The 46,417-nt window shown below is 52.2% G+C and carries 51 protein-coding genes and 2 pseudogenes; 30 read left to right on the forward strand and 23 right to left on the reverse strand.

The genetic code is table 11. The annotated features are described in order from the left end of the window. The coding region (locus IEV46_RS14860) for a S1C family serine protease (RefSeq protein WP_188433335.1) at positions 1–512 on the reverse strand (512 nt) is incomplete at its 3' end. Positions 513–673: 161 nt separating this feature from the next. Between IEV46_RS14860 and speE the strand changes: the two genes are divergently transcribed. Further along, complete coding sequence (gene speE, locus IEV46_RS14865; RefSeq protein WP_188433336.1) at positions 674–1,561, forward strand: polyamine aminopropyltransferase; 888 nt, start codon at positions 674–676, stop codon at positions 1,559–1,561. Between the two features lie 84 nt (positions 1,562–1,645). Continuing rightward, positions 1,646–2,227: a biotin transporter BioY gene (locus IEV46_RS14870; protein ID WP_188433337.1), complete on the forward strand. Its 582-nt coding sequence runs from the start codon at positions 1,646–1,648 to the stop codon at positions 2,225–2,227. Between the two features lie 13 nt (positions 2,228–2,240). Here IEV46_RS14870 and IEV46_RS14875 read toward each other — a convergent pair whose 3' ends face one another. After that, positions 2,241–2,633, reverse strand: a complete 393-nt coding sequence (locus IEV46_RS14875; RefSeq protein WP_188433338.1) for a hypothetical protein — start codon at positions 2,631–2,633, stop codon at positions 2,241–2,243. Between the two features lie 108 nt (positions 2,634–2,741). Here IEV46_RS14875 and IEV46_RS14880 point away from each other — a divergent pair, with 108 nt between their 5' ends. Next, the gene (locus IEV46_RS14880) at positions 2,742–2,951 is read left to right on the forward strand and encodes a YqgQ family protein (RefSeq protein ID WP_188433339.1); all 210 of its coding nucleotides are present in this window, start codon (positions 2,742–2,744) and stop codon (positions 2,949–2,951) included. 63 nt (positions 2,952–3,014) lie between these two features. Here IEV46_RS14880 and IEV46_RS14885 read toward each other — a convergent pair whose 3' ends face one another. The 9 genes from IEV46_RS14885 to IEV46_RS14925 form a co-directional block, all read right to left on the reverse strand. After that, complete coding sequence (locus IEV46_RS14885; RefSeq protein ID WP_188433340.1) at positions 3,015–4,382, reverse strand: alpha/beta hydrolase family protein; 1,368 nt, start codon at positions 4,380–4,382, stop codon at positions 3,015–3,017. A 22-nt stretch (positions 4,383–4,404) separates the two neighbouring features. Continuing rightward, positions 4,405–5,397 (reverse strand): extracellular catalytic domain type 1 short-chain-length polyhydroxyalkanoate depolymerase, encoded by a 993-nt coding sequence (locus IEV46_RS14890; RefSeq protein WP_229736155.1) that lies wholly within the window; start codon positions 5,395–5,397, stop codon positions 4,405–4,407. A 260-nt stretch (positions 5,398–5,657) separates the two neighbouring features. Next, positions 5,658–6,512 carry a dimethylarginine dimethylaminohydrolase family protein gene (locus IEV46_RS14895; RefSeq protein ID WP_188433342.1) on the reverse strand — a complete coding sequence of 285 codons (855 nt, stop codon included), beginning with the start codon at positions 6,510–6,512 and terminating at the stop codon, positions 5,658–5,660. A 109-nt stretch (positions 6,513–6,621) separates the two neighbouring features. Next, positions 6,622–7,242: a 3-isopropylmalate dehydratase small subunit gene (gene leuD / locus IEV46_RS14900; RefSeq protein ID WP_188433343.1), complete on the reverse strand. Its 621-nt coding sequence runs from the start codon at positions 7,240–7,242 to the stop codon at positions 6,622–6,624. A gap of 12 nt (positions 7,243–7,254) precedes the next feature. Further along, entirely contained in the window at positions 7,255–8,667 is a 1,413-nt protein-coding gene (leuC, locus tag IEV46_RS14905; protein WP_188433344.1) for a 3-isopropylmalate dehydratase large subunit, read from the reverse strand. A gap of 407 nt (positions 8,668–9,074) precedes the next feature. Further along, a complete protein-coding gene (locus IEV46_RS14910; RefSeq protein ID WP_188433345.1) occupies positions 9,075–9,590 on the reverse strand; it encodes a YfiT family bacillithiol transferase in 516 nt (171 codons plus the stop codon). Between the two features lie 68 nt (positions 9,591–9,658). Next, positions 9,659–10,381 carry an amino acid ABC transporter ATP-binding protein gene (locus IEV46_RS14915; RefSeq protein ID WP_188433346.1) on the reverse strand — a complete coding sequence of 241 codons (723 nt, stop codon included), beginning with the start codon at positions 10,379–10,381 and terminating at the stop codon, positions 9,659–9,661. Beyond that, positions 10,378–11,046, reverse strand: a complete 669-nt coding sequence (locus IEV46_RS14920; RefSeq protein WP_229736156.1) for an amino acid ABC transporter permease — start codon at positions 11,044–11,046, stop codon at positions 10,378–10,380. The genes IEV46_RS14915 and IEV46_RS14920 overlap by 4 nt, the downstream gene beginning before the upstream one ends. A gap of 72 nt (positions 11,047–11,118) precedes the next feature. Beyond that, a complete protein-coding gene (locus IEV46_RS14925) occupies positions 11,119–11,883 on the reverse strand; it encodes an ABC transporter substrate-binding protein (protein ID WP_188433348.1) in 765 nt (254 codons plus the stop codon). Between the two features lie 198 nt (positions 11,884–12,081). On the opposite strand from IEV46_RS14925, the gene IEV46_RS14930 reads away from it, so the two are divergent. Beyond that, positions 12,082–12,366, forward strand: coding sequence for a DUF2935 domain-containing protein (locus IEV46_RS14930; RefSeq protein WP_229736157.1), 285 nt, complete (start codon positions 12,082–12,084; stop codon positions 12,364–12,366). A 93-nt stretch (positions 12,367–12,459) separates the two neighbouring features. On the opposite strand, the gene IEV46_RS14935 is transcribed toward IEV46_RS14930, so the two are convergent. Next, a complete protein-coding gene (locus IEV46_RS14935) occupies positions 12,460–12,825 on the reverse strand; it encodes a hypothetical protein (RefSeq protein WP_188433349.1) in 366 nt (121 codons plus the stop codon). 339 nt (positions 12,826–13,164) lie between these two features. Here IEV46_RS14935 and IEV46_RS14940 point away from each other — a divergent pair, with 339 nt between their 5' ends. Then, positions 13,165–14,481 (forward strand): esterase/lipase family protein, encoded by a 1,317-nt coding sequence (locus IEV46_RS14940; RefSeq protein ID WP_229736158.1) that lies wholly within the window; start codon positions 13,165–13,167, stop codon positions 14,479–14,481. A 41-nt stretch (positions 14,482–14,522) separates the two neighbouring features. On the opposite strand, the gene IEV46_RS14945 is transcribed toward IEV46_RS14940, so the two are convergent. The 3 genes from IEV46_RS14945 to IEV46_RS14955 all read right to left on the reverse strand — a co-directional run bounded on the left by IEV46_RS14945 (position 14,523) and on the right by IEV46_RS14955 (position 16,709). Next, positions 14,523–15,578 carry an LCP family protein gene (locus tag IEV46_RS14945; protein ID WP_188433351.1) on the reverse strand — a complete coding sequence of 352 codons (1,056 nt, stop codon included), beginning with the start codon at positions 15,576–15,578 and terminating at the stop codon, positions 14,523–14,525. 195 nt (positions 15,579–15,773) lie between these two features. Continuing rightward, on the reverse strand, positions 15,774–16,481 hold the full coding sequence (locus IEV46_RS14950) for a DUF3153 domain-containing protein (RefSeq protein WP_188433352.1): 708 nt from the start codon (positions 16,479–16,481) through the stop codon (positions 15,774–15,776). A 33-nt stretch (positions 16,482–16,514) separates the two neighbouring features. Beyond that, on the reverse strand, positions 16,515–16,709 hold the full coding sequence (locus IEV46_RS14955) for a hypothetical protein (protein ID WP_188433353.1): 195 nt from the start codon (positions 16,707–16,709) through the stop codon (positions 16,515–16,517). A 386-nt stretch (positions 16,710–17,095) separates the two neighbouring features. Between IEV46_RS14955 and mraY the strand changes: the two genes are divergently transcribed. The 3 genes from mraY to IEV46_RS14970 all read left to right on the forward strand — a co-directional run bounded on the left by mraY (position 17,096) and on the right by IEV46_RS14970 (position 19,754). Continuing rightward, on the forward strand, positions 17,096–18,079 hold the full coding sequence (gene mraY / locus IEV46_RS14960; protein ID WP_188433384.1) for a phospho-N-acetylmuramoyl-pentapeptide-transferase: 984 nt from the start codon (positions 17,096–17,098) through the stop codon (positions 18,077–18,079). Between the two features lie 333 nt (positions 18,080–18,412). Further along, positions 18,413–18,778 (forward strand): class I SAM-dependent methyltransferase, encoded by a 366-nt coding sequence (locus IEV46_RS18190; RefSeq protein WP_229736159.1) that lies wholly within the window; start codon positions 18,413–18,415, stop codon positions 18,776–18,778. A gap of 220 nt (positions 18,779–18,998) precedes the next feature. Continuing rightward, entirely contained in the window at positions 18,999–19,754 is a 756-nt protein-coding gene (locus IEV46_RS14970; protein WP_373284630.1) for an ABC transporter permease, read from the forward strand. Between the two features lie 74 nt (positions 19,755–19,828). Here the strand turns inward: IEV46_RS14970 and IEV46_RS14975 are convergent, their stop codons facing one another. Both IEV46_RS14975 and IEV46_RS14980 read right to left on the reverse strand, forming a co-directional pair. After that, positions 19,829–21,505 (reverse strand): ABC1 kinase family protein, encoded by a 1,677-nt coding sequence (locus tag IEV46_RS14975; RefSeq protein WP_188433355.1) that lies wholly within the window; start codon positions 21,503–21,505, stop codon positions 19,829–19,831. A 36-nt stretch (positions 21,506–21,541) separates the two neighbouring features. Next, positions 21,542–21,889: a phasin family protein gene (locus tag IEV46_RS14980; RefSeq protein ID WP_188433356.1), complete on the reverse strand. Its 348-nt coding sequence runs from the start codon at positions 21,887–21,889 to the stop codon at positions 21,542–21,544. A gap of 255 nt (positions 21,890–22,144) precedes the next feature. On the opposite strand from IEV46_RS14980, the gene IEV46_RS14985 reads away from it, so the two are divergent. The 12 genes and pseudogenes from IEV46_RS14985 to IEV46_RS15035 all read left to right on the forward strand — a co-directional run bounded on the left by IEV46_RS14985 (position 22,145) and on the right by IEV46_RS15035 (position 33,174). Continuing rightward, the gene (locus IEV46_RS14985) at positions 22,145–23,950 is read left to right on the forward strand and encodes a S9 family peptidase (protein WP_188433357.1); all 1,806 of its coding nucleotides are present in this window, start codon (positions 22,145–22,147) and stop codon (positions 23,948–23,950) included. Positions 23,951–24,107: 157 nt separating this feature from the next. Beyond that, positions 24,108–24,794, forward strand: a complete 687-nt coding sequence (locus tag IEV46_RS14990; protein ID WP_188433358.1) for a serine/threonine-protein kinase — start codon at positions 24,108–24,110, stop codon at positions 24,792–24,794. Between the two features lie 74 nt (positions 24,795–24,868). Next, positions 24,869–25,891 (forward strand): NADH:flavin oxidoreductase/NADH oxidase, encoded by a 1,023-nt coding sequence (locus IEV46_RS14995; RefSeq protein WP_188433359.1) that lies wholly within the window; start codon positions 24,869–24,871, stop codon positions 25,889–25,891. Positions 25,892–26,109: 218 nt separating this feature from the next. Further along, positions 26,110–27,696, forward strand: coding sequence for an FMN-binding glutamate synthase family protein (locus IEV46_RS15000; RefSeq protein WP_188433385.1), 1,587 nt, complete (start codon positions 26,110–26,112; stop codon positions 27,694–27,696). Between the two features lie 144 nt (positions 27,697–27,840). Continuing rightward, positions 27,841–27,940, forward strand: a pseudogene (locus IEV46_RS18710) (cation diffusion facilitator family transporter). Positions 27,941–28,082: 142 nt separating this feature from the next. Next, positions 28,083–28,304 (forward strand): DUF2508 family protein, encoded by a 222-nt coding sequence (locus tag IEV46_RS15005; protein WP_188433360.1) that lies wholly within the window; start codon positions 28,083–28,085, stop codon positions 28,302–28,304. 152 nt (positions 28,305–28,456) lie between these two features. Beyond that, positions 28,457–28,621, forward strand: a complete 165-nt coding sequence (locus tag IEV46_RS15010; protein ID WP_188433361.1) for a hypothetical protein — start codon at positions 28,457–28,459, stop codon at positions 28,619–28,621. A 121-nt stretch (positions 28,622–28,742) separates the two neighbouring features. Then, complete coding sequence (locus IEV46_RS15015; protein WP_188433362.1) at positions 28,743–29,165, forward strand: CoA-binding protein; 423 nt, start codon at positions 28,743–28,745, stop codon at positions 29,163–29,165. A 149-nt stretch (positions 29,166–29,314) separates the two neighbouring features. Beyond that, positions 29,315–29,497: a hypothetical protein gene (locus IEV46_RS15020; RefSeq protein ID WP_188433363.1), complete on the forward strand. Its 183-nt coding sequence runs from the start codon at positions 29,315–29,317 to the stop codon at positions 29,495–29,497. Between the two features lie 399 nt (positions 29,498–29,896). Further along, entirely contained in the window at positions 29,897–30,496 is a 600-nt protein-coding gene (locus tag IEV46_RS15025) for a hypothetical protein (RefSeq protein ID WP_188433364.1), read from the forward strand. Between the two features lie 485 nt (positions 30,497–30,981). Next, positions 30,982–32,187 carry a Tm-1-like ATP-binding domain-containing protein gene (locus IEV46_RS15030; protein ID WP_188433365.1) on the forward strand — a complete coding sequence of 402 codons (1,206 nt, stop codon included), beginning with the start codon at positions 30,982–30,984 and terminating at the stop codon, positions 32,185–32,187. 291 nt (positions 32,188–32,478) lie between these two features. Further along, positions 32,479–33,174 carry a tetratricopeptide repeat protein gene (locus IEV46_RS15035; RefSeq protein WP_188433366.1) on the forward strand — a complete coding sequence of 232 codons (696 nt, stop codon included), beginning with the start codon at positions 32,479–32,481 and terminating at the stop codon, positions 33,172–33,174. Positions 33,175–33,504: 330 nt separating this feature from the next. Here IEV46_RS15035 and IEV46_RS15040 read toward each other — a convergent pair whose 3' ends face one another. Continuing rightward, positions 33,505–34,740, reverse strand: a complete 1,236-nt coding sequence (locus IEV46_RS15040; RefSeq protein ID WP_188433367.1) for an aminopeptidase — start codon at positions 34,738–34,740, stop codon at positions 33,505–33,507. Positions 34,741–35,095: 355 nt separating this feature from the next. Between IEV46_RS15040 and nagA the strand changes: the two genes are divergently transcribed. The 6 genes from nagA (at position 35,096) to IEV46_RS15070 (ending at position 39,345) form a co-directional block, all read left to right on the forward strand. Further along, the gene (gene nagA, locus IEV46_RS15045; protein ID WP_188433368.1) at positions 35,096–36,259 is read left to right on the forward strand and encodes an N-acetylglucosamine-6-phosphate deacetylase; all 1,164 of its coding nucleotides are present in this window, start codon (positions 35,096–35,098) and stop codon (positions 36,257–36,259) included. A gap of 76 nt (positions 36,260–36,335) precedes the next feature. Next, positions 36,336–36,635: a DUF309 domain-containing protein gene (locus IEV46_RS15050; protein WP_268235921.1), complete on the forward strand. Its 300-nt coding sequence runs from the start codon at positions 36,336–36,338 to the stop codon at positions 36,633–36,635. Between the two features lie 193 nt (positions 36,636–36,828). Continuing rightward, a complete protein-coding gene (locus IEV46_RS18510) occupies positions 36,829–37,401 on the forward strand; it encodes a Myb-like DNA-binding domain-containing protein (protein WP_188433370.1) in 573 nt (190 codons plus the stop codon). A gap of 44 nt (positions 37,402–37,445) precedes the next feature. Next, on the forward strand, positions 37,446–37,850 hold the full coding sequence (locus IEV46_RS15060; RefSeq protein WP_188433371.1) for a hypothetical protein: 405 nt from the start codon (positions 37,446–37,448) through the stop codon (positions 37,848–37,850). Between the two features lie 63 nt (positions 37,851–37,913). Further along, a complete protein-coding gene (ytxJ, locus tag IEV46_RS15065; protein WP_188433372.1) occupies positions 37,914–38,261 on the forward strand; it encodes a bacillithiol system redox-active protein YtxJ in 348 nt (115 codons plus the stop codon). A gap of 280 nt (positions 38,262–38,541) precedes the next feature. Further along, positions 38,542–39,345: a YheC/YheD family protein gene (locus IEV46_RS15070; protein ID WP_188433373.1), complete on the forward strand. Its 804-nt coding sequence runs from the start codon at positions 38,542–38,544 to the stop codon at positions 39,343–39,345. A gap of 622 nt (positions 39,346–39,967) precedes the next feature. Here the strand turns inward: IEV46_RS15070 and IEV46_RS15080 are convergent. Beyond that, entirely contained in the window at positions 39,968–40,114 is a 147-nt protein-coding gene (locus IEV46_RS15080; protein ID WP_188433375.1) for a hypothetical protein, read from the reverse strand. 200 nt (positions 40,115–40,314) lie between these two features. On the opposite strand from IEV46_RS15080, the gene IEV46_RS15085 reads away from it, so the two are divergent. The 4 genes from IEV46_RS15085 (at position 40,315) to IEV46_RS15100 (ending at position 42,902) form a co-directional block, all read left to right on the forward strand. After that, a complete protein-coding gene (locus IEV46_RS15085; RefSeq protein ID WP_188433376.1) occupies positions 40,315–40,599 on the forward strand; it encodes a hypothetical protein in 285 nt (94 codons plus the stop codon). Between the two features lie 109 nt (positions 40,600–40,708). Further along, complete coding sequence (locus tag IEV46_RS15090; protein WP_188433377.1) at positions 40,709–40,936, forward strand: ferritin family protein; 228 nt, start codon at positions 40,709–40,711, stop codon at positions 40,934–40,936. Positions 40,937–41,135: 199 nt separating this feature from the next. Beyond that, entirely contained in the window at positions 41,136–41,435 is a 300-nt protein-coding gene (locus IEV46_RS15095) for a spore coat protein (protein ID WP_188433378.1), read from the forward strand. A 33-nt stretch (positions 41,436–41,468) separates the two neighbouring features. After that, complete coding sequence (locus tag IEV46_RS15100) at positions 41,469–42,902, forward strand: FMN-binding glutamate synthase family protein (RefSeq protein WP_188433379.1); 1,434 nt, start codon at positions 41,469–41,471, stop codon at positions 42,900–42,902. 38 nt (positions 42,903–42,940) lie between these two features. Here the strand turns inward: IEV46_RS15100 and IEV46_RS18200 are convergent. From IEV46_RS18200 to IEV46_RS15115, 4 genes and pseudogenes are all read right to left on the reverse strand, one after another. Continuing rightward, positions 42,941–43,042, reverse strand: a pseudogene (locus IEV46_RS18200) (cation diffusion facilitator family transporter). Positions 43,043–43,101: 59 nt separating this feature from the next. Then, the gene (locus tag IEV46_RS15105) at positions 43,102–44,175 is read right to left on the reverse strand and encodes an aminoglycoside phosphotransferase family protein (protein ID WP_188433380.1); all 1,074 of its coding nucleotides are present in this window, start codon (positions 44,173–44,175) and stop codon (positions 43,102–43,104) included. A 5-nt stretch (positions 44,176–44,180) separates the two neighbouring features. Then, entirely contained in the window at positions 44,181–45,344 is a 1,164-nt protein-coding gene (locus IEV46_RS15110; protein WP_188433381.1) for an iron-containing alcohol dehydrogenase, read from the reverse strand. A gap of 98 nt (positions 45,345–45,442) precedes the next feature. Then, positions 45,443–45,973 (reverse strand): HXXEE domain-containing protein, encoded by a 531-nt coding sequence (locus IEV46_RS15115; RefSeq protein WP_188433382.1) that lies wholly within the window; start codon positions 45,971–45,973, stop codon positions 45,443–45,445. Positions 45,974–46,417: the final 444 nt, after the last annotated feature.

Here is a 46,417-nt window from a genome sequence, read left to right on the forward strand (position 1 = left end):
GGATTGCCGATGGCGATCGCCCACTCCCCCACTTCTGTATGACGGGAGGAACCCATAGCCAAAGGTTTGAGCGGGGTGGAGGAGCGGACTTGGATCACCGCGAGGTCGTGATGGAAGTCCCTCCAAACCACTCTGGCCGGCAGGGGCCCTTTTCTGCCAAAGAAATGGACCAGAAGCCGTTTGGCCCTTCGAACGACGTGTTCGTTGGTCAAAATGTAGCCTTTGGGGGAGATCACGAAACCGGAACCGTACTGTCGCCGGGTATCCTGTTCTTCCTGGTCGGGAGGGGTAAAATCGTTGAATAAGCGATTGAATAAGGATCGGGAGGCGGGGGGGTTGTCTTCTTCGGCAGAGATGGCAACCACGCTGTTCCGCACCCTCCGGATGACAGGGACAAAGGAGTTGGCCGGATGATTGGCAGAGAGGGAATAAAGTTCCCCCTTGCGCCGATTGGAGGCTTTCATGGGAGCTGATGATGCTGGAATGCCCCGGTTGTCATACGATCCATGCACCTCTTACCTCCTCTCGTGGGCCCCGGGGGGGCCGATTGGATGGTGATCAGTAGTTCCTTTTCCTTCATCTTATTGGGAAAAACGCCCCGGAGTTCGGGCGGGGACTCCTTTTCCTTCACCCGGACGTCTGATAAAATAGGGGGAAAAAACAGGGGGACGTTATGGACAACAAAAAAATGACCGGATCGGGCTTTTTCACAGCGGAGGATGGCACCCAATGGTTGTCCGACCCTGAAGAGCGCTTCGGTTTCCGGGCCAGCTGGAAGATCAATCGGTTTCTCCATCGGGAACAGTCAGAGTTTCAGGACGTGGCGGTAGTGGAAACAGAAGGGTTTGGAAAAACATTGGTCCTGGATGAAATTGTACAGACGACAGAGGCGGACGGTTTTATATATAACGAGATGATCACCCATATTCCTCTGGCGACCCACCCTTCCCCCCGCGAAGTCTGCATCATCGGGGGAGGGGACTGCGGAGCCGCCGGGGAAGCGGTCAAATATCCTTCCGTGCAACGGGTGGATCTGGTGGAGATCGATCGGAAAGTGGTGGAAGTGAGCCGGAAATACCTGCCGGAAGTGGCAGGGGTGGGGGCTCTCGATCCACGGATTCATCTTCACTATGAGGACGGAACCTCTTTTATTCGGGAAAAGGAATCTGTTTATGATGTTGTGGTGGTGGATTCTTCGGATCCGGTGGGGCCGGCGGCGGTCCTGTTTGAACTCCCCTTTTACCGGGATGTACACCGGGCATTGAAGGCCGACGGCCTCATGGTTTGCCAGAGTGAATCGCCGGTTTTCCATCCCGGGGTTTTGTCCCGGGTGCATCAGACGCTCCGGCAACTGTTTCCGGTGGTTCGCACCTATCTGGCAACAGTGCCCACCTATCCGGGAGGAGTCTGGAGTTTCACCCTGGCATCCAAGACATATGATCCCCTTCGCGAAGGGAGCGGCCGGTTGCAGACAAGGGGGAATCGCTATGTTGACGGGAATGTCCTGGAGGGCAGTTTCCGGCTCCCGGTCTACGTCAAAGAGTTGCTCGGTAAATGTTAACCAAATTTTTATGGAGGTTGACAATAGTCGGCCTCTTTTTTTATTCTTGGAGAAGAGAACTGATGGATTGGGGAGTGGTCATTGATGACAAAGAGTACAACCCGGATCCGCAATATGGTCTTGGCTGCCATGTTTGCGGCGTTGTTGGCTGTATCGGGACAGATCGCCATCCCGGTGCCGCCGGTTCCGGTGACGCTGCAAACCTTGGTTGTGATGTTGGCAGGTTCGGTTCTGGGAGCCCGATGGGGGGGCGTCAGTGTTGGAATCTTCATTCTGCTGGGTGCCTTCGGAGTCCCGGTATTTTCCGGGGGACAGGGAGGGATGGCGGTTTTGGTCGGGCCGACTGCCGGTTATATCTGGAGTTGGCCGGTGGCGGCGTTCCTGATCGGCTGGATGACGGAAGAATCCGCCCACCGGCTCCGCTTTTGGAAACTGATGGTTCACCACGTGGTTTGGGGAGTGTTCTTTGTCTATCTCTGCGGTGTCCTGTGGATGATGCTCAGCCTGGGGTTGGATATGAGAGCCGCGTTGGCGGGGGGGGTACTTCCCTTTATTCCGGGCGATATGGTGAAAGCTGTTGTCGCTTCCACGGCAGCCCTCAGCTTGAACCGGGCCTGGCCGATCATCCGGTCCCGCCGGGAGACGGTTGAGGAAGGACCCGCCTGATGGCGGGTTCTTGTTATGAAACGGGAATCGAGATCAGATCCGTGTGTTGTTGGATATGACGGATAAAGCGATCCGACAGGGGAATCAACAGATCGGTCGCTCCCCGTTCAAACCGGCCGTTGCGGTTGATGATAAACATCCGGCTGACAGAGATCCGGTAGTGACGGTGATTGAACAGGGAAGTCATCTGAATATCATCGCCCAATACTTGCATCGTCGCTCCGGGACGGTTCAGTTGGAAAGGTATGATTCCCAACGTATCAGATAGCATGACCTGATAAGATGTGTGGGGCTTTTGGAAAATCAGTTCCCTGGTGGTCAGGGTGCATCCCAGCCGCTGACGCTTCTGGGACAGCAGGAGCTCACCTTCCATCTTGTTGACTTGGATAAAATCAGAGTAGGGCATGCAGGATTCACACCTTTTTTCATGTATTGACCGTATTCTATCATGAATGAGAGGTGGAATTGCGGCCGGGTTTGTGACAAAGTTTACGAAAAAAGGGAGCTGAAGGATATGAGGGGACCCCTGCGGAATATGGTCGATCTTCGGAATCTGCTACGCCAATATGGCCTGATGGTGTATACCGGCGACCGGATGGGAGATCTCGATCTGATGGAAAGTGAACTGGATGACCTGCACCGTGCCGGTTTGCTGGAGAGGGAAATCTTCTTACAGGCGAAGATGCTGATTCACAGTGAAAAAAGAAGAATGGGTAACAATTGATTTTATCCTGCTGAATAGAAAAAACTGTCGGCAGGACGCCGACAGCCATTGTGAATCATGGGCTCACAAACAATCGGTGGCGGGCTGTTCTTTTTTCATCGAAATGTGCCGGTTTTGGGGTGGTTTCTTTCCTTTTTCCACCCAACTCTCCAGCAGGTCGAGGGATTTTCGGTAACAGGGCAGAATGGGGCGCAATTTGTCGGGATGATCATCGTACAGGGAATCGGTATGGGTACCACCTTCCACCACGTAGTACCGGTGTTTTTTTCCATGTCCGGCCTGCCGGATCATCCGGCTGTAGATATCCGAATCGGTTCGGATGGGCAGGAGGGTGTCCATGGTCCCGTGAAGGGTGATCATCGGTTTTTTGATTTTACCGTTCAGGGAAACTTTGTGAATGGCTTCCTTCACTTCCGGAGGGCGACTATGATAATCATAATCAGCATCACACCCGGGTGTTCCCGATGAACAGAAGGGAATCCCGGCTTCCAGACTTCCATCATAGTCCGGGTCAAACTCTTCCCGGTAAATCCTTTGGGTCAGATCCCAGTATACATTGTAATGAACCTCCCAAAGGAATTGGGATCCCGGTTGGAAGCCGGCCCGGATCATGGCTCCGGCGGCACGGGGATCTCCCTGTTTGTATGCAGGATAGTATTTCAAAGCGGTGGGCAAAACGGTTAGCAAGTTGTGATCCGGGGTGAACAGAGTTCCTTCCCAGTCAACTCCGCCGTCATAAAGTTCGGGATGATTTTCCAGGGCATACCGTGTCAGATATCCTCCATTGGAGATCCCTGTGATATAGGTGTATTTCACCTGCCTACCATAGTGCTTGCCGACGGCTTTTTGGGCCGCTTTTGTCAGTTCGGTGATACGATGATGCCATTCTTTCACCGCATCACCCGGCTTATCACCATCTTGATAAAAAGTGGTGCCGGAGTTCCCTTTGTCTGTGGAAGCAAAGGCGTAACCGCGGGAGACAGCCCAATCGCTGATGATGAAGTCCAGGGCGTATTGCCGGCGGTTCCCCGGGGCACCGGTGATGATCAACTTGCCGTTCCATCGTTCCGGCAATCGGATCACAAACTGGGCGTCATGGTTCCAGCCGTGATGGGTGTTGAAGCGGGATGTGTCCGGAAAATATCCATCGATCTGGATTCCGGGAACGGGCTGGGTCGGCGGGGGAGTCTGCAAGGAGTGGAGTCCGGCCCAATCCGCCTGCACCGTGTGACCACTTCGGAGCAGGCCCGGGGTGGTCAGATCGTCCAGGCAGGCGTGAGTCTGATGCTCTGCCCCGGGAATCCAAGGAGCGGCCTTCGGGCAGGGACGCTCCCCGGCGGAAACGGGTGGGATCGGACTGAAGGACAAAAGAGCCAGGCTCAGGATGATCAGACAGATGATAAGGGGATTGCCCCGGAGTTGGGAAAGCATGTGAAAACACTCCTTTATCTCTTTACTTTGGATGGGCGGCGAAAAACTTCCACAGGATCCGGCTCGCATTGGGCCCCTTGGGATCGGTGTAAGAGCCGGCGCTGTTTCCACCGGACCAGGCATGCCCCATTCCTTTAATCATGTATTTCTCCATCAGAATATTCCCGCTTCCATCCTTGTAAAAGAAACGGGTATAGTCACGGCCGCCGGGCACTTTCCCCTGCTCGGAACCCTCAGGAATGTCATCGATGGTTCCTCCGCCTGATGCCAGATCGTTGGTCTTTGCCCATTGGGTGATCACCTGATCGGCGTTGACCGGATGGACCGTGGAGTCCGCTGTACCATGGAACACGATCGTCGGTACGGGTCGGGCCGCTGTGCCCATGGCTCGGTAGGCCAGTTCCCCTTGTTGTTCAGGATTTGGTCCGCCGGAGTACATGGCGGCGTAAGCTCCGGCAACTGTGACGGCGGCCTTGTATTCCAGTCCCGCCCCGACACCGACGGCGGCAAACAGATCCGGGTAAGTGGCTCCCATGATGACACTCATGGCGCCCCCGGCGGACAGTCCGGAGATATAGACCCGATTATGATCCACTGAATATTCTTTTTTAATTTGGTTGACGACTTGAGCGATCGAGGCCGGTTCTCCCATGCCTCGGGATTGGTTGATGGGAAAAAACCAATTCCAGCACTTATTCATGTTGGCGAATATGGGTTGTTCCGGATAGGCGACAAGAAACCCCTGTTGTTCCGCCAGGATGTTCATTCCTGTACCTGCGGCAAAATCATCAGGATTTTGGGTGCAACCGTGGAGCATGACAACCAAGGGGAGAGGTGTTTGCCCGTCGTGACGAGAGGGGATGTACAGTTTATAGGCCCGACCGTCTGTGGAGACTTTGTTTACAAACTGGCCCGCTGCATGAACCTGCGAAGGGTTGACTATTCCCCAAAAGATGTTCAACAACATCAGAACCGTAACAGTCAAAACACCCAAAATGCGACGGCTCGTCTTCAAAACTGCCTCACCTTCCATTTCTGCGGAGTATAGAAGATTCGGTATATTTTTTATGCAAGATCGGTTCCACTCCGGGAACCGCATCCTGTCAGCGGGTAGAGTCCAGCAAAATAGACGGAATGGAGGCGAGGATCTGAATATATAGGGGAAGATCAAAGGAGAGGAGTCTCAAATAATGGACTCAATCCAAATATTTGCACAATCCAACCCGTCAGGAAATCAATTTTCCTGACGGGTTTCCGGAAGATCCGTCCCGAGTGCTACCCCCGGCGAAGGGGCAGGGTGCAACAGCGAAAGGCGCCACCGGATTTCGTGATTTCCGACAGGTCCACTTCGATCACGGTGAATCCGCGCCGCCGCAGTTCTTCATTGACTCTGGGATTGACAGGTTGACTGATGATGGTCCGGTTACCGACAGAAAGAACGTTGGTTCCCAGACGGAATTGTTCTTCTTCGCTGACCTCGATCAAACTGTAGCGGGAGGCCAGTCGATGCAGATCGCTGTCCGTAAAGGCGTGTGTATAGATCAAGGCTTCCCGGGAAGAGAGGGGGTTGAACAGGCAATCCAAGTGCAGATACTTTTCCGGAAACCCGAGGCTGATCACGTTCAGATGGGGAAGGTCTCGCCGGAGAGCGGCGATCGCCTTCTGTGAGGTACGGCCGCTGTCCCCGATATAGAGGGTGTCTCCATCTATCAGTACGTCTCCGCCTTCGATGCTTCCTTCGGTGATTTGGGAGAAGGGGATATTTTCTTTCTGCAGCCACCCGGTCAGCCGCTTCTCTTCTCCTTGGCGAATCGGTTTTTCCATCCGGGAGATATACAGGCGGGGTCCCACGGTAAAGCCGATGTCCCGAGTGAAGACCTGTTCGGAAAAACGGGGATCCGGATCCAGCAGGATCACCTTTACCCCCAGCTTTCCCAGGATGTCGACCAGGTGTTGATGTTGCTGTTGCGCTTTCTCCCGATCGATGTTTTCATCGGCGAAATGACGTTGGGTGCGGTTTATTACTTCCCGGATCTCCAAGAAACGGGGCGGACAAAGGATCACCTGTTTCAAGGGAGCATATTCGCTGCGGCAGTCCGGCCGGAAAGTTTGTACGATGGTTTGGTTCATGAGCGGACGTCCTTTCAGAATGGTCTGTTCAGATGTTAAGCTTTCCTTTCACGGCCAATCCATGTACCGAGAACAGGTAGACCACCCTGACGGGTGGTCCAGTTCCAATTCATATGGTTTGATTTGCTTCGGTTCGATAATAACCGGGAAGATTCTTTTCATAAGCGCGGATTTTCTCTTCCTTCAGCAGGGTGATGGCGATCTCGTCCAAACCCTTCAACAGGCACTGACGTCGATAGGGTTCCACTTCAAAGGTGCTGATGAATCCGTTTCCGTCATCCATCCGCTCAGCTTCCAGATCGACGGTAAGGGTGCGGGTGGTTCCCTCCGCCACCCGTCGAAAAAGGACGTCGACGGTTTCTTCGGAGAGACGGATGGGCAAAATACCGTTTTTGAAACAATTGTTATAAAAAATATCAGCGAAGGAAGGGGCGATGATGGTTCGAAAACCGTAGTCATGAAGTGCCCATGGGGCGTGTTCCCGGGAAGAACCACATCCAAAATTGGAACGGGCAAGCAGAATGCTTCCTGTTTTGTATTCCTTCCGGTTCAGCACAAAATCGGGAATGGGATTGCCTTGGTCGTCAAAACGCCAATTATAAAAGAGATATTGGCCAAACCCGGTCCGTTCCACCCGTTTCAGAAACTGTTTGGGGATGATTTGATCCGTGTCCACATTGGCCCGGTCCAAGGGGACGACCCTTCCGGTGTGTTTCCTGAAAGCTTGCATGCCGATCCCTCCTCAGTCTGCCAATTTCCAATTCCGAACATCGACAAAATGACCTTTAATGGCCGCAGCTGCCGCCATCATCGGACTGACCAGATGGGTTCGTCCCCCGCGCCCCTGGCGCCCCTCAAAGTTGCGGTTGGAGGTGGAGGCACAACGTTCTCCGGCCTGCAGGAGATCATCATTCATCCCCAGACACATGCTGCAGCCTGATTCCCTCCATTCAAATCCGGCATCCAGGAAGATGCGGTCCAAGCCCTCAGCTTCCGCCTGCATTTTCACCTGTTGTGAGCCGGGGACAACCATGGCCCGCACACCGGGTGCCACCTTGCGGTTTTTCACTACACGGGCGGCGATGCGCAGATCCTCAATCCGGGCGTTGGTGCAGGATCCGATAAACACCCGGTCCAACCGGATGTCGGTGATGGGCATTCCGGGAGTGAGATCCATATATTCCAGGGCGTTTTGCACGGATTTTCTCTCTGTTTCCGTGGGGAATGAAGTGGGATCCGGCACCCTTCCGGTAACTCCGGTTCCCATCCCCGGGCTGGTGCCCCAGGTCACCTGGGGTTCGATCTCAGTGGCGTTGAACTCCACCCGTTTGTCATAGACAGCCCCTTCATCCGTACAAAGTTGACGCCACTCTTCCATGGCCTGTTCAAAGGCCTCCCCCTCGGGTGCGAAGGGTCTTCCCTCCAGATAGCGGAAAGTGGTCTCATCGGGAGCCACCATTCCGGCCCGGGCCCCGGCTTCGATGGACATATTGCAGACGGTCATCCGTTCCTCCATGGACATACGGCGAATGGCTTCCCCCGTATACTCGATCACGGTGCCGGTCGCTCCATCGGTTCCGATTTTTGCGATGACGGAGAGGATGACGTCCTTGGCGGTGACACCGGGGGCCAGGCGCCCCTTCACATGGATCTCCATCGTCTTCGGTTTCAGCTGTTGCAGACACTGGGTGGCCAATACATGTTCCACTTCACTGGTCCCGATTCCAAAGGCCAAAGCGCCGAAAGCTCCATGGGTGGAAGTGTGACTGTCCCCGCAGACGATGGTTTTTCCCGGAAGGGTAAGTCCCAATTCCGGTCCGATCACGTGAACGATCCCCTGTCCGGAACTGTGAAGATCATACAGTTGAATTCCAAACTCCTTACAATTTTTTGCGAGGGTGTCCATCTGTTTGGCAGAGATTTTGTCCTTGACTGGCAGGTGTCGGTGGATCGTGGGGACATTGTGGTCCATCGTGGCCAAGGTCAAATCCGGCCGTCGCACCTTGCGGCCGTTGAGCCGCAGGCCCTCAAATGCTTGAGGTGAGGTCACTTCGTGGACAAGGTGGAGGTCGATGTACAGGATTGCCGGCTTTCCTCTTTCCTGATCGACCACGTGACGTTCCCACACTTTTTCGAACAATGTGCGTGGTTTCACTGAACTCACCTCATCTGTCTTTATTTTTGAAAGAGACGGGGTTGAAAAATATATTGTTGCTATTGTAGCAAACTTTATGATTGGTGCAATACCCTTTTTGGTTTTATTTATTTAAAGTGTTGATACTGAGAGGAGATAAAGATTGAAAATAAAAAAATCCGCCATGGAGGCGGATCAAAGAGGTGTCAATATGTCCAGGGTACCTGAGGTCCTGACTTCTTCTCCAGTTTACCGTTTTTTGAACAGAGTGGCAAGTCCTTTTTCGTGATTATTTTTAACTTATTATAAATGTTTTCTCGTCGAACTGATTCGTTTCCCTTATTATCACCACTTTCCTTCCAATTATGAAAAAATGATTTTGGATAGGTGGAAAAGTTCCCGAGTTTGTTCCGGGTGGTTCTCTGTCTTCACCAATTCATTCGTTCCCGCAGAGAAGAGATGTGGGCGAGATGGTGCCGACAGTGCCAGGAATAAAGGCGGAGGGAGGTCTCCAGGGTCAGAAATCCCCATTCAGGATGCCGGTACCCTTTCTGAAACTGTTCTGACCGCATGGAATGGAGCAACCCCACCCACCGCTGATGGAGAGCATCCAGGAAATCGATCGAGACATCGATATTCAACTTGGAATCGGGAAGGTGGCTCCATCTGTCCTGGTCAAAGGGAGAGACCGTGGGCCGCTCTTCTGTGAGGGCCCGTTTGAACCGAAGGTATCCGTAAAGGTGACTGTCGGGCAGATGGTGGACCACTTGCCGAAGAGTCCATCCCCCGGGACGGTAAGGTGTATCCAGTTGTTCCCGATCCAAATCGGAGACAGCGTCCTTCAATCGTTGGGGGGTTTCGGCCAACATCCAGATATGCCAATCATGGGACTCTTTTTCCCGGTCGGGATTGAAACGGCCGATGGGATATCTGAGGTGTTCCACAGAGGATCCTCCTTTTGTATATTCATTTTTTATCGGGGTTGCCCTGTCCTCATCATCGAATCAAATCTTCAAAGCACCCGATTTAAGAACTCCCTCGTCCGTGCCTGTGAAGGATCGTCAAAGATTTGTTCCGGTCTCCCCTCTTCCACCAATCTTCCTTCGTCCAGGTAGATGACCCAGTCGGCCACTTCCCGGGCAAATCCCATTTCATGGGTGACAATCACCATGGTCATGCCTTCTTTGGCGAGGGATTTCATCACTTGGAGCACTTCTCCCACCAATTCGGGATCCAAGGCGGAAGTCGGCTCATCAAACAACATCACTCGGGGATTCATGGCCAACGCCCGGGCAATGGCTACGCGCTGCTGCTGTCCACCGGAGAGTTGGGAGGGATAAGCTTGGGCTTTGTCGGAGAGTCCCACTTTGTCCAGAAGGTCTTCGGCCTGTGTTTTTGCTTTTTTCCGGTCCGTCTTTTTGACCTGGACAGGTGCTTCCATCACATTTTCCAGGGCATTCATGTGGGGAAACAGATTGAAGTTCTGAAAAACCATTCCCACCTCTTGCCTGATCCGGTTTAAGTCATTCCGTCGAGGGTCCACTGTGTTCCCGTCGATCCGGATTTCCCCGCTGTCCGCCGCTTCGAGGAAATTTAGACAGCGAAGGAGGGTGCTTTTTCCGGAGCCGCTGGCTCCGATCAGAACGACCACATCACTCTCCCCGACGTTTAAGTCGATCCCCTTCAATACATGATTCTTTCCAAAACTTTTGTTTAATCCTCTCACCTGAATCATCCTGTCCCCCCCTTGTCTCCATGAAGGTGTCCTTCCATCCGGTTGAGCAGGAAGGTAAAGATCAGAACCAACGCCAGGTAGTAGAGTCCGTTCACCGCATAGGTGAGAAAGGGTTGGTAATTGGCTGAGGCCTCGGATAATGCCGCTCCGAACAGCTCATTCACACCGATATAAGCCACCAGGGATGAATCTTTCAGTCCGATGATAAACTGGTTTCCCAGAGGGGGCAATGACCGTCGGAAGGCCTGGGGCATGATGATTCTGCGCATGGCCTGGGTATAAGACATGCCCAGGGAACGGGCTGCCTCCATTTGGCCCCGATCAATCGACTGGATCGCTCCCCGGAATATCTCTGCAATATAAGCGGAGGCGTGAATGCCCAAAGCCAAAATTCCCGCGGGAAATTCGTTGATATTCCATCCCAGTCCCTGGGCCAAACCAAAATAAAAAAACATGATCTGCACAATCAAAGGGGTGCCCCGGATCAAGGCGATATACAGGTTGGCGCCCCATTGCAACACCCGGATGGAGGAGATTTTCAGAAAAGCGAGGATCAGCCCCAACACACTCCCCAGAAGCAGGGACAAGAAGGTGAGCTGAACCGTGATCCAAGCGGCCTGACCAAATCCAGCTGCCGTGGTGACCAATATTTCCCGGAAATCCATCAATTTTTCTCTCCTTTTCGAGCCTTCTCTCCGTAAAAAGGGATGCGCCAGGCGCATCCACTGCATCCGGGGTTACGGTTGGTTGGAGAGAATATTTCGGTTGAACCACTTTCGGCTGATTTTTTCATAGGTTCCGTTTTCGATGATGTTGTTCAGCGCCTGGTTGATCTCCTTTTCCAATCCAGGATTGTTCTTGTGGATGGCAATCCCCATCTCATCCATGGTGAGGGGCTTTCCCACTTTCCGGATTTTTAGACCGTCATATTTGATCGCGTGATCACCGACGCCTTCATCAGTGATCACTGCATCGATCCGTCCGGTGGGCAGATCCTGAAGTGCCACCACATCACTGGTGTACTCCTTGATATCCTTTGAATACTTCAGCGCCTCGTCTTTGTAAGTGCTCGCCTTGACCACCCCGATTCTCTTTTCTTTCATGTCTTCCGGTGTCCGAATCTCTTTGTTTCCTTTCCTGATGAATATTTGAGCTCCTGAACGATAATAGGGGTCGGTGAAGAGCACCGCCTGTTTTCGTTTCTCCGTGATCCCCATGCTGCCGATGACCGCATCGTATTTACCCGCTTGCAGACCGGCCACGATGGTTTCCCAGGGGGTGGTTACGGGGTTGGCCTTCAGCCCCATTTCCTTCGCGATCGCTTTCCCGATCTCCACATCAAATCCGGTTAATTGACCGCTCTGCTTAAAGTTATAGGGCTTGTACAGTCCGCTCATGGCAAAGGTGAGCTTTCCTTCTTCTTTCAGTTTCATCCCTTTGTCACTGTCGGCTACCCCTCCGCAAGCTGCCAGGATTCCGGTCAGCGTGAGCATGACAACCATGGATACCAGGAACCTCTTTTTGAAAAAAATGAATCATCCCTCCCCTTATTCGCTTATATTATAAAATATTCGATCAAATAGACAAAAATTCCTTTCACTCATCCGATAAAGGGATCACCCCCCCTCCCCGGATTGAATGAGAAACTTATCATCCACATACTGTTGTGGTGAAGATGAATCAACGGGGGAGTGGTTGGGGTGGAGTATGAAAAATCTTCTCGGTTTAAACACCGGTTCTGGTTGCAGGTATTGGGGGATCTTGCCCGTTTTATCCGGGATGCCCTCGTACCGGAGGAGAAAGAAGAGATCCGACGTGCCGGGGAATATGTGCAGATGTTTGACAGGTTGCTGGAACAAGCCCGATCCAAGGTGGACGGGATCTCATGGCAGGCACTGGCGGGGAAGGCAGACCGGTGGGCGCGGGAAATCAGGAAATTTAATCACTTGATTACCTCATCAAATAGGCCGAAGTTTCCAAGGTGAAAGTGCCGAATTGCGATCCGGGACGGCCCCGATTGGAAAATTAAAAGCAAAGCGCCGCTTTCCGGAGGAGCAGGAGAGCGGCTGCTATGTTGGTTACAGACGGCCGCCCATCTGTTCCAAAATCTTTTCCGCTTCTTCAAAGTGTTCCTCGTCGGTGACCACAGTGACCGAAAGGTCCTCGGCACCAAATTCGTCACTGCCGTCAGCCATGCCGCTGGAATGAATGTCCGCGGCTTTCAGGATTCCCGCGTCCCGTCCCGTCACCGGGGCGCCGGTGATGGTGGCCAGGGAGGAGATGGGTTCGGCGATGGGATTGTCCAGATCGCTTCCATCTTCTTTGGGGCTCAGAGAAAAGCGGGAAAGATCCACTGTCTCAAATCCTTCAGCCTTCAGTTGCTGCACTGCCTCTCGGGCCTGTCCTTCCGTCCGGAAAAAAGCGATGACACTCCGTTCTCCCATGGGAGAAGCCTCCTTATTCAGGGATTCTTTATCTAATGTGGACAGAAAGTGTTGATTTTATTTCAGAGTGTGAGATTCATTTTTGCTTATTCACAGAGTATTTGTCATAATCGTTATATTGGGAAAGGGATGAAGAAAAAAGACAGTGTGGGGTATTTTGAGTCAGAATGAAGTGTCAAGGTGTGGAACTGATGAAGATTGGAAATTCAATGGGATGATCTGTGCAATGGCTCGCATCAATTTTTACCCTTTGACATCGCTATATGGATAAAAGAATCGTCGCCAGAGCCGGAAGAGAGCAGCAGGGTTAAGATTTAGGAATTGGGAGGAGGAAAAAACTTGAAACAGTGGTTATTTCACGGTGTGTTGTATGTGGTGGTTTTTTGTCTTTCCATCCTCAGTTTGGGACCCATGGTGTGGGCGGAGGAATCAAGTGAGGCCCCATACAACGAAACCAAAGAACTGGCGGACCAGGAGCGGCAAATCAAGTCGACTCTGAAGGTGAAGCCGGCTGATTCCGAACGAAACAATCAGGATCCGATCATCCTGGTGCACGGGTTGGGGGGATTTGACACGCTTTACACTCTCAATTATTGGGGAGGGATCCACAACGTCGTCAACGATTTGGGGAAAAGAGGTTATGAGGCATATGCCACGGACATCGGTACTTTTTCAAGCAACTGGGACCGGGCTTGTGAGCTGTACACCCAGATCAAAGGAGGACGCGTGGATTACGGAAAAGCTCATGCCGAGGAGCATGGTCATTCCCGGTATGGCCGCACATATCCGGGATTTGTACCGGATTGGGGAAAGGATAAAAAAGTTCATCTGATCTCTCACAGTATGGGTGGACAGACGGTTCGGATGTTGATTCAGTTGCTGGAGCACGGAGATGAGCAAGAGCGGGCCAACACTCCCAAGGAGGAGCTTTCCCCTCTCTTCGATCATCAACGAAAGTCCTGGGTCAAGAGCGCAGTCACCATCTCGACTCCCCACGACGGTTCTCCCTTTGTTTATGAAGTGAGCGGAAAAGCTCCCTACATCCAACAGATGGTTGGAGCTTTTGCAGCAGCTTTGGGAAATCGTCCCCTCGTCGATTATGATTTTAAACTGGATCAGTGGGGATTGAAGCGGGAGCCGGGGGAATCGTTTTCCGATTATATGAAGCGGGTCAGGAACAGTGGGATTTGGGAAAAGTCGAAGGATACTGCTGAATGGGATTTGCGCCCCGAGGGGGCACTGGAGTTGAATCGATGGGTGAAGGCACAGCCGGATGTGTACTACTTTTCTGTCGGTTCGGAACAGACTTATCCCTCTCCGCTTACAGGTCATGAGCGTCCGGAGCCTTTTATGAACCCGGCGATGTATTATTCATCCATCTATATCGGTAAATATACCCGACACACCGATGAAGTGGTGATTGACCGGAAATGGTGGAAGAATGACGGGCTCGTCAGTACCTACACCATGGATGGGCCGAAACTGGGCTCCACCGATGAGATTATACCCTACGACGGCAATCCCCAGATCGGTAAATGGAATTATCTCGGGACGATGAAGTCCCACGATCACCTGGATATCATCGGACTCGGGGTTCGGGATATGCGGGGGTTGTATCGGGATCTGGCCACTCTCCTCGGATCCTTGCCTGAATGATAAAAAGGACTCCGAAGAGTCCTTTTTATCATGGTGTTTATTCAGTTGATCCCGGATGTACCGGTGGTTTCCTCAGTCCCCTCGTCAATTTCTTCGGGTTCTTGGGACTGTGGGGGAGTGTATGGTTGGCCGTCCAGGGTTTCTAACGGCAATTGTAACTGCTTTCGCAGGATGGTGCTGATCCGAAGGCGTTCCTGATCACTGACCAGGAAGTACCAGACTCCTTGGGGATTATTTTTACTGTTTTCACCGTTGATTTCCAAGGTTTCCATCCGATCCTTGGGGATCTTTCGGTAGGTATCCTGAAGTGCGATCATCTGATTCATCTCCAGGTTATGACTGATGTTGTTACCCACGGCCTTCAACAGATCATCCACTTTTGTCACGGTCTTGACGCTGGTCATCTGATTCATCAGCGCTTGGATCACTTCTTTTTGCCGCTTGTTTCGTCCCAAATCTCCTTCGGGATCGGATTTGCGCATGCGGACGTAGGCAAGGGCTTCATGGCCGTTCAAATGAGCGGGCCCCTTTTTGAAGGAGTACCACTTGTAGAACAGGCGCATGTTGAAATCAAAAGGGACATTCACATCCACCCCACCCACGGCATCCACTGCTTCGATAAACCCGTTGAAGTTGATCCTCACATAATAATCGATGGGAATATTGAGGAAGTTTTCAACGGTTTGCACCGTGTTGGTCATCGGTCCCACCTGGGAGCGGGTTCCATAATAAGGTGCAGAGTTAATCTTGGTTTTCACCCCGTTGGAATTGGAGATTGCAGCATATGTGTCCCTGGGGATGCTCAGCATCTTAATTGAATTTTTTTTGGGATTGACAGCGGCAACCATGAGTACATCGGATCGCCAATCCTTGGCATCGGCAGTGCGGACGTCGGTTCCCACCAACAGGACAGTAAAGGGATCCTCCATGGTGATTTCTTTATCCCGTTTATCGGATTTATCCCTGTTCAGGGGGTCAAAAGATTGCTCCGCGGCTGCCCAAACCTGATAGATAAAGTAGCTGGACACACCGATGATTCCCACCATAAAAACTGTCAATATGCGAAGCCACAATTTACGTCGCTTCTTTTTTCGCACTCGATCAATTCTTGAATGTTTGATAGGTCAACCCCCGCTTTTACGTCCGGATCCGAAGATCTGTCTTTTATTCATGCAAGGCCGGGAGGGGATGGTCCCGGTCTTTTGACGTTTATCGTTGCCTTTAAGAATGAACGATGAATCAGCGACAGCTGTTTCGTCAGCCGGACTGACTGATATTGGAGAAATGACTTTTCACCTGCGACGGAGCAATCGGGACCTGAACAGATAAAGGAATAAGAAAACCAGAATGAATACGATGGCCAAACTGAGGACCCATCCCACGGGGTTGGGGAATTTCACGAGAACACGAACTGGATTTTTCTCACCCGGATCCAGTTTCCATGTCAGGGTTTTTCCATCCTCGGAAACTTGATCTGCATTGTGTTCCTCAGGTTTCAGGGGAAGGGTTAGGCGGAAGTGGAGGTTAGTTTCTTTCCATAAAAACCGCTTCATCGGATTGTCAGCCCTAAGGTGGGTCAGGTCTGCTTCCGTCTGCAGAAAGATCCGGTACTGAAACCAGCTTTTCTCGATGCGGACGGGACCTTTGGACCCCTCTCGGGGAAATGGGATCAAACCGGCCGTTTTTCCGGAGGGACCGAGGATCTCTTTCAATTCTTCTCCGGGTGGATCTTCCACCACACTTTTTACGTCTTTTTCCGCCAACCATCCGGCATGGTTATTCTTGCGGATTTCCCGTACCCGATAACCGCTGTTTTTCATCTTCTCCTGAAAGGGATCCAGTTGATCGGCGATTACAGATGGGGTCATCACCTTCACTCGGTAGGTACCCGACCCGTCTTGATGAATGATGACGTGGTAGTCGGCATTGACACATCCTGTTGACAATAAAATGATGGTCAATGTGATGATCAGGGGGACTCCTTTTCTGTACAGATTCACCGTCATCCCTCTCTTCCGCCGGTGCAATCCCCGTCAATAAAGTTCCACAAGCGTGAGCAGGGCGGTCACATTTTGATCCACCGATTCGGGTACGATGTTCCCCTTTTTGTCAAAACGGATCTTTTGAACGGACTCCTGAATCGGATTGGGACGTTCAAAGCGGACGTATCCCTTTTCCATCAACATTTGCAGTTCAGTCACACGTTTGTGAAGTTGTTTCCGGTTCATTCCACCGGCCTCCTTCCTGCAAATTTCGTGATTCGCTCAATACACCCGGAGGAAACGGGGATATATGTACTATCAAGATTACATCATGAGACGATGGAAAGGAAAGAAAAAAATACAGATCGCGGACAAAACAATATAAATGTAAGTATTCCATAAAACCAATCGACTACTTCCTTGGTTCGGTTGTCAATTTCAGTGAGGCGGTTTAACATAGATTTTCGCGAGAAGTTCTTTTCAGGAGAAGTACAGACAGATGATTTCCGGGTGCTGTAACCGATGTTCGGACTGCGAAACTGTTTTCTCCGGTCTGTTCCACCCCTGCTGATGGGTGGGCCTTGCGAAGGGTAGCGGAACGGGGACAAAGGGGTGATTCTGTGCTCAATCATATGTTTTGGATATCCATGGCTGTCACTTTCGGGTTGGGTGTACTGCTTGCACCATTGATCATTCCTCTGCTCAGAAGGTTGAAATTTGGTCAGTCCATTCGGGAAGAGGGGCCGAAAGCCCATCAGAAGAAAGCCGGTACGCCAACGATGGGGGGTGTGATTTTTCTCAGCGCGGTGGTGTTGGCCTCAGTCCCTCTCGCTAGCAGGGTGGATACAGGAAATCCGGATCTCTTCTTTCTCTTGTTTGCCACGTTGAGTTATGGAATTGTGGGGTTTATGGATGATTATATAAAAGTGGTGATGCGACGCAATCTGGGGCTGACCGCCAGGCAGAAGCTGCTGGGACAAGTCTTTATCGGGATGGTGTTGTTCTGGGTGCTGTGGCAAGTCCGGGTGGTGCGTGGAACCTATGAGGCAATTTCCACGATCGGAATTCCTGGGACAGATCTGTATGTCTCTTTGAACTGGCTTTATTTTCCTCTTTTGGTACTGATGATGATTGCAACTTCCAATGCTGTCAATTTGACGGATGGACTGGATGGGCTGGTGGCAGGAACCGCAGCCATCGCATACGGTGCGTACACAGTGATCGGGATCATGCAGGAAAACACCAGTGTCGTCATCTTTTCGGCCTCTGTCACCGGCGCGTTGCTGGCTTTTCTTCTCTTCAATGCCAATCCGGCCAAAGTGTTCATGGGGGACACCGGGTCACTGGCTTTGGGTGGGGGATTGGCAGCGCTGGCGGTGATCACCAAAACGGAACTGTTGTTGCTGATCATCGGCGGAGTGTTTGCATTGGAAACCCTGTCGGTGATGATCCAGGTCACCTCCTTTAAATTGCGGGGAAAAAGGGTGTTCTTAATGAGCCCGGTCCATCATCACTTTGAGCTGAAAGGCTGGTCTGAATGGCGGGTGGTGACCACCTTCTGGGGGATGGGATTCTTATTTGCAGTATTGGGGATCTATTTGGAAATATTCATCTGAGACCGGTTTGTCCGGTCTTTTTTTAATTACTGCATGTGGATTGGAGTTTCTATCCGTCCCGGGGCGGATGGAAAACCCTGCGGATGTCCGATTTGGATTCTTCACAGACACGGTAACCTGAGGATACTGAGATGGAAAATACCATTCAGAGGGATCGAAATATCGCGAGGGGGGAGATCAAGTGCCTGAAAAAGCTTCCAAGGGTTACAAAGGGTTGGGGATGAACGGTGTGATAGCCACCTGGTATGCAAAAAACACCCGAAAAAATATGAAAGAATACAGAAAGGTTGCAAAGAAGGTGGCAAAGTCTCTCTCTTTGCAGGGGCTTCCGTCTTGGAGGTTGCTCCGGGGCCGGGATATCTCTCCCTGGAGTTGGCGAAGCTTGGCAACTACACGTTGGCAGGATTGGATATCAGTAAAACCTTTGTGGAGATCGCACGGAAGAACGCCGAGGAAGCTGGCGTGGAGATTGATTTTCGTCTGGGGGATGCCGCAGCGATGCCTTTTCCCGATGAAACTTTCGATTTGATCATCTGTCGGCTCTCCTTTAAAAATTTTTCCCAACCGATTGCGGCTCTGAATGAGATGAACCGGGTGTTGAAACCCGGTGGAGAAGCGGTGATCTTTGATCTGCGGGGGGATGTTACCACAGAGGCGATGAACAGACATGTGGAAGAAGAGTTGGCATATACGCCTTAACGCCCTTCTGACCAAATGGGTGATGAAGTCGATGGTTATTAAACAAGCTTATACCAAACAAGCCTTTGAGGAGATGGTCTCCAAAAGCAAATTCGGGTCTTGTGAGATTTGGGAGGATCATATTGAATTGGAGATCCGACGGAGAGATCCTCGAAAGTGTTAATCAGACGAGCTGGGCTCGTCCAAAAAGATGAGATCCGGATCATGAATTGCGGCCAAAATCAAGGTCACCCGAGCTTTATTTCGGTTGACTTTCATGGAAATTCGATTGTTTCTCAGAGAGAAAGAGACGGTGTTCTGGACATTTTTGTTCCCGGTTCTAATCATTTGGCTGTTTGGATCGATGTTTGGTGATCAAACAATCGACGGTCAAAATTTTGGTGAGACGTACATTCCTGCCTGGATAGGTGTCAACTTGTTGACCACGGCCCTGTTCGGTGTGGGAACGATCTTGACCCAGTATCGGAAGCAGGGAGTGTTGCGTCGGTTGCGGGCCACTCCAATCCGGCCGGTCACGGTGTTGACTGCTCACTTGCTTCAAGGAGCCCTCACTTTTTTGATCGGCGCGTTGATCTTGGTCGGGTTTGGGATGGCTGTTTACAACCTTCGACTGCCGCAGTATCCGGGAAGTTTCATGATTGCAGTCGGTTTGGCAGTGTTTGCCCTCTATCCCTTTGCCATATTTGCCACCTCCTTTGCCAAAGACAACCGTACGTCGGCGGCGATCAGCTCTGTGTTACTGAATGTGATGCTGTTTCTCTCCGGTGCCACCTTTCCGTTGGAGATGATGCCGGAGTTCATACGCCAAGTGTCTAAAATTCTTCCTTTATACTATGTCGTCGATCTGTTTCAGGAGACTTGGAACAGATCTCCCCTGTGGGAGAACACCGGGAGTGCGGGGGTATTGGTGGGGATCGCAGTGGTGTTCACTTGTCTGGCTTCCCACTTCTTCCGTTGGACTTCCCGGGAACCATAAAAAGTAGAGAAGGCCCGGTTTGCTTCTCTTTCCTGAGCAGTTTCGGGCCTTTTTGTTTTCAAAAGTCCCATCCATCACAATCGTCCCGACTTGATAATGGAGTAAATCAGCCACATCAGCATGAATAATGCAACCACAAAGCCGATTTCGATGGCGGGTACTTTCCAGAGGAGGGTTTGTTGGCGAGTGAGAGAAGATCCGATGATCAATCCGCACATAATGATGCTGAAAGAGAGCAGGACGATGCTGTAGGAGAGACGGTTGACGATCTGATCCATTTTTCGTAAAAAAAGGTCGAGACGGGGGACGCCCACGTCCACCTGGAACCGGCCCTTTTTCAGATTTTCAGTCAGTTGGCGCAGATTCTTTGGCATCTCCAGCAAGGTTTCTCCCAGGTCGTATGCGTATCTCCAAGTCTCCCGCATGATCCGTCTCGGGTTGAATCGCTCCCGTACCAGTTGTTCACCAAAAGGCTTCGTGATTTGAGTAATGTTGATCTCGGGGTCCAGCTTTTTAACGATACTTTCCAACGAAAGGATGGTTTTTCCCAGGAGAGTGAGGTCAGGGGGGATCTGGATCCGGTGTTTAAAGGCCAGTTCGAACAGATCATGGACGGTGTCCCCGAGACTGATTTCGGAAAGAGTGATGTCGTAATATTTGTCGTTCAGCTCATCCACATCCAGCCAAAATGCTTCCGTATCCACATCTTCGGGGACCATTCCCATGCGGAGCATGGCCCGGACGGCGCCATCCGTGTCCCGTTGCATCATGGCAATCACCATCGAGGAAAAATGGCGTTGCATCTCGGGAGTGAGCCTCCCCACCATCCCGAAGTCGATCAGAGCAATCCGGTTTCCGGGAAGGGCGAACAAATTTCCTGGATGGGGATCCCCATGGAAAATCCCGGCGATCAGGATTTGGCGAAAAAGGATCAGCACCAGTCGTTCTGCCAACAGTTTTCGGTCAAAGCCCAGCTTCTCCAGTTCTTTCATCCGGCTCAGTTTTACACCGCTGATATATTCCATGGTTAAAATACGGTGGGTGGTCAGATCCCAATCCACCTGAGGGATGTAAACAGGGTCCTCTTCGGTGTACAGGCTTCGGATCTTGTCCATGTGACGGGCTTCGGCGGTGTAATCCAATTCCTGACGGACTGCACGGGCCAATTCGTCCACCACTTTGCCGATCTGGTACTGCTCGCCCCACTCCAGCCGTTGCTCCGCCACTTGAGCCCACTCCCGCAGGATTTGCAGATCGCGTTGAACAATGCCGGAAATTCCCGGACGTTGAATTTTGACCGCCACGGTTTTTCCGCTGTGTAAAACGGCCCGATGTACCTGACCGATAGAGGCGGCAGCGGTGGCATGCTCGTCGAATTCTGAAAAGTATTGGGAGTAATCCCCCAACTCCTGTTCCAGGACTTGCTTGATCTCCCTGAAGGGGAGGGGGCGCACTTTATCCTGGAGTTTTTCAAGTTCCCGGATCATGGTCTCGGGCAAAAGGTCGGAGCGGGTGCTGGCCACCTGGCCCAGTTTCACAAATGCCGGGCCCAATTCCTCCAGTGCCTCCCGGATATGTTTGCCCATGGAAGCCGGGTCTTTTTTGATCGGTGCCGACTCCTTTGCTTTTTTTGGAAGGGAGAGTATGGAGAAAATCCCGGTCTCCTCCAGGAGATATCCGAAACCGTGCCGGGCAAAGGTGGAAGCAATTTCCCAGTATCGGTTGAGGTTTCTTATTTTTTTTCCGAACATGACATGCCCCCCTTGATAGCTTGCTCCAAAAGCGAGTCAGGATCCCTGGTCGGGATCTTCCTGAGGAGGCGTGCCGTATTTGGTTTCCAGACGGGTCAGTCGCTCTTCCAGGAGATGGATCTGTTGTTTTAGGTCTTGGATGTCTTCATGGGTGGAGATGTTCATCTCCTTCAGCAGTTTGTTCATCCGTCCGCGGAGATATTGATCCAGTTGTTCCTGTTCCTGTTCTCCCCGGACAATCAGTTTTTCCAGGAGTTCTTTGGAAGCGGAGGGGGTCATTTCTCCTCGTTTCACCATGTCCCGCAGAATTTTTTCCATCCGTTCCTTGCTGATCACGGCCAACCCCATACTTGCAGCCAATCCTTTTTTCATCCAATCTCTCATCAGGGCTTCCTCCTTTATCTAATACGATTCGTCTTTCCATTCCTTATCCCTCTTTTCCCCCGATGAGGGCTGGATAATCCAATCGGATCTCAAGGGTGTGATCGGGGTTGGAGGTACCCATGACTGAGGGGGTTGGGAGGGGGGCTCATCTATTGCGAAATTTGAACAGAGAGGAAATGGGGACTGGTGATCGAATGGTGTTAAAAGGGTTTTATCCTTTTTCTCAGTAGAATACTAAAACAGGGAGAGATGATCGTGATTCGTTTTCCTCAACCGGATGTGGAGCAGTTTTTTCGCACGATGGATATTCAAACTTTTGCCGTCCGTCCGGACGAAAGACAGATTGTTTTCAGCACCAATCTGGGAGGTTCCTTCGATCTTTGGCAGATGGATCCGGAACATCCTTTTCCCAGTCAGATGACTTTTATCGGTCAAAGTTGCCAGGCACTCCATTTTGAGAAGAGGGGGCGCTTTTTGATGGCGGGCTTTGACCAGGACGGGGACGAGAACACCCAACTGTACGCTCTTCCCCCGGAGGGCGGGGAGCTGCTCCCGATCCGGAGGGCGGAGGGAAAGCGCCATTTCTTCGCCTCCCTCTCCGATGACGGAAAACGGCTCTACTACACCACCAACAGAGAAAACGAAACCCATCTGGACACTTTTTGCTACGATCTGGAAACAGAAGGAGAGAAGAAGATCCTCGCGGGATCAGAGGCTGCCACCTTTCTGGTGGATGTCAGTCCGGAGGAGAAAACCTTTGCCTATCTGAAACATTTTTCCAACACCCATGCCTTGCTCTTTGTTCAGCAGGCGGGGGAGGCGATCTGCCTCACGGCGGATTCCGGTCCCCAACACGTAGTCTACGATGCGGTCTACACTGACGAGAACACTCTCTATTTCCTTACGGATTATCAGGAGGACCGGGCTTACCTGGCCCAGTATGACCTGCAGCGGCGGGAGTTTCAAAAAGTGTTGGAACCGGCGGGGGGTGAGTTCACTTCCCTCTCTTTCGACCGGAAGGGGAAGGTGCTGTATCTGGTGGAAGGATATGGGGTGGAGGATCGGTTGATCCGCTTTTCTCTGGATTCCTCCTCTGCTGAGGAAGTGACTGTACCGGTGGAGATCCTGACTCAACTGGTGATTGCAAAGTCGGGGACCCTGTATCTGCTGGGGCGGTCAGCGGTCCGTCCTCACAATCTCTATCGGCTCCGGCCGGGGGAGAGTAAGTGGTCGGAACTGACCCGCTACCGAGTTCCTGGTGTCGCGGAAGAGACACTGGTTCAGCCGGAGGTGATGCGATACCCCTCCTATGACGGACTGGAGATTGAAGCCCTTTGGTTCCGGGCACGGGAAGAGGTTTCCAACGGCTACCTGATCCTGTGGCCACATGGAGGTCCTCAGGCTGCGGAACGAAAATCGTTCAGGGCGTTGTTTCAGTTTTTGCTCCACCGGGGGTACAGCGTCTTTGCTCCCAATTTCCGGGGCTCCACCGGTTATGGACTCTCCTTTGCCAAGAGAGTGGAAGGGGATTGGGGGGGCGGACCCCGCCTGGATTTGATTCATGGGTTGGAGTGGATGATTGAACAGGGTTATGCTGACCGAAGCCGGATTCTGTTGATGGGTGGGAGTTACGGCGGCTATATGTCCCTGTTGCTGACCGGTCGGCACGGGTCGTATTTCCGGGCTGTTGTGGACATCTTCGGACCCAGCGATCTGTTCACTTTTATTGAGTCGGTTCCGGAACATTGGCAACCGGTGATGGAACAGTGGGTGGGGGATCCAGTCAAAGACCGGGACAAACTGAAGGAGGATTCTCCGATCACTTATCTGGAGCAGATGGAGTTGCCGATGTTGGTAGTACAGGGGGCCAAGGACCCTCGTGTGGTCAAGGGGGAATCCGACCGGATCGTGGATGCACTTCGGAAGAAAGGGGTCGATGTGGAATATCTGGTCTTGGAGGATGAAGGACACGGGTTTTCCAAGAAGAAAAATGAAATGGAAGTTTACCGCCGGGTGCTGCGTTTCCTGGACCGGCAGATCTCTACCCCGACAAGTGTCTAAAGAGCGAACGGAAGTCGAACCCTCCCGGAATCCTTTCGGGGGGTTCGGCTTTGCCTGCAAAAGATGTTACATTTGACAGAAGGGTTGAAGAAAAGTATTGTTTTCGGAGATGGATCAGAATAGCGGTCCAGGCCTTTGTCAGACAAGGGGGAGCCCTATGTTTTGGAGTTGGATCCAACCTCTGATCGAGAGTGTGAGGGTTCAGGCCCATCCGGGGAATCAACTGGTGACGATTCTTCACATTCCAAAGGAGATGGAGAAAATTGGTGTAGGTACTGATGCGGTGGTGGTTCGTCACCCTTCGGAACCCCGGGTGGTGTTCAAGTGTTACGCACCCGGCCGGGAACAGAAGCGATTGAATGAATATGAGGTGTATCGCCGCCTGGGAGATACCCCGTACTTTCCGGTCTGTTTTGGAATGGGGGACTCATTCCTCGTCCTGAGCTACGAACAGGGTCCCACATTGTATGAATGTGTTTCCCAAGGGATTGTCATTCCGGAAAACATCATTACAGAAGTGGAAGTAGCACGCCGGTATGTCCGTAGTCGGGGTCTCAATCCACGGGATTTGCATTTGAAAAATGTCCTGTTACAAGAAGGTCATGCCAAATTGCTGGATGTTTCCGAGTATCTACAGTCCGGTGATGATGCCCGATGGGATCATCTGGTTCAGGGGTATCGGCTGTTTTATCCGTTGATTAGGGGACGCAAGGTTCCGGTTTGGCTGATGGAGCGGGTGAAGAAGACTTATTTTCAGCATTCGGCGGAGGAATTTTCCGTTCAGGAATTCGCTCGCCCCTTTTTGCACTTTTTACACCGGGGGCAGGGACAGGACCGTCCTTAAGGGGCGGTTTAGCTTTTGGTGTACAGGGTATGATTGAATAGATTTCCTTTGGAAAGAGAAAGGAGTGGTGAAATATGCCCGGTTTGTTGGATCCCGTCGAGTGGAAAGGATTGAAACTGAAAAACCGGATCATGATGTCCCCCATGTGCCAATACAGTGTGGAGGCGCGGGATGGTGCACCGGAAGAGTGGCACTATGTGCATTATGTTTCCCGTGCCGTGGGTGGAACGGGGTTGATCATGATGGAGATGACCGATGTCCATCCTGACGGACGGATCAGTGACCGGGATCTGGGACTTTGGTCCGATGAGCAGATTCCCGCTTTTCAGCGGATCATTCAGGCTTGTCAGCAATACGGGACCAAAGTGGGGATCCAGATTGCCCACGCCGGACGTAAAGCGGAATCGGAAAGTCTGCGGCCGGTGGCTCCCTCTGCGATTCCCTTCCGGGAGAATTTCCGTGTCCCCCATGAAATGACTCTAACCGAGATCCAAGAGATGGTGGAGCTTTTCGGGCAGGCGGCGGAGCGGGCGGTTCAGGCGGGGGTGGATACTCTGGAGATTCATGGTGCCCACGGTTATTTGATCCATCAATTCATCTCCCGCATCTCCAACCGGAGGACGGACGAGTACGGGGAACCGGATCGTTTCGCTTCGGATGTGATCCGAGCTGTTCGAAAACGGATCCCGGAATCGATGCCTTTGATGATGCGCCTCTCCGCTGTCGAATACGCCGACGGGGGATACACCCTGGAAGAGACGGTGGAGCGGTGCAAAAAATTCCGTGATCTGGGTGTGGATGTCTTTGATGTGAGTTCCGGCGGGGAGTCCCCGATGGGGCCGTCCCCAGTGCGGGCAGCCGCTCCGGGGTATCAGGTGCCCTTTGCTGCGACCATACGGCAGGAGGTCGGTGCCCCGGTGGTCGCCGTCGGTCGTCTGGATGACCCCCAGGTGGCGGAGATGGTGGTGCGAAACGGACAGGCTGATGTGGTGGCCATCGGCCGGGGCATGTTGCGCAATCCGTATTGGGCCAATGATGCAGCCCTTGCCCTTGGTCGGGAAAATATTCTTCCCCGTCCATATGGGCGGGCATTCTGAAAAGAAAGCCCGGCAGATCAACCATCGGTTGGGGGCCGGGCTTTCTCACGGATGTGTCTGTACAAGATTTTGGTGTCCACACACAATTTATTCATTTGCTATTATGGATGCGATATCCATCAGAATGGTTTGGGTGTTTGAGAAGATTTTGTGGCTGGCATGGAATCTGAAGGAAAGAGGGATATCTGTTGGAAAATCTGTTGAACTTGAACCTGGTCATGGACTTTTTCTTGATTTTACTTCTTTTACTACCAGTGGGGTTGTTGATCATTCTGTATGTGTTCGACCGGCGTCAAAAAGAGCACTCTATCCTTCGAAACTATCCGATTTTGGGCAAAATGCGTTATTTTTTGGAAAAAATTGGTCCGGAGTTGCGACAGTATCTCTTCAATAATGACAATGAAGGAAAACCCTTCTCCCGTAACCGGTATCAGCAGATCGTCAAGCGGGGAAAGTATCTTCAGGATCTGATCGGATTCGGTTCGGTGCGGGATTTTGGAGAACCGGGATACTATATTCGCAATACCCTATTTCCCAAACAGGAGGAGGAGCTTCGGGTGGACCGGGAACCGAAGATTCCGACCCAGGCTTATATTATCCACCACGACGGTTTGTTCTCCCGCAAAGAGAAAAGAAGGGAAGTGGAGGAACCCTCCTGGCTGTTGCCTGAACAGGATGCGGTGGTGATCGGTGAAGGATTAAAGCATCCCTTCCGCGTCCGGGGGCTGATCGGGATGTCGGCGATGAGTTACGGGGCACTCGGGGAGCGGGCTGTCATTTCTTTGTCCAAAGGATTGGCCCGGGCCGGAGGAACGTGGATGAACACGGGAGAAGGGGGGATTTCCCCCTATCACCAGGCCGGTGATGTGGATTTGATCATGCAGATCGGTCCCGGACTGTTTGGGATACGGGATCGGGAGGGAGACCTTGATTGGGAGGCCTTGCGGGAGAAAGCGGAAATGGAGCGGGTTCGGGCATTTGAGCTGAAATTGGGTCAGGGGGCGAAGCTCAGGGGTGGCCATGTGGATGGTTCCAAGGTGACCCCGGAGATTGCCCGCATTCGGGGAGTGGAACCGTGGCGAACCATTGACAGTCCCAACCGTTTCCGGCAATTTGACGATATTCCGTCCATGATGAACTGGATCAAAGTGATCCGCTCATTTACCGGTAAACCCGTGGGGATCAAAATCGTGGTTGGTGGTGGCGACACGTTGGAACCCTTAGTCCGATATATGGCAGAACAGGGTCATGGTCCTGACTTTATCACTGTGGACGGCGGGGAAGGAGGAACCGGTGCCTCTTATCAAGAACTGGCAGACGGGGTGGGACTTCCGGTCAAATCGGCTCTGATGCTGACAGATGCCCTGTTGCGCAAATACGGTGTGCGGGATAGGGTCAAACTGATCGCTTCCGGGAAACTGGCAACTCCCGATGAGATTGCGGTAGCATTGGGTATGGGGGCTGACTTGGTCAATATCGCCAGGGGTTTCATGATCAGTGTGGGATGCATCCAAGCATTGCGTTGCCACTCCAATGAATGCCCCGTCGGAGTCGCCACTACCGACCCCAAGTTACAACGGGCGCTGGTGGTGGAGGAAAAGGAATATCGGGTGACCAACTATGTGCTGGCCCTCCGCAAAGGCCTTTTCCGCCTCGCAGCGGCGGCGGGTCTGGAGTCGCCTGTGGAATTTGATCACAGGCACGTCGTGTACAAGGATGAAAAGGGGTTGACAACTTCCCTGGATGAGATCGTCCACACATTGATGGAAGATGGCAAGACCGTAGGTGTGGCTGTAGAAAGCTGATGAATGGATAAGCTTTCCGCCGGTCCGGGAAGTTCCGGACACGGCGGAATTTTTTTCAGTCGCCTGACAGAAGCGTTGTGAAAAAGCCGTCATACCCACAGGGCCCAAGTCGTGCCCAGGGCCGCTTCGCTCCCCGGTCACGCTATGCAGGGAGGGTTGGGTTTCACATGGAGTGATTTTGGCAGTTCAGAACAACGAAAAGGGTCATGTGAAATCCAATCCCGACCCACCCGGCCAACACTAAAATCACAACGCTTATAGTGCTTGTATCTGTTCCGGACGTAACGGGACTATTCAGGTGCCATAAGACATAGGGTGAAAAAAGGGATGAGAGATGATGGGGATGATGGAAATGCGGAGGAAACCGGTCAGAGAGGATGATGAATTTGCGTTTTTTCAACCGGGAAAAAGAATGTAAGTCCCGTTTTGAAGAGATTCGGGACGAGATGAATGAGACGCGCCGGGAGTGGGAACGGACCAAAGAACAGTTGGAACATCTCACCGATCCGGACCTGGTGGACAGTGCCATCTACCGGTTGAACTCTCTGGAAAAACGGTGTGTGTTTCTGATGAAGGAACTGAAGTCTTTGCATAGTAAAGTGGTTTGACACTGGCTCGCCGATGGCGGGCTTTTTTAGATCAGCGATCGGGATCGATTCAGAAAATTCGGGACTGCGTCCGGAAAGGAAAGACAGCGAATCATGCCGAAATGGTGGACGCAAATATCAGGCAGTCAGAAGAGGGAGGAAAAAAGACGTAGATGAAACCAATCGCAACGGGGCTTGTGTTGGTGGCGTTGGAGTTGATGGTCTCTTCCATCCCCGATGGTGGTAAATATAAAGTCCGGTCATCTTTTTTTCATCCGATGATCGGGATGGACTTGATCACAGATATTTTCAAGGTCTGGCGACGGGACAAGCTTTGATTATGGATGATTGGATGGAGAAAAAATGCGTTGGTTTTTTTCCATTTAAAATAGGAAGCGGTGGTTCCCAAGATACAGGTTTGGGGTATAGTTGGAATAGAAGGATGAGGAGGGAGTTTCATTGCATCAAAATCCGGATCATGACGAAATTCGAAGTCTGTTGAAAAGCGCAAATAACATCGCCGTGGTGGGCTTGTCAAACAAGCCGGACCGGACCAGCCACATGATCGCCCGTGCCCTGCAAGAGGCGGGCTACCGAATCTTCCCGGTCAATCCCGTCCTCAAGGAACCGGTCCTCGGAGAGAAGCCCTATGCCTCCCTTACGGAGATCAGGGAACCGATCGATATCGTCGATGTGTTTCGCAGGAGCGAATATTGTGTTCCGATTGCAAGGGATGCGGTGGCCGCCGGAGCCAAGGCATTGTGGTTGCAGCAAGGAATCGTGAACGAAGAGGCGGCTGCCATCGCCAGGGATGCAGGTTTGACCGTGGTGATGGATCGTTGTATCAAAGTGGATCATGCAATATTGTTGGGGAGGAGCTGACACCCGCCGAGACGGCGGGTGTTTTCCCACCTATCAGTTTCACCGTAGGATCTGTTGGTTGACAACTTGGTGAACACCGGAATCATATAATAAAATAGGATGTAGCTTCACAGAAAGACAGCACCATCCCTTTTCAAGAGGTGATCGCTGTGCAAATGATGAAATTGTCCACCCTCATCTTGACTGTTTCCCCTGAACTGTACGAACTGCTCCGTGAGGAAGAGCTGGAATCCGAAGTGATTGTCAGTGACCTCCGTAAGCTTAATAAGAAAGACATCAGTGAGATTATCGAACAAACCATCCAGCACTATCATCAGGCACATTACCACTAGAAGCATTGTGAATTCGTGCTGGCCGGGTCGGTCGGGATTGGGTTTCACATGGAGTGTCTTTGGTTCGAAATATTGCGCGAAATGTGAAACCCAACCCTGCCTGTGACATTTTCACAACGCCTCTCTAGAAACAGGGTGAAAGAGTCATCCCAGAAAGGTGTTCTTCCTATAACTGCTGTTTGACAGTGGCCATCCCGAGGGCCCAAATCAAATAATCCATCCCAACATTTCCGTCCTCCGATTAAATCAACCCCTTCACTAGCGTGAAGGGGTTATTGTGATCATCTCTTTTTATATAAAAAAGGACAAGATTCGTGATTTATTTTTTTAAATCGACACAAAAGTTTACTGTTCATACGAATGATTATATAAGGGAAGTAAAACAGAGGGGTTTGAAGTATGGATCGTAGAAGTTGGGCAGTACAGATTGGATGGAAACACCATCTCGTCGAGACAGATTTCAGTGAAGGAACCGGAACCATCCGGTTGAATGGAATTCTGATGGAACGATGGACCCTGGATGACGCCGTGGAATGCCATCGGTTGCTTGTCATCCGGGATCAAAGACTGGGGTTGCATCTGTCTAAAGACCACACGGGAAAATGCAACTGTGATTTGTCTTTAAACGGAATCTCCATTGAAACCGGTGAAAAGGTGGAAGCTTTTCTTCCCACCCCCTCAGGGGGAATTTGGAAACAGTGGTGTCTGCGGCTGGATAGCGGGCTTCACATCCTGTGTCTCGATCATTGTCTCCATATTCGGAGGACGGTTTATATCGACGGGAAATTGATGCTGGATATCCATTGTGAGGTTGAGGAAGAGGGGGACCACCTGTTTATGTTCAAGGGTTGCCAAATCGGGATTCACCTGCGACAGGTGGGGGAGGAAGGGTTTCTCTACCATGTGACTGTGGACGGGACTCCCCAGGATGTGGGGGAATTACCGGAGGATTCCGTTGAGAGGGAAGTGGAGTATGGGCGGAGTACTTTTTCCTTGTGAAGGGTCCGTTTTTTCGGTGTCGCCTAAACTTTTGGTTGGGAAACACTATGCTCTTTCCCGCTTCAGTTCCTTGGAACCTGGAAGGGTTATGAAAAACTCGTCACAGACAGGCTTGGCTTTTACATGATCGTTGGATCGCCAGAAATTTGTCTCCCGAATGTGAAACCCAATCCCGACCGCTTGGAAGGCACCAAATCACTACGCTTCTGGAAAAGATTCGAATTTGAAGGGATCCCGGGCAGCTGTCATCGATTCCGATCTTCCACTTGACGGATCCAGGGCGGTTTAATTGGATCCGGTTGTGTGGATGAGCGACTTGCACTCACAGGGAACAAGTGGAACCAGGAGTGGGCTCCCAAGGCCAGGCTGTGACAAGAGACGACTTCCCCGCTTGTTTCCTGGTTCGTCAACAGCCCTGAAATGGATTCTGTTTGATCTTGGAAATGTAACCACATGCAGTGAAAAGTATTTAGGGGGGTTGAACCGTGACCAAAACGATTGCAGTTATCGGTGCACTGGATACCAAAGGCAAGGATTATGCTTTTGTCAGGGAAGCGATCGAAGCCCGGGGGCACCGTGCCTTACTGATCGATGTCGGGATTCTGGGCGAGCCTTACATCCCTGCGGATATTCCAACGGAAAAAGTTGCGGAGGCCAGTGGTGTGACCCTGGAGGAGTTGAGAAAAAAAGGTGATAAGTCCTTGGCCATGCTGGTGATGACCAAGGGCGTGGCCAAGGTGGTGAAGGAGCTGTATATGGAGGGACGAATTGATGCAGGTTTTTCCATGGGAGGATCCAATGGGACCATCATCGGAACGGCGGCGTTGCGTGCTCTCCCCCTCGGAGTGCCCAAAGTGATGGTGAGCACTGTCGCATCCGGAGACACCCAGCCCTATGTGGGAGTCAGTGATGTGGTGATGTTCCCATCCATCCTGGATGTTTCCGGAGTGAACCGGTTCAGTGCTCAGATCTATGCCAATGCGGTTGGAGCTGTGTGTGGGATGGTGGAAACCCAAGTTCCAAAGATTGAGACCCGACCTTTGATCACAGCATCCATGTTTGGCAACACAACCACAGCAGTCAACCAATGTACTGAATTTTTAGGGGAAAAAGGTTACGAAATACTCGTCTTCCACGCCACCGGCACTGGCGGTCGCACGATGGAAGCTTTGGTGGAAAGAGGGTATATCTCCGGGATGCTGGATCTGACCACGACGGAGCTCGCCGATGAGTTGGTGGGCGGTGTCCTGTCAGCAGGTCCCGACCGGATGGCAGCGGCGGCAGAGCTGGGACTGCCCCAAGTGGTGGCTCCCGGTTGTCTGGATATGGTCAATTTTTGGGGGCTGGACAGTGTACCGGATGCATTGAGGGATCGTATCATCTATCAGTGGAATCCCAATGTCACCCTGATTCGGACCACTCCCGAGGAGAATGAACGTTTGGGTCGGATGCTGGCTCAAAAGGTGAACCGGGCTCAGGGGCCGGTGGCCGTTTTTCTGCCTTTGCAAGGGGTCTCCGCCTTGGATAGCAAAGGAAAGGAGTTTTGGTGGCCGGAGGCCGATGCCGCGCTCTTCGATGCAATTAAATCCCACATACGGGATGACATTCCCGTGATTGAACTGGATTGCAATATCAACGATCTTCAGTTTGCCGAGGCCGCCTCAAAGAAATTGTTGGAATTGATGGACTGATATTCAAACCATTGTACTGTTCACCTTCACCAAGGGATCAGGGGAATGGAAAACCGGAAGCCGTACCGTCTGGCAGTCCCAATCGTTTGGGGTTGCCAGACGGTTTTTCTTGACATGGAATCCGGAAGGGAGAGATTCACGGCGGCGGTGACTGGATGAAAACGTGGGTGAGTTTGTCGAAAGAGCGTGACAAAAATTGTCGAATGGGATAAAATCAATGTAACATGACAGGACACCAACCGGTGCGGACGGATCAAAAGGGGACAACAAACGGAAAAGGGGGAACTGCTGATGGCTGAAGGCACGGCAGCAAAAGCGGAAAGCGTACACCCAAAAACCCGGACATCAGATGTCGAGGGGACAGGGGTGGATTCCTATGCGGGGCAACAGTATGAGCTTGCTCGCACGAAGATGAGGAAAAAGCGATTTGCTGAAGCGCTGGCGGCTCTTGAAGAATTGAAAATGGCGGATCCCTTCCATGTTCAGGGGCATCTGCTCCGGGCGCAGATCTTGCAGGCACTGGGTCGGATGGAGGAATCCCGGTCCCTTTTTGAAAAAATTTTGTCACAATACCCGGATCATAGCGAGGCTTACCGGGAATATGGCTGTTTTTTGCTGTCGGAAGGTGCACCGGAGACGGCACAGGCTCATCTGTTGAAAAGTTTGACTCTCAATCCGAAGGATGCGTTTGCTCATGCACTTCTTGCGGAAGTTTATACGCTTACGGGGCGCAAAGAACAGGCTTTTCTCCATCTGGAAATCGCATCCCGATTCCGAACGGAGGAGATCCGCTATTTTGAAGTATATGCACGGGTGCTTTCCCGTCTGGAAGAATTGACGGAAGAAGTCCACTTTTTAAAAGAAGCCGTTTTCACTCATACGGACAACCGCATTGCCAAGGCGCGTTTCAAGAAGGCGATGCGGGCTCAACGGCGGGAAAAAAGGGGATTGCCTGTTTTTATGCGTTTTTTGAGAGTTCGTTCCTGAAACCGGAAAAAAACAAATCAAAAAATTTTCAAACAAACGTCGACAAAATTCGAAACATATGTTATGATAAATCTGTAAGCGAGGTTGACCTCCTTGCTTATGCTACCACGCTTCTTAACTCCTTAATCTTGACCCTCTTTCATGTGGCCAGGTGGTTTCCATCCTGGTCTTTTTCCTTTTTGTCGGTCCTTCTCTTCTTCCCCAAATGGGATGGAATTAAACCCTCTGTCAAATAGATATAGGAGTTCTACTCTCTCACTCTGCCATAGACAGGGTCAGAGAAAATGGCGGCCTCTTTCCTGCCGGATTTAGAGGCCGCGTCACAGATACTCATGAGGTGAGCGCCCAATTTCCTTTTCGGAAGATCGGCTCCCAGATCCCCTCATCCGTTTTGCCGTCAATGTCCAGGTCGGCGGAGCCGATCATAAAGTCCACATGGGTCATACTTTCATTTAATCCGGCTTTTCTCAATTCTTCCGGTGACAGTTCCGTTCCCCCTTCGATACAGGTGGATATGGCTGATCCAATCGCCAAATGGCAGGAGGCATTTTCATCGTACAGGGTGTTATAGAAGATAAGATCGGTATTGGAAATCGGGGAATCATGGGGAACCAGTGCGATCTCCCCCAGATATGCGGCTCCTTCGTCGATTCCGATCATGGATTGAAGGGCGTCTATTCCCTTTTCCGCAGATATCCCTACAATTTGTCCGTTCTCAAACCGCAAGCTGAAGTTTTCAATCAGATTTCCCTGATAGCTTAAAGGTTTGGTGCTGCGAACTGTTCCCCGGGTTCCCAGCCTCAGCGGAGCAGTGTACACCTCTTCAGTGGGGATGTTGGGATTAAACAGGGTTCCCCGTTCATTTTTGGCGGATCCGCCGCACCAGATATGGTGATCGGGCAATTCCACGATTAAATCGGTACCAGGGGCTTGATAGTGGAGTTTTTTATACCTTTTTTGATTCAGAAAAGCGATTTTTTCTTGCAGGAAGGCGTTATGCTTTTTCCACATGCCCTCGGGATCTTCCTGATCCACCCGGGTGGCTTGAAAAATTGCGTTCCAAAGTGCCTCCACAGCCTTTGCTTCCTCTTTTTCTGGAAACACTCTCTTCGCCCATGAGCGGGAGGCCGCTGCGATGATACACCAGCTCATTTGATCTGAAAGCATAGATTTCCGCCACTTTTTCAAGGCGATTCCCGCTGCTTTTGAGGCGGCGCTGATCCTGTCTGCATCCACCCCTTTCAACCATTCGGGATCGTTGGATTCAATCACAAGATAGGCACCGCCCTTTTCCGCCAGTTCCTCCCGGCCCATCGCCTGCCAACGCGGATATTCATCAAAAGCTTCCGTTGGCGCCAACTCATATTTCAAGCGTGTGCAAATTGGATCCTGCCACTCGATATACACCTGTTTGGCACCGGCTTGGTAGGCTTTCTCGGTAATCAGCCGCACAAATTCCGCGGTATCTATGGAGGCACTGATCATCAGTGTTTGCCCCGGTTCCACATTAACCCCCACTTTGACGGCCAATTCCGCGTACTTTTCCAGTTGTTGATAAAAAGACATGAAGTATCCCTCATTTGCTTTAATTTAAAGTTGTGTCCTTTTCCAATTTAGCTGAAAACTCCCCTACCGACAACATGCTGGTTGAATAGCGGTGAGGTGTCCCCGGATGCGGCGGCCGGTTCGATAGGGCGGCCAGAGGTGCTGTGAAAAATCTGTTACAGGGAGGCGTGGATTTCACATATGAAGCGTCTTTGGATCACCAGAACTTTGTGCCTGAATGTGAAACTCGATCCCGACCGACTCGAAGAGTATGGAGTCACAACAATTCTAAAAAGTCTATTCGCTTTGACAAGGCAAGGGTTCGGCGGTAAGCTGATGGAAATCCCATATGTCTCGGCAATAGGAGGAGTTGGAAGTGTTGAACCGGACAGGGCGGAAAGTGTTTCGGGGAAAAGTGATTCTTCCCGAGGGCATGCTGGAGGAAGGAATGGTAGTGACTGAAGGGGAACAGATTCGATATGTCGGTTCCCCTCTCTTTTTTGAAGGGGTGGAAGAAGAAGTTCGGGTGGATGGATGGATTTGGCCGGGTTTGATTGACCTCCATGTGCACGGGGCCGGCGGGAGTGACGTGATGGATGGAACCCCCGAGGCTTTGCACAGGATTTCAAACACCTTGGTTGCTCATGGAGTAACCGGTTTTCTGGCGACGACAGTCACGATGGATAAACCGCGATTGGAACAAGCCATTCTCAATGCCGTTGAACATGCTTCCGAAGTGAAGGGAGCTGAGATCCTCGGTGTCCATATGGAGGGGCCTTGGATCTGTCCGGCCAAACGGGGAGCCCAAAATCCGGAGTACATCACAGATCCCCTGCCGACAGATGCCAGATGGGTGTTGGATGTGGCCGGGGACAGTCTCCGTCTGATCACCCTCGCTCCCGAGCGTCCCGGAGCTCTTGATCTGATCCGGAGGTTATCCCAGCAGGGGGTCGTCATCTCCATCGGCCACTCCTCCGCCACACATGAGGAAATGGAGGCTGCTGTGGAGGCCGGTGCTTCCCACGTCACCCACATTTTTAACGGAATGACCGGTTTGCATCATCGGGAACCGGGGGTGGCGGGGACCGCGATGGTGGATGAGCGGCTTACGGTGGAATTGATCGGTGACGGGTTTCATGTGCATCCGACGGTGATCAAACTTCTGGCACGGGTCAAACAGACAGATGGACTGATTTTGATCTCGGATGGGATGCGGGCAGTAGGCCAACCGGAAGGAATTTATGACCTTGGCGGATTAAAAGTGCGGGCCGAGGGGGGGAAAGCGACTCTGGAAGACGGAAGTCTGGCCGGCAGTTTGCTCACATTGGATCGTGCCGTTCACAATATGGCCCGCTATGGAGGAGTTCCCCTATGGAAGGCGGTGAGAATGGCTTCCCTTGCCCCCGCCCGGCGTCTGGGATTGGACCTGGACCGGGGCAGCCTGGAGACTGGGAAGCGGGCGGACCTGCTCATCACCGATGAATATGGAAGGGTCATTCGTGTATGGATCCGGGGAAGAGAGGTTCCGATTCACTCTTGATCCAGAGAGACAGAATGTATCATCCACTCTACTGTCGATCTTTCCGATATTACCATGACGGATTGTATTGGAAGAATTGTGGCAAACCCGACGGCATGACGATTTCTATCACGGACTGATCCAGGTTGCGGCTCTCATGCATCAGTTGAAGAGGGGAAAAGTCCGAGGTGCCCGTAAATTGGCCACCACTGCCATCGGTTATTTGGCTCCTTTTTCCCCGGAAAAAAAGGGTGTGAATGTGGCAGAGGTCTTGCGTAGGCTTAAGAAGAGATACCTGAAGTTGCGCGGATCATCGATCCTTCCGATGTGGAAGCCTTGGACCCCGCTGTCTGTCCACTGCCCCGTTTATCCGTTGAATTTGTGGAGGAATATATGAATCACCAGGACCGTTGATTCATCCTCTTCAACGCACCTGGTATACCCCGCCGGGAAGGAAACCCTGCCCGGTGATTTTTTATGGAGAAAAACAGATCTGAAGTGGAAAATCCCACAACAGACAACATATTGGAACAGGACGGCCGTCCGAAGCATAGTATACCGATAGAATGCGCACCAAAGGAGGATTTGATATGAAAGGGCGCTGTTGGACGGAAGAAGAAGATCGATTGTTGGCCGAAACAGTTCTTCGTTCGGTGAGAGAAGGCGGCAACCAACTGGACGCCTTTCAGGAAGTGGCAGAAAAGATCAACCGGACCCCTGGGGCCTGCGGATTTCGGTGGAATGCCGTTGTCAGGAAGCGGGAAGCCGAAACCTTTCGGAAAGCCAAAAAAGAGCGGGTGGAAAATCAACTGAAACGGAAGAGGAAGCCTTCCATTACTATAAATGATGTGATTCGCCAGTTGAAAGAATTTGAAGCGGAATACCTCTCCACCCGCGAAAGGTTGTCTGAATTGGAGAAGAGACTGGCGGAAAAAGAGAAGAAGCTGCAGGCGGCAGAGGCGGAACACAGCCGATTGACTGAAGAATGGAATGCCTTTGAGAGCTTCCAGAATGAAATTAAGGATCGGTACACCAGTCTGCTTCGCCTTTTTCAAACTGCACGCCAATTGGAGACGACGGGTCGTAGGGAAATCCTGGGGGAAGAGACTGAATACAAAGAAATCGGGGCTGGAGTCGAGTCGAAGACGGAGGCGGAATCATAACATGTTCTATACAGGACGGAGGTCAGAGAAAAGAGGTGCAAGATGTGTCCCGTCCCTGGAACCCGAAAGAAGATCGATTCCTTCTCTCCATACTGGATGATGGCAGAGAATTGGGGATGAGCCGAAACCAAAGCTTCGCAAAAGCCGCGATGAAGTTGAGGCGCAGTCCCCGTGCATGTCTCACCAGATGGAAAGCATTAACCGTCCGTGACAAGAGTACAGTCACTGTCAGAGCCAACCGGCCGGATTTCCCTCATCTTCGGGACCGGATCAGACAGCTGGAACAGAAACTGGATACCAACCAAACACAGATGAGGGAGCTGATCAAGGAAAATCGCAGGATGCGGGAAGAGATGAAGTTTTTTGAGATTATGCTTCTGGAGGAATACCAGTTGCTGATCAGCCTCCTGGAAAAGAAACAAAACAGCGCCAGACTTCACCACTTCTGAGATTCCCAGAGGCAAAAAGATAGGGTAAGATGATGGTACAGTTTGCACAGAGGAGTGGGATAAATGGCGGGATGGAAAGAGATTACAACATTGGAAGAATGGGAGCAGCTCCTCCGTCAATCGACGGAATCCCCCGTCCTGGTCATGAAGCACAGCACCCGCTGTTCAGTCAGTGCCGAGGCTTGGGAGGAATATCAAACATTCGTGTCCACTATGGCTCCTGAAACGGTGGAATATGTCATGGTCAAGGTGATCGAGTCCCGGCCGGTTTCCAACCGGATCGCCGAGGATCTGGGTGTTCAACATAAATCTCCACAAACTATTCTGGTGAAAGACGGGAAAGAAGTCTGGAATACATCCCACTGGCATATTACAAAAGAGTCGCTGACAAATGCATTGAAGGCCGTCTGACATCTATTTTAGAAGTTTTGTGATTTAAATCGTTCTCAGGGTCGGGTTGGGTTTCACATTCCGGCACAAAGTTCTGGTGATCCAAAGAAGTTTCATGTGACTCCCAACCCTCCCTGCATAGCGTGACCGGGGAGCGAAGCGGCCCTGGGCACGACTTGGGCCCTGTGGGTATGACGGCTTTTTCACAACACTTTAAGCGGGCATCCGTAACCGGTTGCCTTTTTTTTAACCCCATCCGGGCATCTGTCATAAGCTGGTGGAGAGAGGAGGGGGAATTCCAATGACTGACGATGGACAGCGGGAAAGATCTCTGAGCAAATGGGAGATGTATCAGTTCCTGCAGAATGAAAGGGCAGATCGGTATGTCCGACTTCCCGAGACCAAGCCGTTGTCGGGGGAAAGCTTGCGGAAGATGCTGAAAAAGTTTGGGGATGTATACATCAAACCGGATAAAGGGTGTGGGGGTGAGGGCGTCAGCCGGTTGAGAATCTGTCAAAATGGGACGGAATGGACCTTTCAGGGGGAAAAGCGGAAGCATAGATCGGGGACAGAGAAGGAAATGATGAAATTACTTCTGAACCATTATGAAGAAGAGTGCATCGTGCAACAGACTGCACCCTTGGATCGATATGAAGGTAAGCCCTTTGATATCCGGGTTCATATGCAGAAGGAGACGGACAGCTCCTGGGTGTATGCGGGAGAAGTGGTCCGGGTCGGGGGGGAGGGGGGGATCGTGTCCAATGTGGAGATCAGCGGCGGATCGGTGTTTCCGTTGGAATCGGTGTTCACTGATGGGAAGACCCGGTCGGTGTTGCGGACTCAGATGAAAGAGATGGGAATAGCTTTATGCCGGATGATGGAGAAATGTCTCCGATTTCTGGAAGCGGGCTTGGACATCGGCATCGAAAAAGGTGGGGAGCTCTGGTTGTTGGAGGTGAACACGGATGACGACCATGGAGGACCCAGCCATGATCTGTTCAGAACCTTGCCCGACCCGCAATTGTATGATGAGATCCGTGCCCGGTATGCCCGGACTGCCGGGATGCCCGACTGGTTGCGTGAGTGGCTGTTTATGGAAAATTAGAAGACAAACCCCCGGTCACAGCCGGGGGCCTCCGATGGTGGGGCGATCAGTAGCCCCAAATGCCAACCAGGGCGAAGATAGTGGCGATCACGAGCAGGAAGAGTAACAAGCGGCCGAGACCAAATCCATACCCGTAGTTCCCGTAGCCCATGGAAACACCCCCTTTCATCAGACAAAAACATGTTCAGGGGGGATCTGGAATCAGTAACCCCAGACGCCGACCAGGGCAAAAATGGTGGCGATGACAAGCAGGAAAATGAGAAGGCGGCCAAGGCCGAATCCGTAACCAGAGTACCCGGACATGGATTTCCCCCCTTTTTTCGATGGTTGATAAACGATTGAGGCAGGAAGCCTGCCGTTTTATGAGAAAGGGATGACTCCCTTTTCTCCCACGATCTTTCCAAGTGGATCATCAGAGTATCGGTGATGTTCAGGTCTTCTCCGGTCAGGGACCGACCAAGATGAAGATGGTTGTAATCACCAATAAATACAGGAGTAATCGACCCAACCCGATGCCATAGTACCTGCCGGACATGATTGATTCCCTCCTTCTCTCTTTTCTGTTACACTATGCACCCCTCGGGTGAAGTGTACAGGCGGATATCCCGGGGATCCGGTTTTTTTAGAAGGCACCCACAAACCAGAAGATAACCGGGATCACGAGAAGGAACAACAGCAGGCGTCGGAGACTTCCACCTCCGTATCCATATCCTCCGTAACCATAGCCGGATCCATAGCCGTAACCGTAGTAGCCGCCGGGATAATACATGGATGACTCCTCCTTTCGATTAAAAAACCCACCGGGGGCTTTACTGTCAGCTTATTCAAAACTGTTGACAACTGTTTCGGCTTCTGAAGAGTTCCCAGGACCATGGACGCCCAAATCTAAGGGGATTTAGACAAATACCCGCGCCCTGTTCATCCCATCGGCATATGGTGAAGGGACCACGGATTAGCGGAGGGATGGAAATGCCGGGCAAAGGTCCTTCTACCAAAGAGATGACTCAACTGATTAACAATGTGATGGGCCATAACGTCCTGACGGAACAACAGTTGAAACAGATCCTTCAGGGAGCAAAACGGGTTCATGAGCGGGGCGGAATGCCTGCGGTTTTGGACTACCTGATGAAGGTGACTCGGGTGGATGTGGATCGGAGGGAACTGGAACAATTTGCTGAAAGTGTTCAGAGGAACCCTCAGATGGGAATGGACATATTGCATGGGAAACGAAAGGCACCCCGGAAAAAAAGATAAGATAGCCTGCGGCCTGTCGGGGAAACGGCAGGTCTTTTTTTACTTCGTCAATAATCGTTGAGGAAATGATCCATACTATCATGGAATCAACGGGAAGGTGGGGAGGATCATGGAACAATTGACACAATTGGAACTTTTGCATTTACAGGATCTGATTGAAGCGGAAGCATTGGCTGTCCGCAAGTGTGAGCTGTATGAAAAAAAGTGCAAGAGCGATGAGCTGAAAGGATGGTTTCGGGAGGCGGCCCGACTCCATCGCGATCACGTCGGGCGGATTTTGACACAACTCCGCAACCATGACGGGAGGGAACGGGAAGATCTTCCCCCTGTTCACTAGAGATTGTTCACAGGGAAGTGTCGGGTTTCACATGGAGTGATTTTAGCAGTTCAGATAACGAAAAGGTCATGTGAAACCCCATCCTGACCATCTCGGACACCACTAATTCAGAACACTTCCAGTGTCCCTTCAGCGAACAGTGGTGGAAAATCGCAGAAGGGCAGTGGGGATTTTAAGTCCAAGGAGGAAGGTAATAAAAATGGAACTGTTGGAACGGGAAATGGCGCAGGATCTGTTGATGATGGAAAAACAACTGGTCCAGGAGATCACACACACGGAAGCCCATTGCGCCAATCGCACGCTCCGGGAAGCCATGCATCAGATGCACACCGACACAGAGGAATTGCATATGCGTCTGTTTCACACTATGCACCGAAAGGGATGGGTGCAAACTTCCACAGCCGGGCAGCAGGAGATCGAAAGCACGATCCTGCACTGGGAACAACAGCAGTTGAAACAGTCGGAGTTGGGCGGAAACCATCATGGAAAAGACCGTTGATTTTTGGACAGTCAGGTGGGAGGAGGGAACCATATGTTGTCATGGCTGGTGAAATGGGTCACCAACGGGGTGGTCGATTCTGTGTTGGACCGGGTGATCCAGGATCCTTATACAGAGAATCTGTTCTCTTTTGTCACCATCGCTCAAAAATTGACCCCGCGGGCCATTGTGGAGGCGACCATGCGGGCGGAGTCGGGCAAGCCCATTCAACGTCCCTTGGGCAGTCCGGTAATTCGTTCCCCCTGGGATCAACTCACATTCAATCCGGTCCATTTGTACCGGATGCCCACACCCGACGGGGTCGGCATTCACACCGGTACCACCATCGGTCCCCGGGCGGCCAGGCCGCTGAATCTGGAGATTCCCATCCTGATCTCCGGCATGTCCTATGGAGGGGCGTTGGGATTGAAGGCCAAACTGGGACTGGCCCGAGGGGCCAGCCTGGCGGGGACAGCCACCAATTCAGGGGAAGCTCCCTTGGTTCCGGAAGAACGTCGGGAAGCCAAATATTTTATCGGCCAGTACAACCGGGGTGGATGGATGAACGATCGTAAATCTCTGAGTCAACTGGATGCCATCGAAATCCAGCTGGGTCAGGGAGCGCAGGCGGCGGCGCCGATGGGGACTTCTTCCTGGCAGATGGACGAGCCCTTTCGCAAGCGGTTTGGCATTCCCGACGGAGAGGATGCTCCCATCCACACCCGATTGGAGGGGGTGGACCGACCCGAGGATTTTCCACCTCTGGTGCGGTCTCTGCGGGAAACCTACGGGGTGCCGGTGGGATTGAAAACTTGTGCCGGCCACTATTTGGAGCGGGAAATCGATATCGCACTGGAGGGAGGGATCGACTATATTGTGGTGGATGGGGCGGAGGCGGGAACCCACGGAGGTCCGACCATTCTCCAGGACGATGTCGGACTGCCCACATTGTTCGCCCTGGGCAGGGCCATCCGTCACCTGGAGAAGCAGGGGGCGAAGCGGGATGTTTCCGTCATCGCCGCTGGCGGCCTGACCACGCCGGGTCATTTTCTCAAAGCGTTGGCCTTGGGAGCAGATGCCGTCTATATCGGGTCGATCGCATTGGTAGGGATGCTTCACACCCAGTTCAATTTGGCTTCCCCCTTGGAACCGCCGGTTCAGGTCCTTTTATACCAAGGCAAGTTCAAAGAGGATTTCAATGTGGAACAAGGTGCCGAACATCTGGCCAAATTTCTTAAATCCTGTGTGGAAGAGATGAAAATGGTCGCCTACGCCCTGGGAAAATCCGATCTCATGCAGATCGACAGGCGAGACCTCGTCTCCCTAGATCGGGAACTGGCCCGACTCCTGGGGGTGGATTACGCGGGTCATCCCCGGGAAGAGCAACATCTCGCTTGGACGGAGGAAGAGAAACCTTGGGAGTTTCCAAAGGTTTCCGAAGTGTACCCGGCTGAGACAGGGGAAAACGCCCCGCCCCCCCATCATTGATCCGGCGGAAACGGTCCAAACGCTAAAAGTGTTGTGATTTAGTATTTCCTGAGTCGGTCGGGATTGGGTTTCACATGTCGTTTTCGTTGTTCTTACGATCCAAAATCACTCCATGTGAAACCCAACCCTCCCTGTGACATAGTTTTTCACAACGCTTCTAACCCCCTCTCCAGCTTCGGGAGAGGGGGTTGTCATCCTGTCATCCGATATCGGCCGTCAGTCGGTCCAACTCCGCCAGGAATCGTACCAGGCGTTGCTGGATGATCGGAGGAGCTCCCATTCGCAGGCGCGTCCGTCGGGTAATGTCTCCTTGCAGGATCCGCCAGTGGGCAGTGATCTCATCGAAAACCCACAAGAGATGTTCCAGGCGAATGGAGTGAAGAAGTGATTCAGATCCGTCGGCATAGCCCCGGAGAAAACCTTCGGCGATGGCATCGAGGGTGTCCGGCTTCCAGTGGGCGGCGTGCCGCTCATAGCGGGGAGCGTCCAGATAGGCCGGTAACAGCAACGAATAGCAATGGTAAAAAAATGCGGCGTAGCGTGTTCCGTCATCCAGTCGCGGGACGGGGTCGATGATCCCGGTCAACCTGCCGCCGCTTCCCATCCAGTTTTCCGGGGTGAGATCCCTGTTTACCAGAGAAGCCCGATCCCATCGGCGGGAGGAAAGAGCCCGCTCCAAAGACCTTTCCGTCCGGGGTCGGTCAAAAGGCAGATCTGAGGCGGCTAGCCTGCCGTAATTGCGGAGCATGTCATCGTTTTTTTCTTGCAGGATCAGCGCCGGCGGACGAAGATCTTCCCCGATCAGTTTATTTCCCTTTGGGATCGGTTCCCCCCATCCTTCCAGTTCCGGCTTCTGCCTGTGCAGTTGTCGGTAGAATTCACCCAGATCCCGACCCAGATCCAGCGCTTCTTCTGCACAGAGATGCTTGATGGGGACGGTCTCACCCAGGTCGCTCTCCACCGTAAAGGTATTTTCCGGGTCGACCTTATAGTAGTAGCGGGTGGGACAGATCCCTTGTCGACACCGGTTGGCGGCGCGGTAGAAGAGGGCGACGGATTCATATTCGGCAATCCACTCTTTCTCATCAAAGGGCACCTGTTCTCCGTAGACGTTCTTCTTTTTCAGACGGACCACCAGCGATTCACCTGTGAAAAGCGTTACCCGGTAAGCCCGGTGCCAGGCCCCCTCCGCCAGCAGCCGGAACCGGAAACCTGATTCGATGGGAACATCGCTGAAACGGAGTGCGGCCCGAATGCGTTCTTCTGCAGTCATGTCCATCACAGGGACTGGCGCAAAATGGACAGAACGTCATCGCGGTCCAGCTGTTTCACACGGCCGAAGGGACCGTTGGCCATGGCCCGGTCGGCCATCAGGTCCAAACGGCTGTCATCGATGTCATAATCGGCCAGACGGGAGGGTGCACCAAGATCCGACCAAAAACGGCGCAGGCGCTGGATCCCTTCCAGGGCCGCCTCTTTTTTGGACTTACCGGCAGGGTCCACATCAAACACCCGGATCGCTAACTGGTGGCAACGATCCACGTTTTCGTCCAGGGTGTGCTTCATCCAATGGGGAAAGAGGATGGCCAGTCCTCCGCCATGGGGAATATCGTAGACTGCGGAGACCGCATGTTCAATATTGTGAGTGGCCCAATCCCCCGGTGTCCCCATGGACAACATCTTGTTCAGGGCGATGGTGCCACAGTAGAGGATGGTTTCCCGGTGTGGATAACTGTGCAGATCCTCCAACAGTTTGGGAGCAGTCTCCATCACCGTCCGCAGGACGGACTCACACATCCGATCTTGGAGAGGTGTATTGGGAGTGACATGGAAATATTGTTCAAACACATGGGACATCATGTCCACGATCCCGTAGACGGTCTGGTCCCGGGGAACGGAGAAGGTGTAGACGGGATCCAGAATGGAGAATTGCGGAAAGGTGTACGGACTTCCCCAGCCATACTTCTCCTGAGTCTCCCAATTGGTGATCACGGAGCCGGAGTTCATTTCCGATCCGGTGGCCGCCAGGGTGAGCACCGTCCCAAAGGGAAGAGCACCCTTCGCCTCAGCCTTCCGGGTGATGATGTCCCAGATATCGGCCTCTGAAGCGGCTCCGGCGGCAATGGCTTTGGTGCAATCGATTACACTGCCGCCGCCGACGGCCAGAAGAAACTGGATCTGCTCCCGTCGACAAATCTCGATTCCCTTGCGCACGGTGGCCAAGCGGGGATTTGGCTCCACTCCCGGCAACTCGGTGACAACAGCACCCAGCTCATGAAGCAGTGTCAAAACTTCATCATAGAGACCGTTTCGTTTGATACTGCCCCCTCCGTAAACCAGAAGCACGTTTTTTCCGTAACGGGGCAGCTCCTGCTGCAGCTGTTCCAATTGTCCTTTTCCGAAATGAAGACGGGTCGGGTTGTGAAAGGTGAAGGGTTGCATGGAATGCATCTCCTTTGAACCGGTGAAATTTCCGGCGAATGATCCGGAACGATTCCTATTTTACCCGATTTGGCAACGGGGATCATCCGGGCCCTCCCTCACCCAAACAGGAGCTCCACCCCTTTTCCCAAAGAGTGGGCGAGGAGGGAGAGGATCGGAATGAGGGGAATCGCCACCCACAGCATGGTGTTCAGCTGTTTCCGGTGAAAGGCTCCGGTTTGTACCGCCCTTTTCAAAAACCAGAGGCAGTAAGGGAGATTGAGCAGAAGGGCGGTGATCAGTCCGGGTTGGTAATGAAGACTGATCAGGGAGATCAGGATGTGACTGATGGCATTAATGAACAATACCCCCGCAATGAAATGGAGCAGCAGCACATCTGTTGCTCTTTGTCGGATACAGGCGGAGTAAGCCACCCACCAGACGAGAAGGGTGAGCAAGGTGGTGGCGACCGCCATCTGAGGGACACTCGGAGGAAACAGGGAGGAGAGCGCAGGGAGAAAGTTGAAAAGCGCATCAGGTACAGCAGCCTCCTCGATCCAGAATGTCTCTTCCAAGTTGTGAAGTGTGACCAGAATAGGGATCATCCACAAAAAGGTCGTCTCTGCCGACCGATTGAAACCGGCGGCCATCTCGATTCTCCTTTCCCGGATCTGTCACGGATCCTTCTTCTCTGTATTTCGGGACTCCCAGCGCGGTGGGGAATCCATGTGGGCTGCCTCACTTTTCGGTTTGGAAAATCGGTTGCGATGTCGACAAATTTCCCGGAAATTCGGCAAAAACTCTTCTCATTTTCGCAATCTCGTTTAAAATAGGAAGTAGGTAATGTTTGGTTACCCTTATACATGAACTCCCCCGGTAAGCCGACCCGCGGGGTGTGCTCCAACAAGACTGGAAAGGCAGGGATCAGGATGGATTCACAAAAGAAGCGCATGATGACAATTATTCTCCGGATGATCAAAGAAGTGTACCAGACAACAGTCCAACTGGAGGATGTGCTCCATTGCGGCAGTGTGCAGATCCTGGCGCGGGACTTTGATCCCATGAATGAATTATTGGAGGCCGTGGAGTATCCC

Origin of the sequence: Kroppenstedtia guangzhouensis (assembly GCF_014637345.1) — a bacterium.
GTDB classification, from domain to species: Bacteria; Bacillota; Bacilli; order Thermoactinomycetales; family DSM-45169; genus Kroppenstedtia; species Kroppenstedtia guangzhouensis.

Coding starts and splice junctions, on each gene's coding strand:
- IEV46_RS14975 (WP_188433355.1), bottom strand. CDS start 21,505: ATGTTCGGAAAAAAAATAAGAAACCTCAACCGATACTGGGAAATTGCT.
- IEV46_RS15000 (WP_188433385.1), top strand. CDS start 26,110: ATGGACTTTTTCTTGATTTTACTTCTTTTACTACCAGTGGGGTTGTTG.
- IEV46_RS15105 (WP_188433380.1), bottom strand. CDS start 44,175: ATGACTGCAGAAGAACGCATTCGGGCCGCACTCCGTTTCAGCGATGTT.
- IEV46_RS14915 (WP_188433346.1), bottom strand. CDS start 10,381: ATGATTCAGGTGAGAGGATTAAACAAAAGTTTTGGAAAGAATCATGTA.
- IEV46_RS15070 (WP_188433373.1), top strand. CDS start 38,542: ATGACTGACGATGGACAGCGGGAAAGATCTCTGAGCAAATGGGAGATG.
- IEV46_RS14990 (WP_188433358.1), top strand. CDS start 24,108: ATGTTTTGGAGTTGGATCCAACCTCTGATCGAGAGTGTGAGGGTTCAG.
- IEV46_RS14925 (WP_188433348.1), bottom strand. CDS start 11,883: ATGGTTGTCATGCTCACGCTGACCGGAATCCTGGCAGCTTGCGGAGGG.
- IEV46_RS15025 (WP_188433364.1), top strand. CDS start 29,897: ATGGATCGTAGAAGTTGGGCAGTACAGATTGGATGGAAACACCATCTC.
- IEV46_RS14920 (WP_229736156.1), bottom strand. CDS start 11,046: ATGGATTTCCGGGAAATATTGGTCACCACGGCAGCTGGATTTGGTCAG.
- mraY (WP_188433384.1), top strand. CDS start 17,096: ATGTTTTGGATATCCATGGCTGTCACTTTCGGGTTGGGTGTACTGCTT.
- IEV46_RS15035 (WP_188433366.1), top strand. CDS start 32,479: ATGGCTGAAGGCACGGCAGCAAAAGCGGAAAGCGTACACCCAAAAACC.
- IEV46_RS14995 (WP_188433359.1), top strand. CDS start 24,869: ATGCCCGGTTTGTTGGATCCCGTCGAGTGGAAAGGATTGAAACTGAAA.
- IEV46_RS15110 (WP_188433381.1), bottom strand. CDS start 45,344: ATGCAACCCTTCACCTTTCACAACCCGACCCGTCTTCATTTCGGAAAA.
- IEV46_RS15095 (WP_188433378.1), top strand. CDS start 41,136: ATGGAACTGTTGGAACGGGAAATGGCGCAGGATCTGTTGATGATGGAA.
- speE (WP_188433336.1), top strand. CDS start 674: ATGGACAACAAAAAAATGACCGGATCGGGCTTTTTCACAGCGGAGGAT.
- IEV46_RS15100 (WP_188433379.1), top strand. CDS start 41,469: ATGTTGTCATGGCTGGTGAAATGGGTCACCAACGGGGTGGTCGATTCT.
- IEV46_RS15010 (WP_188433361.1), top strand. CDS start 28,457: ATGAAACCAATCGCAACGGGGCTTGTGTTGGTGGCGTTGGAGTTGATG.
- IEV46_RS14895 (WP_188433342.1), bottom strand. CDS start 6,512: ATGAACCAAACCATCGTACAAACTTTCCGGCCGGACTGCCGCAGCGAA.
- leuD (WP_188433343.1), bottom strand. CDS start 7,242: ATGCAAGCTTTCAGGAAACACACCGGAAGGGTCGTCCCCTTGGACCGG.
- IEV46_RS14980 (WP_188433356.1), bottom strand. CDS start 21,889: ATGAGAGATTGGATGAAAAAAGGATTGGCTGCAAGTATGGGGTTGGCC.
- IEV46_RS14885 (WP_188433340.1), bottom strand. CDS start 4,382: ATGCTTTCCCAACTCCGGGGCAATCCCCTTATCATCTGTCTGATCATC.
- IEV46_RS15085 (WP_188433376.1), top strand. CDS start 40,315: ATGCCGGGCAAAGGTCCTTCTACCAAAGAGATGACTCAACTGATTAAC.
- IEV46_RS15080 (WP_188433375.1), bottom strand. CDS start 40,114: ATGTATTATCCCGGCGGCTACTACGGTTACGGCTATGGATCCGGCTAT.
- IEV46_RS14935 (WP_188433349.1), bottom strand. CDS start 12,825: ATGGGAGAACGGAGTGTCATCGCTTTTTTCCGGACGGAAGGACAGGCC.
- IEV46_RS14875 (WP_188433338.1), bottom strand. CDS start 2,633: ATGCCCTACTCTGATTTTATCCAAGTCAACAAGATGGAAGGTGAGCTC.
- IEV46_RS14880 (WP_188433339.1), top strand. CDS start 2,742: ATGAGGGGACCCCTGCGGAATATGGTCGATCTTCGGAATCTGCTACGC.
- IEV46_RS14955 (WP_188433353.1), bottom strand. CDS start 16,709: ATGAACCGGAAACAACTTCACAAACGTGTGACTGAACTGCAAATGTTG.
- IEV46_RS14870 (WP_188433337.1), top strand. CDS start 1,646: ATGACAAAGAGTACAACCCGGATCCGCAATATGGTCTTGGCTGCCATG.
- IEV46_RS15040 (WP_188433367.1), bottom strand. CDS start 34,740: ATGTCTTTTTATCAACAACTGGAAAAGTACGCGGAATTGGCCGTCAAA.
- IEV46_RS15090 (WP_188433377.1), top strand. CDS start 40,709: ATGGAACAATTGACACAATTGGAACTTTTGCATTTACAGGATCTGATT.
- ytxJ (WP_188433372.1), top strand. CDS start 37,914: ATGGCGGGATGGAAAGAGATTACAACATTGGAAGAATGGGAGCAGCTC.
- IEV46_RS18510 (WP_188433370.1), top strand. CDS start 36,829: ATGAAAGGGCGCTGTTGGACGGAAGAAGAAGATCGATTGTTGGCCGAA.
- IEV46_RS15115 (WP_188433382.1), bottom strand. CDS start 45,973: ATGGCCGCCGGTTTCAATCGGTCGGCAGAGACGACCTTTTTGTGGATG.